Consider the following 57,671-nt stretch of genomic DNA (forward strand, 5'->3'; position numbering starts at 1 on the left):
ATTGTTTCAGAGCCATAGGTCAAGATACCTGCCATAAAGGCAGGTGCTTTGGGTACTCTGGTGATGTGTTCGGGATAAATGACTTCGTGCAGAAGGTGCAGCGGAAGTCCGAACGTTTCGGAGCCGGCAGAAAAAGTAAATATTTTTTTAAACGCCTGTGGGCTGGTCTGGGTAAGCATATTTTGCACCGTGTATTTCTTTGAAGTGTGGGTGTTGTATCGTAGTTTTGGTGCTTTGAAAACTAGTAGCTTTTTCTGATAACATTATGAAACGACAATGAATTTTTTAACAAAATTCTTTTTGTAAAGGTTACATACTGATTTGATTGAGAAATCAAACAAAAGAACTTTGATAGTCATAACATACCGTTATTTTTCCTGAATGCAGGGCTCTCTGAGCCTTTTCAAAAATGGAAAAATGTTCTAGATAAAAGGCGCCAACAGACTATCTCTTTCCCTTACTCGGCCGGTCGGGTTTAACACCAGTATCAGGAAGGTGTGCCTTGCCAACGAGATACTTTCCAATCGCAATTTTTACTGCGATTCTTATTGCCGTTACATGCTACGGCTTTTTGCGTCCCGCAGAAACTGCGGCCGTACCTATGCGTGTGCTGTTAGATAACAGCGCAGGGATGGTTATTTTTGACCATGCCAAACACGTAGATGAGTACGGTGCAGGCTGTGTGGAGTGCCATCATGAGCTTTCAGACGAAGTTGATGATGATGGCAATCTACCGGACGACGCTGAGCCTACATCATGTGCCGACTGCCATTCTAAAGTTTCCGATGATCCGGATGTACCTAACTTGATGGATGCTTATCATCAGTCTTGTATGGGTTGTCACGAAGAAAACGGTTCTGGTCCTTACGAAAAAGATCAGTGTAACCAGTGTCATTTCAAATAGGGATGTCTTATGAATAAGAATATTTTCATTCTGACTCATGGGGACACAGGAGCATTTGAGACTGGTACAGTTCCTTTCGAAGTGCGCATTCCCCTTAACGGACATGGTAAAAAATCGGTAAAGAAAAAAGCAGAAGTATACCCGGGGCTTCTTGTGGCAGACCACGAGAACGCTAAAAGCGGTGATATGCATTCTGGCATTACCGGTATTGTAACTGAAGTTACAGACACTCACATCACCATCAAAGCACAAGAACTTGCTGCTCCGGCGGAAGGTGAAGATCCTAAACCTACGGGTGTGGAACCTGTTGCTCTTGCTTCTTTGGAAGACGCTGAGCTACAGGCTGCGCTTAAAGGTTTGGGCGTGGACGTTCGTCCGCTCATCAAACGCTGTGATTTGCTTATTGTTAATGCGTTGAACCCTGAACCGGGTATCTCTTACGCAGAAAGCATGCTTGTACACGCAAAAAGTACCATCAATGCCGGCCTTGATATGCTCAAGCGCCTTTCCCCTGCTGCTAGAACCGTTGTAGCTTTGCCTACCGCTTCTACTGCAACATTTGATGGTTCAGACATCGCCTTTATCAACCCTCAGTATCCTAACAGCCTTGATGAACTGCTTGTTGCCAACATTACCGGCAAAGAAAGCATGAAGGGCGTAAATGTTGTTGACCTGCATGCGCTCTATAATCTGGGTGCAGTCGCAGAAAGCGGCATGCCTCTTACACACACTGTTGTTTGTGTAGAAGGTAAAAACATCGTTGCACCAATTGGTACCCCTGTAGGTGCGTTGCTGAAAGAAGCTTCTATCGAAGTAGCAGACGGCGACACAGTTATTGTGGGCGGCCCAATGCGCGGTGAAGCCACAGGTGATTTGAACAAAGGCATTGGTAAAAATACCAACGCACTGTTTGTAATGCCTGCAGGTAGTACTGAACCGATTTCCGACCATGCCTGTTTTAGTTGTGGCGCATGCATAGAGCATTGCCCGTCACGCATTCAGCCGAATATGATTTCCCGATATGTTGAATTCAACGAGCTTGATTTCTGCCGTCAGGAAAACATTGGCGCATGTATGGAATGTGGATTGTGTACTTACTACTGTCCGGCTCGTCGTCCGATGCTCCAGTTCATCCGTCTTGGAAAACACAAAATAGCCCTTGAAGAATCACAGGTTACGGCTTGTGCTCTGCAGGTTGAAGAGTAGGGGGATACTATGGCGAAAAAATCTTTGCCCACCGCTCCATTCCTGACGGTTGCCTCCGCTCCGCATTTGCATTGCGGTGCTTCCATCAAGGGAATGATGAGTACCATCCTGTTAGCTTTGCTTCCGGCCGTAATCGGCGCGGTATACTGGTATGGCATGGACGCTATGCGCGTTATGGCGCTGTCCATTGCTACGGCAGTTATTGTTGAAGCGTTATGCTCCAGGATCATGGAAAAGGAAGTGCGTGTAGACGATTTTCACGCAGTCGTAACCGGTTTACTTTTTGCGTTTATCCTGCCTGCCGGCGCCGAATGGTGGCTGGTTGTTTCAGGTTCTGCCGCAACAATGATTCTTGGTAAAATGCTCTGGGGTAACTTCGGCGGCGCACCTATTAGTGCTATCGCAGTTGGCTGGGCGTTCTGTACCGTATCATGGCCGGTATATATGAATGTTGATGCTACCATGCTGAATACTACTCTGGTAAACCCGCTTTCCCAGCTTAAGTACTTCGGCATTGATTCCATTGTGGATGCATCAATGTATAACTACTTTATTGGCGATCAGCTCGGTGCCCTTGGTGCTGTGCAGGTTGGTGCGTTACTGCTTGGCGGACTTATCTTGCTCGCCCGCCGTGTCATTACATGGGAAATTCCTGTTGCAACCATCGCAGCTGTGCTGGTTGTAGGCGGAATCTACTATGCAATCGATCCGGAATTGTACGCGAACCCGCTGTTCCATTTGTTTACCGGCTCTACCATGCTCGCAATCTTCTTTTTGCTGACTGACTTTACTTCCACACCGAATACTCGTGGTGGTAAAATCGTGTTCGGACTCATGGCCGGTTTCCTTATCATACTCATTCGCACGTACGGTCAGTACGCTGACGGTGTTTTGTTTGCAGTTTTACTCGCAAACATGATCACTCCGCTTTGTGATATGATTAAGCCTAAACCATTTGGAGCGAGGTAAGCTATGCGTGAAATCTTAAAGATGATCGTTGTGTTGACCTGCATCGCTGGTATTTCAGGCTTTGCGTTATCTTCTCTTAAGCAGATGACCGCACCGACCATTGAGTTGCAGTTGCTTACATTTGTACAGGGACCGTCCCTGAAGCAGATCTTGCCTGACTACACGAACGATCCTGTGAAGGAACGCAAAAAATTCACTAATCCTCTTACCAGCAAGCTTGTAAACGTATTTCCGCTTAAAGTAGATGGACAGCTTAAAGCTGTTGCTATTGAAGGCTTTGGCGGCGGTTACGGCGACAATATTGGTGTTATGGTCGGGTTCGACCTTGAAAACAATAAGCTTGTCGGTATCGGTATTACCACAATGAAAGAGACTCCGGGTATTGGTTCACGTATTGCCGAACCCGAATTTCTCAACATCTTCCCGGGGCTTTCTGAAGCCGAAGCCAAGTTGAAGTCTCAAGGTGGCGTGATTGATGCCCTTTCCGGGGCAACAATTTCCTCCGAGGGTGCTGTGGTAGCTGTTCAAGATGCTGGTAAAATATACAGCGTATTGAAAGAAGAGATTCTTCAAGCCTTTAAATAGGCACTGGAAGAAGAACGTGAACGCGCGGTAATACGCGCTGTGAGGAGAAAAGCATGGCCACCGTATGGAAAGAGTTTTCCAAGGGCCTATGGGCAGAATTGCCACCGTTTCGACTCCTGTTAGGTTTGTGTCCGACTCTTGCGGTCACCACAACGGCGGAAAACGGTTTAGGCATGGGCATGGCGGTAGTATTTGTTATTACCTTGTCCAGTTTCCTTGTCTCATTGATCCGTAAAGTTATTCCTAAAAAAGTACGTATTGCTTGTTATATTACCATTGCTGCATCTCTTGTTGTAGCTGTGGAATTGCTGATGCAGGCATACGCTTATCCTTTATATCAGCAGCTTGGTATTTTCGTACCACTTATTGTTGTTAACTGCCTTATCTTAGGCAGGGCGGAAGCATTTGCAGGTAAAAACCCTGTGCACATGGCTGTTGCAGATGGCCTTGGCATGGGTATCGGTTTTACTCTGTCACTTACTTTCCTTGGTGCAGTTCGAGAATTATTCGGTACCGGCTCCGTGTTCGGTATAGAGATTCTCGGTGGTTCCTTCGAACCTGTTGGTTTTATGATTGCTGCTCCGGGTGCATTTGTTGCGCTTGGTCTTATTCTCGCAGGCATGAACTACCTGAGCATTGTTCAGGCAAAACGCCGCGGTGAACCAGCACCGGAAAACCCGTCTACAGGTTGCGCCGCTTGTCGTGCCTGTGCAGGCCACAAGTAACTGGAGGTAGTATAGTATGGATTATTTCCTGATTTTTATCTCCGCGATCTTTGTTAACAACATCGTTCTTGCTCAGTATCTGGGACAGTGCCCGTACCTTGGTTGCTCCAAGGAAAAGGGTGTCTCTCTCGGTATGGGTGGTGCGGTTATCTTTGTTATGGTTATTGCGACCCCGCTTACATGGCTTATTCAGGAGTACGTGCTCCTGCCGCTTGATCTCGGGTACTTGCAGACCATTATGTTTATTCTCGTCATCGCATCACTTGTACAGCTTGTTGAGATGTTCCTGAAGAAATCTGTTCCGCCGCTTTACAACGCGCTCGGTATTTTTCTTCCGCTCATTACAACAAACTGCGCGGTGCTTGGTGTGGCAATTCTCGTTCAGCGTAAAGAATTCGACCTCGGCCTTTCTATCTTCTACTCATTCGCTTCCGGCTTAGGTTTTTTACTCGCTCTCGTTTTACTTGCCGCCATTCGCGAACGACTGGAAGTTACCCATCTGCCAAAGTCCATGCAGGGCGTTCCTGCTGCACTGGTGATGGCTGGTATCATGTCTCTGTCCTTCATGGCCTTTAAGGGCATGATCTCTTAGGCGCAGGGTTCTATGCATGTGACTCCCCTTGCGGGATAAACCAACAAGGATAGCATTATGGTTTTGACATCTGTCCTTTCATTGCTAGCTCTGGGCTTTTTCTGCGCGGTTGTGCTGTCTGCAGCATCCCGTGTCTTCTATGTAGAAGAAGATCCAAGAGTAGAGGCAATCTGCGAAGCGCTTCCGGGTGCTAACTGCGGTGGTTGTGGTTATGCAGGCTGTGAAGCCTACGCCATCGCCGTAATTACTGACCCAGATGTATCTGCCGGCCTTTGTTGTGCTGGTGGTGCAGACGTTTGCGTCGCAGTTTCAGAACTCTCCGGCAAATCTGCCGGTGGCGATGATCCGGAAATCTCCTTCCGCCGTTGTGTGAAGGATGAAGGCAAAGTACAAAAGAAATTCGGGTATCAGGGTGTTCTGTCTTGTACCGCAGCCAGTTTGCTGCAAGATGGCTCTGACGCTTGTAAATACTCCTGTCTTGGCTACGGCGACTGTGTAACAGCATGTCCGTTTGATGCCATGTACATTGAGAACGATCTGGTTGTGATTGATCCTGATAAGTGTGTCGCTTGTGGCGCATGTATCAACGTTTGTCCGAATCAGGTTCTCGAAATGATTCCGCGTCGCGCACGCGTTCAGGTTTTCTGTTCTACCCAGGACAAAATGAAAGCTGTTATGGATGTGTGTGAAGCCGGTTGTATCAACTGCATGAAGTGCGTGAAGAAGTGCCCTGCAAAGGTTATTTCCCACGTTAACGGTCAGATTAGAATCGATCAGGCAGCTTGTCTTGCCTACGGTCCTGATTGTGAAGAAATATGTGTTGATGTGTGCCCGCGTGACATTCTGCGTCTCATGTGTCCTGTTGGCATTACCGCCAAAGCGCAGGAAGCTGCAGTTGCTAAAAAAGCAGCTGAAGTTGCCAAGGCTGCAGAAGCAGAAAAACCACAGGCAAACGCCTAATAGGAGCGAAGACTATGACTACTTCTCGTCGACAGTTCCTGCAGGCCTGCGGTATGCTCGGTCTTGGTGCCGCCGTAACCGGCATGCCAGCAGTAGCATCAGCCGCACGTGTGGGTGACGAATACAAAGTGCAGGAAACCCGTTTTATGATGGGTACTGTGGTAACTATTACTGCGCTGCATCCTTCCAAACAGCTTGGACAGGAAGCAATCGGTCGCAGTTTTGAAGAGATGACACGCCTTGAGGCGCTTCTCAGCCGTTACCAGAGTGACTCTCCTATTTCTGTGTTAAACAGAGACGGTCGTGTTTCCGGCATTCCACAGGAACTTGCAGAAGTTGTGCGCAGCGCACGGTTAATCAGCAGGCTTTCTGATAAAGCATTTGATGTTACTATCAAGCCAGTTGTTGATCTCTACAACGAGAAAGCCAACCTTAATGGCGAAATGGTACTTTCAAAAGCTGAGTTCGAAGAAGCACTGTCTCTCGTAGATGCTGATTCCCTTATCCAGAAACGTGATTCTATTCGCCTTAACCGCGAAGGAATGGGCGTTACTCTGGATGGTATCGCAAAAGGCTACATCGTGGATAAAGCATCCGCAGTTCTTGCTGCATATGGTGCTAAGAATCACATGATCAACGCTGGTGGCGATATTCGAACAATGGGTGAAAAAGCTGGCAGCAAGCCTTGGGTTATTGCTGTGCAGGACCCGGAAAAGAAAGGCAACTACCCTGCGGTTATTCAAATGACGACAGGCGCGCTTGCTACTTCTGGTGGCTACGAAGTGTTCTACGACAAGAACCACATGTACCACCATCTGGTAAGTCCTCAGTCCGGCATGAGCCCGAACAATGTGGCTTCTGTCTCTGTTATGGCTCCAAGCGTAATGGAAGCGGACGCCCTTGCAACAGCAGCATTTATTATGCAGTCCCGTCGCGGTCTTCAGTTCATTGAGTCTCTTAATGGACGCGAAGCCCTTTTTGTGACGAAAGACGGTATGAAAATGAGTACGCCTCAGTTCGGCTAGTTGTTGTACTAGTAAGAAACGTAAAAATGCCAGTCTGCAATGCAGACTGGCATTTTTTTATATGTAGTAAATTTTATGTAGGAAATATGGCGCGATAGTAACATTAAGTTGTACATGTATTACATTGAAAATAGAAACGTTTAACAATCAAACAATAATTTTTAGCATTTACTTATTATATTTTACAGTAGCACTATAGTTTCTAATTCTTCTGCCGATTAAATTCTGTGAAATTTTAGGGGGAAGATATAATGAGATTAGATTCAATTAAAGTACGAATAACATCATTCGCAGGTGTTACTCTGTTTATTGTTATGGCTGCATTAATTACTGTATCCGGTGTTACATTGTGGAACACATCTTCAAAGGACGCGCTTGTAAATGCGGAAGCTTTAGCGACTGCCTATTCCAGTAAGACTCAGGATCAGATGAATCAGGCAATTACTATAGCCCGTACTGTAGCTGTTTCTCTGGGCGGCATGAGAGAATCCATGTATCTGAGCAGAGAAGCGGTTGATACGATGCTGCAGAACATTTTGGGTGCAAACCCTGCCGCCCTGGCTTCTTTTACCTTGTGGGATACGGATGCCTTTGATGGACGCGACAGCATCTATGCGAATGATGAAGGTCACGACAGCACAGGCAGGTATCTTCCGTATTGGTCGCGTGGAGCAGGCGGTACATATATTGTTGAACCACTAGTGGATTATGATACGTCCGATTACTACCAGCTTCCTAAGCGGACTAGACAGGAAGCTGTGACGGACCCTTATTTCTATAGCGTACAGGGAAAAGACGAATTCATTACTTCACTGGTAAGTCCTATTTTGGTGAAAGAAAAATTTGTTGGCATCGCAGGAATCGATATTAATTTAGGATTTCTTGAAGAAGCAGCTGAACAACAACACATGTTTGATGATACCGGTGAAGTGGTCGTTATTGCCAATCATGGGGCGATTGTTGCTCATTCAGGCCAACCAGAATCCATTGGACGCAAGATTAACAATATCTATCCAGAATTGCCTGAGCTTGGTCGGTTGGTGCAAAATGGCGAAGCACGTGTTTTATTCAACAAAAATTTACATAGATACCAGATTGTAAAACCTATCCAGATTGGTAAATCGCCGACTCCGTGGAGTGTTATGGTGACCTTGCCGGAAAGCTACATTGCCGACAAAGCCACAGAAGAAGTAACAACCCTTGTTCTGACAGCAATCGGATTAATTTTTCTCGGGCTTATCACAATGTGGTTTGTTGCTTCCCGCGTTGCAAATCCTATGATTCTTATGTCTAAAGCTGCAAATGATGTGGCGAAATCTTCATTTCAAGATCTGTCGACGATTCCAGATGAAAGTAACTTTTCTGGTGAATTACTCGATATGCATAGTGCCTTGAAGAGCATGTGCACACAGGCCGTGGATGCCCTTGCAGATGCAGACGCACAGTCGCGTGAAGCAAGAGATAAGGCACGCATTGCAGAGCAGGCAGTTCGCGAAAGTGAACAGGCTAAGCTGGAAGGTGAGCAAGCGACTCAGCGCGGTATTGCAGAAGCTGCTTCACGAATTCAACATATTGTTGAGCGTGTTTCTTCAGCTTCTGAACAATTGTTTGCGTTGGTAAATCAGTCCAGTCAGGGCGCAGAAGTTCAACGTGACCGTATGACTGAAACTGCTACAGCCATGGAAGAAATGAACGCTACGGTTCTTGAAGTTGCTAAAAACGCCTCCGAAGCCGCTGGTAACGCGGATGCAGCAAAAGGGCGGGCAGCTGAGGGCGCCACAATAGTGAACCATGTTGTGGGCTCCATCACTGAGATCAATCGTCAGGTTGTGGATATGAAATCAGGTCTCGATGATTTGGGGATTCAGGCTGAAGGCATTGGTCAGGTCATGGATGTTATTTCAGATATTGCAGACCAAACCAACTTGCTAGCTCTGAACGCTGCCATTGAAGCAGCGCGCGCAGGAGATGCAGGACGCGGGTTCGCCGTTGTTGCTGATGAAGTGCGCAAGCTGGCAGAAAAAACCATGACAGCCACACACGAAGTCGGCAAATCCATCGCTTCAATTCAGGCAGGAACACGTCATAATATCAAAAGTATGGAAGAAGTTGCTGTTGTGGTGAAAAGCAGTACAGAACAGGCGCAGCAGTCTGGAACTTCTCTCACAAATATTGTGACAATCGCTGAATCCACAGCGGATCAGGTTCGGGCTATCGCAACAGCATCGGAAGAGCAGGCTGCTACTTCTGAACAAATTAATCGCGGTACTGAAGAAGTGAACCGCATCAGTGGTGAGACTAATGAATCCATGGGGCAGGCTTCCAGCGCTCTTGTGGAACTTTCTGCATTGACAGATGAATTAGCTTCAATCGTACGGGAAATGCAAAAATAGTAGCCCGTAGGGTGTAATCTCACTATATCTCAAACGGGATTGTCTGAAGGTATTCAGATGGTCCCGTTTGTTTTGTTTTTGACGGGTGCCGGAATCGTGCTTACAACTCTTGATGTGCATCAATGAAAGCTGAAAATGGATGATGTAAGAGTTGGAACCGACAAAGTGGTATTCTCGTAAGCATGGAACTATCCATGCGATCGATAAATGTCCTACTTTGTTGGTAGTATATAGCTGGGTGGTGCAATCACTACTTGCAAAAATAGCCAAACATGCTAGTCCTACCCTCACGCGATACAGCTTGGTCGTATGTGCTCGTATGGTTGGTTTTAACCGTAAATGTGAGTACGTACAGACATGCACCTGCGCCTCGTTATTATTGAGGCATAGAATAGATTTACTGCACCGGCGGTTACTAATTAGCTTTTTACTAACCTGCTGCTACATGGTGTTTAGTTGTATCACGCGCACGTATTAACTGACTTGTTTCTTTTTATTATTACAGTAAATTGTGCGACAGACAGTTCAATGTAAGAGCGAGCCTGCCGCCGACTTACACATCTTTTGCGGAGGATGTCTTATGTCTAAGCACGTAATTGTTATTGGTGCTGTTGCCCTTGGTCCAAAAGCTGCCTGTCGTTACAAACGTCTTTGTCCAGACGCGAAAGTAACCATGATTGATCAGGCTCCACGTATTTCATACGGTGGTTGCGGCATCCCTTACTTTGTTTCCGGTGAAGTAAATACCGTTGTAGACCTCCAGTCTACTCCTTACCATATCGTTCGTGACGCTGCGTTCTTCAAAACAAACAAAGACGTAGACGTTCTTATCAACACCCGCGCAACTTCTATTGATCGCGAAGCCAAAACTGTTTCTATCGAAAATGTTTTGACCTGTGAAAAAGAAGTGCTTTCTTACGACGAACTCGTAATCGCAACCGGTTCTAAACCAAACTTGCCTCCGTTTGAGGGAATTAACCTCAAAGGCATTACTCCTGCTACCAACCTCGAAGAAGCTGAACTGATTAAAAATGCTGTTGCAAACGGCGAAGTTAACAATGCAGTTGTAGTTGGTGCTGGTTTTATTGGTCTTGAAATGGCAGTTGCTTTTGCAGATATGTGGGGCATCAACACCAGTGTTGTTGAGCTTCAGAGTCAGATACTTCCTGGTTTCCTGCCTAAGTCTTTATCTAGAATGGCACAGACTGATCTCGAGAAGAACGAAGTAAAAGTTTACCTCGAAGAGTCCGTTGTTCGTTTCGAAGGCGTAGACGGTAAAGTTACTAAAGTTATCACCAACAAGCGCGAAATCGAAGCAGATCTCGTTATCCTTGCTATTGGTGTTTCTCCTAATACTGAGATTGCTGTTGAAGCTGGCATCGAATGCGATAAACGCGGTGCAATCAAAGTTAACGACCATTTCCAGACCTCCGATCCTGCCATTTACTCCGGTGGTGATTGCGTAACTATTCCTAACCTCGTAACCGGCAAACTCGGCTACTACCCACTCGGTTCCATGGCGAACCGTCAGGGTCGTATCATCGGTACTAACCTTGCCGGTGGTGACGCAAGCATGGCTGGCGGCATTGGTAGCTGGTGCGTAAAACTGTTCGAAATGTCTTGCAGTGGTGCAGGTCTTACTCTCGAACAGGCTCTTGCGAACGATTTTGATGCAATCTCCGTTCACGTTGAACAGATGGACAGAGCTCACTTCTTCCCTGAAAAAGCGCTCATGTCTCTCCAGATTGTTGTTGATCGTCCTACCCGCCGTATCCTCGGTATGCAGGGAATGAACGAATTCGGCGATGCACTCACTGCACGTATCAACGCAGTTGTGCCGCTTATCTCTTCTCATGCAACCATCGACGACGTAGCCAACCTCGAAGTTGTTTACTCTCCACCGTTCTCCTCTGCGATGGATATCGTTAACGCTGTTGCTAACGTAGCAGACAACGTTCTCGCAGGTCAGAACAAGTACATGGACCCTGCTGACTTCGGCACATGTTGGGCTGATCGTGATTGCGGCGAATACTACTTCATTGATACCCGCCTTGCTGGTGGCGCTAAAGATATGTGTGAAACATACCCAGGCGAGTGGCACAATATTCCAAACGAAGAAATTAGTGCGCGTATTAACGAAATTCCTAAAGACAAACAGGTTGTAATGATCTGCAACACCGGTCTGCGCTCCTACGAAGCTATGCTTCTTGCGTGTGAACTTGGTCTTGAAAACGTCAAAGCATGCGCTGGTGGTATGGGCGCTCAGAAAAAACTGAACGCTAAAATCTAGGTTTACTGTTGGCAATGTTGTTTTTACAACGCTTGCCAGCGGGGCTTTAAGAACCTTTTGCAAAAGGTTCTTAAAAATCTCCAAAAACCTTTATTATGCGATGAAAGCTCGTTGAGTTACTAATTACGCGGCTTAATTCCACTGACTTGAATAGCAAAAGGGCTGTCCTTCATATGAAGGACAGCCCTTTTTTATTTTAGGAAAGGTAGTGATGCATAAGCCGCGAGCTACAAAAGAAACGGGCTAGCCTCGCGGTTAAAGGTTTCTGGAGATTCCTAAGAACCTCTTGCAAGAGGTTCTTAGGCCGCCGGAGGCTCGTCGAAGACCCATCAGAGACAACTATTAAGAATCGCATTCCTGACGCTTGTTGCTATTTAAGATCATTAGGTTCTTGAATATGCAGCTTAGAATCGAGATACTTGAACTTGGCGTCGAGGCGTTTGTTGTGTTCGACATCGGTATCAGAATAGCGCCATAGAGGCGACATTTCACCGAGGATGTCTTTAAGCCGCCAGCTGTGAACGAATACCTGTCCTGACAGCCCGTGCAACACAGCAAGTTCGGCTTCTGTGAGTTTGCTTGTGTCGAGTCTTTCAATGATTCTTGGTGACAGCCTGAGAGAATCACGACGGGCGTAGCTCATAATTGTCTGGATGGACTGTGATTTTTTTCCGAGGCGATATTTCAGTGCATCGCGAAACATTGATGCGTTCGGGAACCGTTCGAGCCAGAGATCGTCGATTCTCTCCAGTGTCTCCTGGGTTATGTCATCAACCTCTGTAAGCTTTTCCCATGCACTTGGTGTGAGCTCGTAGGACACAGGCTGAAAGGTCGTCTGCTGGAATACGTTCTGTAAGAAAAACAAGCATACAAAGCAGATTGTTGCCGCCATGATGGGGGTAAGAATCCAACCAAATGCAATGTTCCCCAGTGAGCGCCAGCGGATGCCTCTGCCACCTTTTAAGAGTCCGATGCCAACAATTGCGCCGATGGTTGCCTGTGAACTGGAAACAGGTACAAGTGGAATCGGTGGTAGTCCGAGTGATACGGACAGGTTGGAAAGGTCTTGTGATGAGAGCATAAACAGAACGAGTGAGTTCGCCATAACAACCACAAAGGATGCAACAGGGGTAAGCTTGATGATGCCGTCACCGACGAGCATCATTGTTCTGTGCGAATATGTGAAGATACCAACGGATACAGCAAGGCCGCCAAGGAAAAAAAGCTGTTGTGTAGCGGTCAGGATAAATCCGGGAAAAATTTCAAGAGGCGGCAAGTGCGCGACGGGGATAAAAACGCCCATGACGTTCGCCATGTTGTTCGCGCCGAGAGCGTAGGAGCCGAATGCACCGGCGAGGATAAGCCCCCAGCGGGTCATTCCATCCAGCGTAAAAATATGTATCTGAGCAGCTTGAATGAGTCCGGCTATACATTTGTATAGCAGAATAGCGAATACAGCGGACAGGGCAGGACAAGCCACCCATGTGAGCATGATCTTACTTAGTACAGCAGGGTCTGTTGCAGAACCACTGAAGAAGTTCCAACCGACAACAGCCCCAACGATTGCCTGTGATGTGGAAACCAGACAACGGGCTTTAACGAGCAGATACACAGTGATGGCGGCAGAAAACGCAACCATAAAGGCACCGGCAAGGGCGTTTACTTCCCCCAGTTTCCCAAGGGTGTCAGCCGTGCCGGAGCCACTGTACATAGCACCGAAAATAACGAAGATGGAGCTGACGATGGCTGCAGTTCGAAACTTGACCATACGTGAGCCAACAGCAGCGCCAAAAACGTTTGCTGCATCGTTTGCGCCCAGAGACCAGCCTAGAAAGAGGCCGCTGGATAAGAATACAGGCAACATAGAGAACCGTCCTTAGAGCATTCGCTTGATAGCGTAAATAGTGAGTCTGTCAGCCACGTCTTCCGCTCTGTCTGCAATTTGTGCAACTTGTCGGACAAGGTCTTTCAACTGGCTTTTATGGCATAAGCTCAGATCCTCGCGTCGATAGATATTAATGAGCATACGAGTCGTAACTTTATCTGACTCACTTTCCCAGTATGATACCTTGTGGAGGTGATCAGAAACGTTTGAACTGCGGAAGAATGCGCGTGCAGAGCGCACAATTGCTTCAACTGATTCCACAGAGTACAAAACAAGTTCCTGCATATCGTCATGCGACTTGTGTGGTACTTCCGGTAATTCAATCTGGAATTGCCAGAGTACTTCTTTACAGCAATCAAGCAGTGTATCAAGCTGTTCTAGTAGTTGCAGCACGTCACCACGTGATTCGGGAATAAGAGTTTTGAGATATAGCTGACGTTCAATTGCGCGCCGCATCTCATCCCCATGATGTTCAACAGTAGAAATCTGATCTAATTTTTCTTCAAACTGGTCATGTTTTTCATCAATATAGAAGCCAACGCCTTGCTTAAAAAGCAAAGACGCTTCACTTACCTGATCTAAAAACTCATCAATACGTTTCTTTAATCCAATCTGCTTTCGCAGTACGCTGTGCGCCATCTGTCCTCCAGTACAATAATTGCTTGTAACAATTCCTTTTCAGTATCTAATATTCCATGTAATATACGCGAAATATCTTTCGCACGATTGTCTTGTACATATTTGTATTTTTGCAGCGAAGGTTGCTCTATCCGTTTACCACATCGCGTAAGAGAAAGAGGGTTAGAACGCATGCAAGGGGATACACTGCATCTATTAATTATAGATGATGATACAATGTTACGCCGTAATATTTCGGTTTACTTCGAAGACAGCGGCTTTTTTGTAACGCAAGCCTGTAATGGTACAGAGGGAATTGAGCTCTTTTCACAAAATCAGCCTGATATTGTGATAGTTGACTTGATAATGCCTGATACAGGTGGTCTTGCGGTTGTTGAGCATGTAAAAAAAGTAGCGCCATACGTGCCGGTAATCGTTATTTCCGGCGTTAATCTTGTGGATGAAGCTGTACGAGCACTGAAACAAGGTGCTTGGGAATTCATCACAAAACCGATTGTTGATCATGGCGTACTTGATCATGCTGTCAAAAAATGTTTGGAACGCGCGAGCTTATTGCTCGAACGCAGTCAATACCGTGCCTTACTTGAATCCCGTCTAGAGACTCATTCTAACGAATTACAGTCAACAAGTGACCAACTTATTCGCTATCAGCAATTATTGCGGTCAAATAGTAGTTTTGTAAACAATCTTGTTGAAGCAATTCCGAGCCCTTTATACATTAGCGACAAAAACTTTGTGTGCATTGATTGCAATAAAGCTTTTTGCGATATGTTGCAGCTTGAAAAAAATGAAGTGGTTAACCGTCGTATTCCTGACCTGCTTGCGACAAATACAACCTGTGCAGAAGCGCTATGCAGCGATGTATTTGAAAACAATAACAGCGGTGATTGCGAGATTACCTATGTAGCTCAGGATAAGACTGTATCATATTATGTGTTATATCGCAGGGCATTTACGGACGGAAATGATGGTAAGTTGTCCACGCTTGGCGTGTTGCACAATATTACAGAGCTTAAGTCACAAAAAGAACTCGTTGCCCATCAGGCATATCATGATGAGCTGACCACACTGCCGAATCGTTTTTATATTATGAATTTTCTGCACGAGCTACTCGGGCAGGACACCGGCAAAACAACTTTTTGTCTTCTTTTCATCGATATCGATAACTTCAAGCGTATCAATGACAGCCTTGGTCATGATCTTGGCGACGAACTGCTCAAGCTTGTCGCAAGTCGTTTGAAGGGTATTATCGGCGTTAACGGAAAAGTTGCCAGAGTCGGCGGTGACGAATTTCTTGCTTTGCTTCCGAACGTTACGGAAGAACATGTTATTTCAAGCCATGCAGAAAACTTGAACACTGTTTTCAGAGAACCGTTTTTTGTGGCATCCCACAAACTTCACCTGTCCGTAACTATCGGTATTACATGCTATCCGGACGATGGGCATGATGCGAACACACTGCTTACTCGAAGTGATATCGCCATGTACCGTGCTAAAGAGCACAAGCGTTCCAGTTGGATGCGTTTTGATCGTTGCATGTTGGAACAGGTGACAGAACGACTTAAACTTGAGCGTTTAATCCGTGAAGGTCTTGAACGTCACGAATTTATTCCGTATTTCCAGCCTCGTTTTGATGTACAAAGTGGGAAGATCTTAGGTGCTGAAGCACTTGTACGTTGGATTCGTGCTGATGGCAGTATCGGTAACCCTGCCGAATTTATTCCGGTTGCGGAAGAAACCGGTCTTGTTCGTGAGCTTGGTGAACAGGTGCTCATCGATTCTTGCAAGCAGATGCACGCATGGCACGAAATGGGGTATCCGGACTTAACGGTTTCTGTGAACATTTCAGCAGTTCAGTTTACGGAAGATTTGTACGCGACTGTGAGCGGCGCCATTGAAGAATCGGGTATTAACCCTGTTAAGCTTGAGCTTGAAATTACCGAAACCATCATGATGAAAAATCTTGATAAAACTGCTGAGATTCTCCGTGAATTAGCTGGGCTCGGCGTTAAGATTGTCATTGATGACTTTGGAACAGGCTATTCTTCTTTGTACTATTTGAAGATTTTCCCGATCGATATTTTGAAAATCGACCGCACATTCATTGACGGTATTCCTGAAGATGAAAATGATGGAAACATCGTATCCGCAATCCTTTCCATGGCAAAACAGATGAAGTTGCATGTTGTGGCAGAAGGCGTTGAGACAGATGAGCAGCTTATTTTTCTGCAAAAGCATAAGTGCGAAGAAGCACAGGGCTTTTTATTCTCAAAGCCGGTTGCTGTTGACGACTTCCTTATTATGCTTGGAGATGAAAAAGCTAGCTAACACCTTGGCGTATACGAATCATATGCAAATAGGAAAAGGGTGGAGTTGTTTAACTCCACCCTTTTTTTACGTTAATTAGCTGGTTGGCTGTTTCGGATTTTTGCCCCAGTCAGGAGCAAATCGATAGAGAACAACTTTCCATAGCAGATAGCTGAAGCACAAGCCGAAAGCCCAGCCGCAAAGCACATCCAGCGGATAATGTTTAGCAAGATACACTCGTGAGTAACCAATAATCAGCGGGAGCAACCAAAGGAATGATCTGAGCTTAGGCCACATGAGCATTGCAATGGTTACGGCAGCCATTGAGTTAGCTGCGTGCCCAGAGAAAAATGATGAGCCGCTGACATCTGTCTGCACAAAGTTCGCTGGCCGTTGAAGCCATTCACTTTTGTTGTAGCTATAGTAATTGGATTGGGCGATGGCGTTGTTAGGCCGTACCCTTCCAGCTGCATCTTTAACAACATTTGTCGCTAAGTCGGTAGCACCTACAACTGCGCCAATAATTGCTAAGCTAATAAGCAAGTTGCGCCATTTTTTTGTTTTAATTCCAGCAAGTAGAACAAGAGGGATTGCAATAACCCACACCAACATGCGGTCTGAAAAAATAGGCATGAGTACATCGAGTACGTCAGAACGCCATTGCATGTTGATGAGTTTGAAAAGGGTCAAGTCCCATTCAGGAGTAGAAAACGCCATGTATTTCCTCAGACCAGTAGTAAAAATCGATGTAAAATATTCGAAATACTACTATAAAAGTTTGTACCGGCAACATTTGCTTTGGTAGTTTGTAGTAGGTTTTTACTCATTGAAATCATCTATTGCAAGGCAAAAACAACGACAGAATGTTGTTATGCTATGTTCTAGAAATAAAATGAGAATTGTCGATTTTTCCAAGGGCTTTTTTTCGATAGCTTGTTTTAAAGAATACTTCTTGGTTTTGTCTGGAAGTTCCAATGTAGCAGTTGTTGCATTAATAATACGTTAAGATCCGCTGTGGTAGCAGGGATCTTTTTTTTTATGATGCGCCATCTATTTCTCATGACAAATGTTATTTAGAAAAATTAGCCTATTATCTAGAAATAAAAGTATCTTTTTGCTAAGCTTACTCCAATTTCCATTCACAGCACCGGAGGAGAGGTATGCCGCAGCAGAATGTATGCGATTCCCGTCCCTGGCTTGGTGTTTCATCTAGAATTAACGCGCATACGCCTATGCTCTTGTTGGCTCTAGGGGTTGGTGTTCTTGCAGGATATGGCTCGGTGTTATTCCGGTATGCCATTGATGCAGTGCAGGTATTGTTTTATCAGAACAGTTCTGATTTTTTAGAATTCTATGACACGCTTTCTTGGTACGCAATTGTGCTTCCACCTACTATTGGTGGTGCAATTGTTGGTTTACTCACGTCTAAGGGGGCGCCAGAGGCTAAGGGGCATGGTGTTCCAGAAGTTATGGAGGCTGTTGCTCTGCGTGATGGCGTTATCCGTAAGCGGGTAGCAGCCGTAAAGATTGCCGCATCAGCCATTTGTATCGGCTCAGGTGGCTCTGTTGGGCGTGAAGGGCCGATTGTCCAAATTGGTTCCAGCATCGGTTCAACACTCGGGCAACTACTCAAAGTAAATAGAACCAACCAGCGAACCCTTGTGGGGTGCGGTGCTGCTGCGGGGATTGCCGCAACGTTTAATGCACCGATTGCAGGAATTCTTTTTGCTTTGGAAATATTGCTTGGTGATTTTGGCTTTGCTGCGTTTTCCCCTGTCGTTCTTTCCAGCGTTACCGCTACAGCCATTTCCCGCTACTATTTCGGCGATTTTCCAGCGTTCATTTCCCCTGTGTACGAGCTTGGCTCACTTTGGGAACTTGGATTGTTCCCAGTGCTTGGGGTAATATCCGCGCTGGTGGCAGTTCTCTTTGTTTTGACGCTCTACAAAATGGAAGATCTGGCAGATTACATAGCTATTCCGCCAGTTCTTAAAGCTGCTCTCGGTGGATTGTGTATCGGCGGAATTCTGCTGCAATTTCCAGAGATCATGGGTGTGGGATATGGCGCGATTACATTATCCCTTATGGATAAAATGGCATGGGGTACCATGCTTATTCTCATTTTCTTAAAAATTTTTGCGACATCGCTCACAATCAGTAGTGGCGGCAGTGGCGGTATTTTCGCTCCGTCACTGTTTATCGGTGCCATGACCGGCGGTGTGTTCGGTGTTGCCGTGCATTATCTATTTCCTGCTGTTGTTCCTTCTCCCGGAATTTTCGCCCTTATCGCAATGGGGGGGCTTGTGGCAGGAACCACCTATGCGCCTATTACTGCTATTCTCATAATCTTTGAGCTTACCAGTAACTACCATATTATCCTTCCACTTATGCTTACGTGCATTATCAGTACGCTGATTGCTTCCTCTATTAGCCCCGGTTCTATCTATACGATGAAGCTTCTTAGGCGAGGCGTTAATCTACAGGGTGGTATGGAGCAGAATATTTTGAAAAAGTACAAAGTGAAGGATTTGATGCAGCGAGAGCCGGACACCCTGTACGAAGGTGCTCCACTCCAGCAGGTGTTTGAAACGTTTCGACAGAAGAACGCTCCGTATTTGCATTTGGTAGATAAAAACGACGAGCTGACGGGTATTATTTCTTTCCGCGATTTACGAAGTGTGTTTGCGGAAGAATATCTGGATAATTTACTTATCGCGAAGGATATCGCCACTACGTGCATCGAGACCGTCCGTGACGAAGATATAGTACTGGAGGCTCTGCATCGAATGGCAGAATTTAGTATTTCACAACTGCCTGTGGTGGGGACTGACGGGAAACTTATAGGTACACTGCGCGAGCAGGACGTGCTCGCGGCGTATGATCAGTCCGTGGTGGGAATGCAGCTGAAAGATGCTGCATAAGCAGAACAGAAACCTCTCTTTCGGATAGAAAGAGAGGTTTTTTTATGTTCTTAGTTCAGCCCTGGCAAAAGTAATTTCCGTGGCTGATTAACGCGCCGCTTAACCCGCGTCCACGTTTTAGGAGTGCATCCGAAGCGAAATGACCAAAGGTCACAATCTTCTCTGGCACTGCATGAACGAACTTCATTACGGTTGTTATCGGAGCACATGAGGCAGTACTGCCGGATTTGCTGCACAGTGCTGCGTTGAGGTGTTTCCGGCCCGGTTCCAAGGCGATGGTTAAAGAACAGGCATGTGCCGTCCTCGCATCCTTCCACACGTTTGGAGGAGCCCCCCTGACATGTTAGGCAGAATCGTCTGATTGCTTTTTGCGGTGATACCTTTGCCATATTTTGCCTTATATGTAGCGGTTTGCACATTTTGAGTACAAACAGTATGTAAATTCAGTAAAACGAAAAACGAAAGCTGTATTTATTACGGCAAGTTCGCATGAACTTGCCGACATTTTTAACGCTTGCCTTAGTACAGCGCGATCTATGATACCACAATAGTTTCGCAGTGCTGCATATAAAAAAACCGTATATAACACCGGACAGGGGACATTGTGCCGATAAAAGACTCAGTAGCAACAGGTGTTGCACACTTTTTTCAAGCAACAGGCTATACAATAGAAGGGCTTGTTGCCACCTATCGTTCTGAAATTGCATTCAAACAAGAGATTGCACTCATTCCAGTAATATTGCTTGTTGCATGGTTTTTCTTCGGATTTCCATCAGCACTATTGCTGACCGGCATGTGGCTTATAGTCTGTGCTTTTGAGTTATGCAATTCCGCGATTGAAAATATTGCAGATTTAGTGATGCCTGAGAAGAATGAATTTATAAAACGTGCGAAAGATGCAGGCTCTGCTGCTGTTGGCGTGGCTATTGTCGCGAATATTTTGACATGGCTTTATGTAATATTTGTTTAAATTTTACAGACATTATGTTGAAAAAAAGCTCTGTATCCTCGGATACAGAGCTTTTTTATGCACATCAGGCGACATAACATCGCCTTTACGTAGAATTATGTTGAAGGCTGATACGGCAAAAGCGAAGTTTCAATGTTCAGCTCCATAAAAATTTGTGAGATCTGAAATTCATGCATAACGATGTGCGCAAGGTTTAATCCCATTGCTTGTTCAATATTCATAGGCCCTGCAATTTGATGTCTGAAATACGTGTCTTTCAAGCATTCTCTCGGGGCTTCTGTTATGAATGATCGTAGCCATGCGTGGTTTTCATCCCACATGTCTGTCAGCTCAGAAATATCATACTCACCCTTTGGTTGTAGGGCGACTTCCGGCACGGGTAAGAGCAATTGCAAATTAAATACGTACGAAGTGATGGCGTATGAAATTTTGTTTGCAAAAGTTCTACGCAGAATCTCCATGTTTTCAGGGGCAGGTAATCCGCCGAGAAGTGATCGTTCTGTAAGAACAATGTGCTCAAGCGCCATGATAGCAGACCACCGTTCTTCTCCCGGTGGTTTGCGTCGTACTATACCCGCGTACTGTTTATTAAGTGTAGAAAGAACTTTAATTAGCTCTGTCTTATGGTCGTGGGTTGAATGCATCATGTAGTATAGGTTCTGTTCCATTTTGGTATGGTACACAGCCCCTTTTTATAGCTTCTATGATTACTCTTGGCGGTGGGATTACTGTTTTTTGGTCATCGTATGACAACGTGATAAAAAGATTATGAAAACAGTGCAGGATGGAGTGCTTTATTTTGCATGATAATACGCAAGGAGTGTGATGCACCTCGAACATATTTGATGTCGAAGTTGTATGTCGCACAAAAAAGTGCTCCCCGACAGTGTCGGGGAGCAGAGGAGGCCTTGCTAAAGGAGGAAATTAATGTGGGCTATCATGAGTGCTGTTTGCTTGTCTTATATATAAAAACAGTAAGTACTGTAAATTGCTCAGTAAGCGGGGGTTGATAACTCAACCCCCGTTGGGACCTGATTGGGAATGGTGAGGAGGTGTTCCATTCCCTTTTTGTTACCCTAGGCTGTACCAGTGTGGGGGGTACAGCTAGTGCCTTTGCTAGAGGCTTTCAGTCTGCCCCGGGGTGTGTGAGGGGGGACTGAATTTCAACACGTTTTTAACGAGGAGTATGTAATGCTATCTCGTCGCATCTGCCACAATGCGGAAAGGAGCAAAGTATGTGTTGCAATGTTACTTGCGTTCTCTATGCTGTTTGATTCTATATAAGCATACAGCGTGCCAAAGTTGACAAGTTAATAAAAACAAGAACTTATGAATGTAGAGGAAAATGTGCACAAAAAATATGTGCAAAAGTTGCACTAAAAACAAATCACTTGTGCAATCTTACATGTGCAAATTTTGCACATGTGCACTTCGTCAAAAAATGTGCAGATATTGATGTGTACAAGCTAGTCTGTGCTTGATGCTTCCAGCCCCATTGAGAGCATCCGCGCAGCAAAAAGTCCGTTTCCCTTTATCTTCACTCCGGAAAATGAACCATCATAAATAATGCCGACACCACAGGATGGTGAACGGGATTTCAAAATAGCCTTAGTGCATCCTGCCAGTTCAACCAACTTTGCTGCTTCTTCAACGCCGAGCTGCATTCTTTCCGTAATATCTTCTCCGTCCTTTGAAACGGCACGTCCATCTTTCAGTTCGAAAGGTGTACGCGGGGTTGAAAATCCACCCAGCTGCTCTGGACATACAGGTAACGCGCGTCCTTCACGTACAAGCTGCTGTACATGTTCGTTCGTGTTGTCATTACCGTCGTATCTACATTTACAGCCTGCAAGGCAGGCGCTCACTACGTATTCAAGCATACATCCTCCATGAATTGTTATCTGGTCAGGCATTGCCCCTAGCATTCATATGTATGGTCGGCAAGTGGTTCAGTATAATCAGTATGATAGGGTGTTGTGTTTATTTGAAGAAATTTGTGGAGTGTATGGAAATTGTACGCATGATCAAATTTTACACAGCAAAGCAAAGCTATTTTTTGTGTATCTGTATGCTTTTTGTACAGAAGGTTTGTAAGTTAATTGAGGCATTAAGATAATATTAATGAAATTACTATATTGAGAATGTTGGCACGCTGGTTGCTTTGTCGTGAGTACATTCAAAAAAAACTACGGGAGTAAGTTATGAATAAAAAGTTAATCGCGATCACAGCAGCAATGATGGTTTTGACAGGTTCCATGGCTTTTGCAGCAAACGGCTCAAGCCAGATGCCAATGAATCAGCATAATGGTTACGCACAGCACAATGGTTCTTATGACCAGATGCCGATGAATCATAATGGTAGTCACGGACAGCACATGTATAAGCTGTCTGATCAGGCAAAACAAAATTCTTCATCCACATGGGATTCAGTATGTAACTTCTTTGGAACGCATGGTGGGCACGGTAGCCATGGCGGCTACGCTGGTCACAATACTGGTCACAATGGTGGGCATGGCGGCGGACACGGAGGGGGCCACATGTAGCACACCCTGCTAGACTGAATTGTTTCAACGTTCATCTAGTCTACTGAGAAAAATGACAGGCGTTTTAAGTGTAGCCAAGATATATTGTATATCTTGGCTACATTTTTTTTTGCTTTGTTCCTGTGATTACAGGATCGGAAGGTATTTGCGAAGTTCAAAGTCAGAGATATGGGTACGGTACTCGTCCCACTCAATGCGTTTGTTGTTCACAAGGTTGGAGTGCAAGTGCTCTCCAAGAATGGTTTTCATCAGCTTGGAATCATTCAAAAATTCAACAGCTTCGTGCAAAGAGCCAGGAAGGGATTCAATGCCTTTTGCGGTGAGATCTTCAGTTTCCATAGCAAAAATATTTTCTTCAACTGCTGCCGGAAGTTCGTATCCTTTTTCGATACCTTCAAGACCGGCACCAAGTGTTGCGGCAAAGCAAAGATACGGGTTTGCTGCCGGGTCCGGGCTACGCAGTTCAATGCGTGTTGCCTGCTCTTTACCCGGTTTGTACATTGGTACTCGGATAAGAGAAGAGCGGTTGCACTGTGCCCATGCAATGTACACAGGTGCTTCAAATCCCGGTAACAAACGCTTGTAGGAGTTTACCCACTGGTTTGCGATGCAGGTGTATTCTTTAGCGTGTTTCAGCAAGCCTGCAATGTAGCTGCGTGCTTCTGAAGAAAGGTTGTGCGGGTCATTCGCATCAAAAAATGCGTTCTTACCGTTTTTAAACAAAGACTGATGCACGTGCATGCCCGAACCGTTTTCGCCAAAGAGCGGTTTAGGCATGAAGGTCGCGTAGCAGCCATGTTTACGGGCAATTTCTTTCACCACAACTTTATACGTCATTGCGATGTCAGCCATTTTGAGAGCTTCGCAATAGCGAAGGTCAATCTCATGCTGGGATGGAGCAACCTCATGGTGAGAGTACTCAACATCTACGCCCATTTTTTCTAACGCAAAAATGATTTCGCGACGAACATCATTCCCCATATCGAGAGGCGGTGCGTCAAAGTACCCACCGGAATCCAATGCCTGCGGATTCTTAGAATCTGTAAAGAGGAAGAATTCAAGCTCGGGGCCTACGTAGTAGGTGTACCCTTTCTGTGCAGCTTTTTCGATAAGCTTCCGCAGAATGTGACGCGGGTCGCCTTCGTATGGTGTGCCGTCCGGATTTTTAATGTCGCAGAACATACGCGCCACAGGACGGTCAGAAGGACGCCATGAGCAAATTTGAAATGTTGTTGCGTCCGGATATGCAACCATGTCTGATTCTTCAATTCGGGTAAAACCGAGGATTGAAGAGCCGTCAAACCCCATGCCTTCTTCGAAAGCAACTTCGAGTTCTTTAGGCGTTACCTGAAAACTTTTGAGCGTGCCCAAAATATCTACAAACCAAAATTGAACAAAGCTGATGTTGTGCTCTTTAACTGCACGGATAACATCATCTCCATTCTTGCAATTAAACACGGTATATTCGTCCACCACTAAATACCTCCCAAAGGCAAGCCTGCTAGTATTGATGACAGGATTTATTGCCCTGTTTCCTAAAAATCCTACAATTTTTACGGGGATACGTTGAGTGATCTTAAAAATGATTGCGTTTTTTTAAGGCTCATCCCTGTTATTCTCGGGCGCATCATTAAACAGCATCCAAATGAATAGCAAGAAGATAAAAGTATCCTCGTTTACAAAATTGTCACACAATGGAGTTTTTTTCTATAATTTATTTTCTTAACACAAAAAAAACTCCCCTGTTCGTAAAGAACAGGGGAGTAACTTTGCCCAATTGGAGGCAGATATACTGAAAATAACTATTTAATGAACAGCATTTCCTGGTAGGTCGGCAGTGGCCAGAGGTCATCTGCTACTACGTCTTCGAGTCTGTCTGCGTACTCACGAAGTTCGTTCATTACTGGCAGTACTTCGTTGCACAGGAAGCGAGCATGATCCTGTTCGCCGGAATGTGCTTTTGTAAGCATGGATTCGAGTTCGTTTGCAGCGGACTCAAGGCCATTAAGGTTTTCAGTAAGTTTGGTCAGCGGGCCCTGTACGCAGCCGAGACCAAGTTCTTTCATGTTCATGCAGTTGCGTGCGAGTTCAGTCTGGTAACGAACTGCAGCAGGAAGAATTGAGGTACGAGCCAGTTTGATAGCAAGCTCAATTTCTGTCTGAACAACATTAATGTACTGTTCAAAGAAGATTGAAGTACGGCTGTCGAGTTCGCGCTTGGAAAGAACACCGAAGCTTTCGAACAATGCAACACTGGACTCGCTGTTGAGTGCAGTAAGTGCTTCAGGAGTAGTGCGAAGGTTTGCAAGACCGCGGGTCTTAGCTTCTTCAGCCCACTCGTCAGAGTAACCGTCACCGTTGAATACAACTGAGTCGTGTTCCTGAACGATTTCCTGAATAACTTTTGTTACTGCATCGTTGAGTTCCCAGTTCTCGCTGTACATGAGGTTCTCAAGACGGTTGGAAATGTAATCCAAAGAGTCAGAGAGAATAGTGTTCAGTACAAGCTGTGCACCGGCGATAGACTGGCTGGAGCCAACTGCGCGGAACTCAAAGCGGTTTCCTGTGAAAGCAAATGGACTTGTACGGTTACGGTCACCGGCGTCCATAGGCAGTGGAGGCAGAGTATCTACGCCTACACGCAGGATGCCTTTTGCTTCAGAGGTAGCTTCGTCACCATTTTTGATCTGGTCAAAGATGTCAGAAAGCTGCTGTCCGAGGTAGATGGACATGATCGCAGGAGGTGCTTCGTTCGCACCGAGACGGTGGTCGTTGCTTGCACATGCTACGCTGGAACGGAGTAATGAACCGTGTTTGTGAACAGAGCGGATCATAGCAGCACAGAAGAGCAGGAACTGAGCATTTTCATGCGGAGTTTCGCCCGGCTCAAAGAGGCTGCCGAATTTGCCGTTACCGATGGAGTAGTTCAGGTGTTTACCGGAACCGTTGATTCCTGCGAACGGTTTTTCGTGCATGAGGCACGCCATACCGTAACGCTTAGCAACGCTTTTCAGTACGCTCATGATCATCTGGTTATGATCGTTTGCGAGGTTGGAATCTTCAAACATTGGTGCAATTTCGTACTGACCAGGTGCTACTTCGTTGTGACGGGTTTTTACCGGCACGCCGAGTTTGTAGAGATCGCGTTCTGCTTCAATCATGAATGCGAGAACACGCTTCGGAATGGTACCGAAGTAATGGTCATCCTGCTCCTGACCTTTAGCTGGCTTTGCACCGAAAAGGGTACGGCCTGCAAGGTAGAGATCCGGGCGGGAGAAGTAGAAGTTACGGTCAACGAGGAAGTATTCCTGTTCTACGCCAGCGTAGTTCTGAATGCGTCCAAAATTTTCGTGACCAAGCAGCTTAAGTAGGCGGCTGGTCTGAGTATGAATGCACTGGTTGGAACGGAGAAGTGGAGTCTTTTTATCAAGTGCTTCACCAGTCCAGGAAACGAATGCAGTAGGGATACACAGGAAAACGCCATTATCGTTTTCTAAGAGGTAAGCAGGGTTTGTAAGGTCCCATGCGGTGTAGCCACGAGCTTCGAAGGTGGTACGCAGACCGCCGTTCGGGAAGCTGGATGCATCCGGTTCACCCTGAATAAGGGTAGTGCCGGAGAATTGGGCGATTGCGCCGCCGCGTCCGTCAGGCTCAAGAAAGCTGTCATGCTTTTCAGCGGTAAGGCCGGTAAGCGGGTAAAATACGTGTGTGTAGTGAGTCGCACCTCGAGAGAGAGCCCATTCTTTCATTGCTGAAGCTACTGCATCTGCAATAGAAGGGTCCATCTGTTCGCCATTTTCGATTGTGCGCTTGAGAGATTTATAAACAGGTTTAGGAAGGTGATCTTGCATGACTTTGTCATTGAACACATTGCGACCGAACAGGTCGGTTGGCTTTTCTTCCAAGAAATTTAATGGCTTGCTTGTTGGTGTCGTGTTGTTTACAGCCGAAATGGCTTTAAGTCTGGCTAACGATCCACTCATGAAAATCTCTCCTTTAAACTAATTTGCGCAATATAAAATGGTACACGCCTGAATAGGCATCTGCATTCTTCTTTTAGAAAATATAAAGCATAGATGGTGCCAGTTCTGTAAAATCAATATGTTACAAAAAAAGGCTGCTTCTGTTGATTTCTTTTTATGACAAATATGTCATAAAAACAACAATAAAAGCATCCAGATTTACAATATTGTAAAAACAAGCCCAAAAGAAGTCGCGTGCGGGTAAAACTAAATCACAATTTTGTAAAATAGACATGCGCACCGTAAGTAGGTACCAACTGCAATGAGCGAGTGCACTATGCAGCTGTAATCAAAATATCACAATGCCCAATTTTTACCAAAGTTGTAATAGTCTGGGATAATAGTTTTTCTGTCGATCTTTTGTTTAAAAGTCGATACTTGACTGAAACATTGGCGTAATTATTTTACTATATTACTCAGGAATATAGTATATGATGAAGATACATCCATTAATCAAAAAATGTAGTAAGTGAATTTAGCCTTGAGAGGTTGGCCATGATGAGACGGAGTATTGAAGATAGAAATATCAATCTAGATTTTATTCCGCCTAAGGTTAAGAAGGTGCTTGCACCAATTAAAAAGCCGTTAATGCATATGACTGGCGTTGATGGACTGTTTAATGTGTATGACAGCATTACAAGAAGAGATAACCCGCTTGAGTTTTGTCAAAACGGTTTAGAAATATTAAATATAGAAGTCGAAGCTCTCGGTAGAGGGCTGCGCGATATGCCGCTTGATAAGCCGCTTGTTATCGTTTCGAACCATCCGTTTGGTGGTATTGAAGGACTCGCGCTGATGGCAGAAATATTGCCGCTGCGTCCTGAATGTAAGTTTCTTGCGAACTTTATGCTTGGAATTATGCCAGAATTGCGTCCATGCATGATTGAAGTGAATCCGTTTGAAACAAAAGAGGCACGCCGCGCAAATGTTCGTGGACTTCGTAATGCGATTACACATGTAGCAGCAGGCGGAAGTCTTGTGGTGTTCCCAGCTGGAGAAGTTTCCCATCTTCAGCCTAAAATGGGCGGCATTGTTGATCCAGTATGGAGCAAAAACGTAGCGCGGATTATTCGTAAAACGAATGCCGACGTTTTACCTTTGTATTTCCATGGCCGTAATAGCCTGTTCTTTAATATGATGGGTATGGTGCATCCATTTGCACGCACAGCCATGCTCCCAAAACAACTATATAATAAACGAAACAAAAAAATTACTTACAGCGTCGGGAATATTATCCCGTCCAATATGCTGAAGACGTTCGCAACAGAAGAAGATGTGATGAACTATCTGCGTGTTCGCAGTTATTCCCTAGCTAAGCGTCCATCATCTAAAAAATTCCGTCTTCCGTTCAGAAAAGAAAAAGATCAGATGGAAATCGCAGCAGCACGTCCGCACGAGTCGCTCCTGAGAGAACTCTCGAAACTGCCAAAAGAACAGATTCTTGCAAAAGAAAATGGATTTACAGTATTCGAAGCGCAGGCGTTTCAGATTCCTAATATGCTGCACGATCTTGGTCGGCTGCGTGAGTTAACCTTCCGCCCCGTGGGTGAAGGAACCGGACTTGATCTTGATCTCGACACCTACGATTATGAATATGATCATCTTATTTTATGGGATGATGAAAAAGAAACAATCGCAGGTGCATACCGTCTTGGATGTACAGATAAAATCTTTCCAAGAAGCGGTATAAAAGGCATGTATTGCAGCACCCTCTTCAAGTTCAAACCGGAGTTCTTTACCCGTTTTGAACATGCAGTAGAGTTAGGGCGCGCCATAGTGAATCCGGATTATCAGAAAGATTACAGTCCGCTTATGTTGCTCTGGAAAGGCATCGGGCAATACATTCTGCGTCGTCCAGGTACTCGTTACCTGTTCGGCCCATGCAGTCTGCCGCTTGAATTTAACCCGTTTACACTCGTAACCGCAGTTAATTATCTTAAAGAGCATCATATAGACAAAGAGCTCTCTACATTAGTAGCAGGTAAAAAAGCACCGAAGCTGAAGCTGCCGAAAGGCATACCGTCTGCATTTAATATCGCAGATCTCAGTTTCACCGGTCTCAACGGGTTAGTAAGAGATATGGAAGATGGCAGAACCATGCCTATTCTCTTCAAGCACTATCTGCGCCTTGCAGGCAAAATTGGTGCTTTCCACGTTGATAACGCATTCGGCAGTCTCGATGCATTCCTTATGATCGATCTTTCCGAAACACCGTTGCGCATGCTTAAGCGTTACCTCGGCGACACCGAAGCTGTTCAGCTTATCGAATCCTTTAAGGAAGCTGACAAGTAAGTTTTTGGCGGCCTGTCTGGTTGCCGTCGGTGGTCTGCGACGCTTGCCTTTGGCGAGTCTACGACGTTTTTTAATTTTGTCTCCGACGGCTGGGGGAAACCTTGTTGAAACAAGGTTCTCCCCCAGACCCCTTTCCAAAAACTTTTATTATGCGAAGAAAGCCCGTTGCTGAATACTTCACGCGGCTTAATTCCATTACCTTTAGTAACATAAAAAAGGGCTGTCCTTCATATGAAGGACAGCCCTTTTGCTATTCAAGTCAGTGGGGTTAAGCCGCGTGAAAACTTCGCTTGTGAAGGGTTGATCGCAATAAAATCGCGGTCAAGGGGGCGTCCCCCTTGCGGGTGCAGGGCAGCGCCCTTGCCCCTCGGAACTTTAGCCGTTCTCGAAGAATGAGAGATTACGGATAAAGATAGTGAAACGAGCCGTCGGAGACAAATCTTACCAAAGGCTCGTCAAAGACAAATACTGTCTATTCGTCGTCGTTAGCTACAGCATCGCGGGTGCGGCATACACCGCAGGTTCCGGCAGAAGTTGGGTAGCCACAGCGATCGCACGGTACTGGTTTGGTGCCTTCTTCTTTATCGGACTGACGGAAAGGTTCGCGTCCATGCGCGAGGAACGCTGTGTAGAACGCGAGTTTGCGTCCTGGCATTTCTTCTTCAAGCTGGTTCCAGAGTTTTTTGTATGCAGTGGAAGTAGCGCCTGGAGAATATGGGCATGGAGCGTAGTGGTATTCGAGTCCGTTGAGGAACGCGTAGTTAGCGTTTTCAAACTCTGTGAGTCGGTAAAGCGGACGCACTTTGCGTGCAAAGCCGTTTTCAGCTTCGAGCAATGGCCCTTGATCGCTAAGGTGCGGGATATCCCAACGAAGCGTGTTGGAGAAAAGTCGTGCAACTTCGTCATCAAGGTTGTGTCCGGTGGCAAGGGCGGTAAAGCCTTCGTCCATGGCAACTTTGTTGAAGAAGTAACGTTTGATTCGACCACATGCTGAGCATACGGAACGAGAGAGGACTTTTTTAACACGCGGGATCTGTAAATTTTCTTCTTCCATCTCTTTAACAATGAGTGGGATTTCGTGTGTTGCGCAGAAGCGTTCAACAACGCCGCGTGCTGCAACGGAGCTTTCTGGAATACCGAGGTCTATATGTAAGCCGTGAATTTTGTACCCGAGTTTTTTGAGTACAATTGCACAGGCTAATGAATCCTTGCCGCCAGAAAGTGCGACGAGGATTTTATCTTCGAATGTGAACAGCTTTTGACGACGGATGCTACGTTCAACAGATCGTTCGTAGAAAGACATAAAACAGTCGGCACAAAAGCCGGTGTTGTGGCTAGGAAGTGAAACAACCGCAGTTGTTTTACATACTTTACATTTCATTCTGTGTTTTCCTTATAGATATATGCGGCGCCTTGGTGAACCGACGCCGAAGCATGAGGTCAGAGAAGATGACAGCCCTGCATGGTTGTGCGGGGAGGTAGCTTGCTAGCCGCTGGATACTACGTTGCGAATGATAACGTCGTCGCCATGAAAAAGTTTTCTATCTGAAGTAAGTAGCTCGTTGTCGCGGATAACAAGTACTTCTGCAGAATTTGCTTTAACGATATTTAAAAGCTGACGCACTGAACGAGCTTTTAACGTGAGAGTCTCATTTTGTGGCTGGAGTGTAACAGTAACTCCGTATGGTTTTGTGTAAACAACCTTTTCTTCTTGCATGATAGGCATCCGTGTACATTAAGTTATTGAATGGCTACTGTCTCTTTTGATCCGAGGCAGAAGTTTGTATATGTTATTAGTGTCGTGCGACTATTGTGACAATGAGTACAGTGGTGCAAAATAGCTATCCGACAATTCGTGCATACTTTACTCATTTTTTACAACATGACAAGAATCTGAAAAGTAAATGCTTGCTGATGTAGTAAAATTAGCTAGTTATGCTTTTTTAATATTTTTTTAACTAGTAAATCAGCATGTTATGGATTTGGTAAAACAGCTTTTTGGCATAAAACGACTTTGTAGCCTTTTTTTATGTTTATACATTCTAATAAAGGGGTTATGAATCTCGTTGCATTTGTTTTAAGTGTATGCCAAGTATACGCGGTATTATTCACGGGGACGAATTCATCTTTTTNGCATCCACAAATAAGCCCTCTGCAATGTTTAATCATTGCACAATCAGCCTCTACGCGAGATTAACATGAAGAGAAATTTTCTTTTTTTCGCTTTGGGGGAGAATGATATGGCTGATAAAAAAGTACTGATTGTGGATGACGAAGAGAATATCAGGCTGTTATATAAGGACGCGTTTGAAGAGGACGGCTACAAAGTAGCTATCTCTGATGGTTCCGAGCCCATTTTAGAGGTGCTCGACCGCGAAAGTCCAGATGTCGTTGTGTTGGATATCAGGCTGAATCAAAAGCTTACGGGCTTGGATTTATTGCAGGATATTCGAACTACTAATTCGACGCTGCCTGTTATCTTAAGTACAGCATACGATAGCTTCCAGCATGATATGAAGTCGATAGCGGCGGATTGTTACGTAGTAAAATCTGTTGATTTGACGGAATTGAAAGCGAAGGTTGCAAGTTTCTTTGAATAGCACTATTTTTAGTTAAGAACTAAAAAGGACACGCTTGCGCGTGCCCTTTTTGAGATATTGTCTCTTGAAGGGGGTCATCCTTCAGGGACTTGCTGCAAGAGTTGGTCGCTCTTCAGCATCAGGATAATGTGTGTAGCGGCCCTGTTTTTTAAGCGGAATGGGGCCGCCACATGTCCGGAACTTTCCGAAGCTACTTCCCTAGCATCTAGATGGCTGATAACCCCGAAGGGGTAGTTTCGGCTTGTCACCAACCCGCCAGTATGCTTTCTTTTTTTCTAGCACATCTTCCACATAGCACAAGCCCTTTCAGCGTTATTTTACGAAAAATAATCAATCTAATGCGATCTAACGCCTTCTAATCTCAATCTAATTTTATTCTAATAACTCAACTCACTCTAAATAGAGTTCCACTTCACCCTTTTCTGCGGTAACCAATGTTTGTATTCCCTTGCGGTGTAATTCGTTTATTACGTCCTGTGACGGGAACTTGAATTTATTCAAAAAACCGCATGATGCTACAGCCACTTTAGGGCTTACTGCATCGTAAAATGCTGGTGAGTAGCTGGATGCAGAACCGTGATGCGGAAGGATAAGTACTTCTGCGCTGAGGTCTGCTTTTGAATCCATCAGTTCCTGAATTCCCTTCAGCTCAATATCCCCTGTCAGTAGAGCCAATCCTCTGCGTTCTGTACCGTTGTGCTTCACGAGACGGAGCACGAGCGACTTGTTGTTTCCTTCAAGTTCAGAATTTTTTGGTGGATGCAATACTTCAAGTTCCAAATCTTCTGAGATGGTCAGTACATCTCCAGCCTTAAGAATGCTTTTCTTCAACCCAGCTCTTTTCAATGCTTGGCGAAGTTGTTTTTTGTTCCATCCGCGCGGGATGGCATCTGTAGCAAAGTAGCCTTTTACATCAGCGTATCCAACGGGGTGGAATAGCCCGCGAAGGTGATCCGTATCTGGATGTGTGGACATGACCCATTGTAAGGAAGAATCGTGTTGACGCGTAATGCACGGCACAACGATTGCCCGTCCTACATCAAAAGACCGTGAGGCGAATCCTCCGCCATCAATGAGCATTCGTTTGTTGTTTGGGAAGGTGAGAAGCAAAGATTGCCCCTGACCCACATCCAGTACATTCAATCGGGTTCTATGTTCTATGCGGTATGCATGGAGAGCATCGGGTATAAACAGCAATAGGATAAAACACGAAAAGGCCATACGGGATGCCCATCGTGAGATATTGCAGTTTTCTTTGCGTACAGATGGGGATACGCTTTTTCCAGAGTTGCGGTTAGGCTCGTCAATGCTGCGCATCATGAGCGGCGGTTCTGTTTCCCTTTGCTCAATATCTCCACCCACCAGCGGCAAACCTGCCGCAGTAAATAGCTTGGTTTCCCATGTTGGAGCGCCGTCACTCAGGGAATTGTATATTTCCGGTATGATTTCTCTGCCTTCAATTTTCCACCAGACAAGGGCTGAAATTATACAGCCATACCACGCAAAAATTTCGACCCAGTGTGGACGATTCATAATTACAGGAGTCAAAAACCCTGCTTTGTCCATATCATCAAGGAAGGCGAAAAGTGTTGCCACTGGTGTTGCGGCAATTGCAAAGAGTGTTTCTGAGAATGGAACAAGCGCAGGTAATGCCATGCTCATACAGGCAGCAACAAGACCGAAGAGCAGTATTGGCATTATGAACATGCCAAGAAGCGGCAGCCATATTATGTTTAGAACATTCCATAAGGAAAGCTCATTAAAATTCCAGACGGTAACGGGTAATAACACAAGCTGAATTGCAATGGACAGAAAGAACGTATCAAATGCCGCTCGTTTTATGCGCTGAAAACGAGTTGTTTTGTTTGGTAGCAGATATGACTTCACGACAGTAAGCATCGGCAGGGCAATGATCATAGCTACAATTGCCAATCCGGAAAGGTGGAGTCGTAAGTCAAAGACAATGAGCGGATTTACGATGGTCATAAATGCCAGAGCCCAGAACAGCCCGTCCATGAAGACACGGGGGCGGTTGAATAGCAGCAGTATACACCAGCAGCACAGCATAATGAATGCTCGAACTAATGAAGGCGAGCCGCCACCAATCCAGACATAGACCGCAGCCGCAGGTAAAATCCCCAAGGCAAAAAGTTTAGGACGGCTTATGAGTTCGTAAACGCTGGCACGGCGTACACAGAGCGTGAAGAGAAAAGAGATACTCAAGGCCACAATTGCTAAATGCATTCCGGAGAGTGCAAATGAATGGGAAAGAGAGGCGTGTGACAGCTGAGCATAGCGCTTGCTTGGGAAATTGTATTTGTCTCCGAAAAGTAGAGCGGGGATAACGTCTAAAGCATCACCGAGTGCAGTAGCTCCTAATACTGAAGAAAGCTTTTCTATTGCGTCCGTATGAACAAGGTCTTCCAGTTGTTGAGAGACATTGAAACGCATTTTCTCACGCCACAACGTAGGAAGTGAGACATCACCTGAGCGCGTAGGGATAGCTTTGTCACCCCATGTCCATATCCGCCAGAAGACACCGCGATTTTGCCAATAGTCACCGCTGTTCCATGAACTTTTGTTTCGGAAGCCAACAATCGGGAGCAACTTTGCGCGAATTGATACAGTTTCGCCGACCATTGGACGTAACCGTGCAATTGCGGGGTTGGCTGTTATCAAGGCTTGTTTAGCAGACGATGATTCTTCTTGCCCATTTTTCAGCGCGTTAGCTGCTTTCTGTTGCTTGTTCCAAGCGTCTTTCCGGTTTGCCCATGTCCAGACAACATCGCCTGTGATGGACGTTGTTACGTTGTCTTTTGTGTAGCTTGCGTCTGTCAGAATAAATTTTATACGCCGGTCAGGAGATGTTTGGACTTCGCGGACGACTCCCGTGACCTGTACATATTTCTTGTTGAGAATGAATTGAGGAAGCGAGTCGGGCTGGCTGATATCAAAAGGGCGCTGTGCAAGTGTTGCTGTGGCTATCTGTAAGCCCAGAACGAAGGACACAAAAAGGATGCAGAGGCGCGCTACATTTTGCGTTACGTTTTTTTTGGGTGATGAAAGGCTTTGCTCTGGAAGCTTCCGCGCCAAATGACGGGTAAGGACGTAAAAAAAGACAATTGAGCCGAGGGCTGCAAGGGAAGGAATGAAGTAGCGAGCACCCCATAGACCTGCTGCCCATGCAAGAAAGTACCAATGCCACATGAGCAATGAGGGATATGAGACTGAGTCGTGTGGTGCGGTGCCTTCCATGTTCTAAAAATCCCCCGTCCTATGCGGCTCTGGTGGTTAATCACAAATTTGTGATTAACGGTAGTGCAAAAAAACGTACTTTACAACAGAGGGGTGCTTTGGGCTTTGGTGTCATTTTTGTTCTATTACAAATAAAAACGTACTATTTCTGTATGATGCTTACCGTTTCTATAATAAGCTCGCTTACTATTTCCTAGAAAACAATCATTCTAGCTATACTTTTTGAAGTCCCTTACCATTTTTCTCCAAAAAAAAGGCTGTCCCAGTATATGGAACAGCCTTTTCTTATTTCACGAAAGGTAATGGAGCGTAAGCCGCGAGGCATTGAAAGCAACGTGCTTAACTCGCGAATAAAAGTTTTAGGAGAGTCCAGAGAAGCCCTTTTTCAAAAGGGTTCTTTGGCCGCCGGAGGCAGCGTCGCAGACTCGCCGAAGGCAAAAAGCTCTGAAGGCTCGTCGAAGACAAGCACCGCAGGTTCGCCAAAGGCAACAACCTCCGAAGACTCACCGGAGGCACAAGCCCCCTTCAAACTACTTACTCTGAAGACCTAACTTGTCAGCAATAGTCTTGGCAGCAGTTTCAGTGAACGCTTCCGGTGCCAGCTCTGCTTTTACAGATTCTTCAATAACCAACTCAGGTGCGTTGGCAAGAGAAGTGTCCGGCTGTACGCCGAACTCTGGAGGGAAGGTGTTGCTGAAGTACATGTCCTGAAAGCCGGAGAATTTGAGTGCATGCGCGGTTGCATCAAGGATTGCAAATTCGTCTTCAGCGATGATGCCGAGTTCTTTTGCACGCTTGAGACCTGCGTAGCATTCGCCACCCTGTGTACATGCGATGTGACCATTCATGTTTGCTTCAATCATGGAATCCATGATCATCTGCTCGGTCACCTGCAATACCTGGAAAGAACCTTTGCCGCCAATGGCTTCAAATTGTTCTGCAAAATGTTTTACACGCGGGAAAGACACTGGGTTGCCGATCATTGCAGCCTGTGCAACGGACGGAGTAACCTCAACTGGCTTGAACTCGCGTTTTGCAGGGTCTTCTACGCTGTAATACTGGTATACAGGGTCTGCATGATGAGACTGAACACCGAATACGCGTGGAAGTTCGTTGATAATACCGAGGCGATGTAACTTGAGGAAACCACCCATAACTGCGGTGATGTTACCTGCGTTACCTACTGGTACAAAAACGCATTTGCCTTTGAGATCCCAGTCACACCACTGCGCAATTTCGAATGCGTAGGATTCCTGACCGAGGATACGCCAGCTGTTTTTGGAGTTCAGCAGTGCAACACGGTAGTTTTCTGCAAGGTTTTCTACAACCTTCATGCAGTCATCAAATACGCCCGGAATTTCCAGTACGGTAGCACCGGAACCGAGAGGCTGAGACAACTGCTGCGGAGTTACTTTACCATGTGGCAGAAGTACTACTGACTTGAGCGGAGAGCCGATGTATGAAGCATACAGGGCTGCTGCGGCAGATGTGTCGCCTGTGGACGCACATACGGTGAGAACTTCGTCCCAGCCGTGTTTGCGTACGAGCGCTTTGAGGTAGGAGAAAGCACACGCCATACCGCGATCTTTAAAAGACGCGCTAGGGTTTTGACCATCGTTTTTGAAGGCAAAATGGACACCTGTCTTTTCAGTCAGGTTGTTGTTTGCTTCTACGATAGGGGTGTTTCCTTCACCTAAGTAGACGATATCGTCTTCTTCCAGAACAGGTGCCATCAATTCGTAAAAACGGAAGATGCCGCGCAGTGCGGTGTTCTTGGAAGCTGCACGGGTGTCGAACAGGTCGCGCCATTCTTCACCGGTACGTTCAGAAAGTTTGTCAAAGTCGAGGTTGTCGAGCAGGAACACGCCGCCACATTCAGGGCAGGTGTACAGAAGTTCGTCGATGCCGAAGCGCTCTCCACAACCTAAACAGTAGTACTCCATATTTCCCCGGTATTCAGGGAAAACTGATGCGTTCTTCATTATGCTTGTTCCTCGTGCTTCTTTTTAAGCCACGATTTTTCTTCGCCGCGAGCAAGGCGGCCAATGTTTTCTCTATGAGTCCAAAATACGAGTGCAAGCACTACGAGAGCCAATGGAATTAAGGACCAATGGCCGGACAGGAACAGGAATATAGGAAGGGTTACTACAAGTGTGAGTGACCCCATAGACACATATCCGGAGCGCCAAATAACTAATGCACTGGCAATACAGCTAAAGAGCATAGGGAAAAATGCCAGCGGTACGAATACACCAACAGTTGTTGCTACCGCTTTGCCACCCTCAAAACCGAGGAAGCAGGAACGGACGTGTCCCATGAGCGCAGCAAGTGCAACAAGACTTAAAAATAACCAGTTGTGGCTGATGGTGAATGCGATTGCTACTGGAATTGCGCCTTTAAGAAGATCGCACAGCAGCGTTGCAACGCCGTATTTAAAGCCACAAAGACGGGCTACGTTGGTAGCGCCAACGTTTTTACTGCCATCGAGACGTGGATCGATTCCGCAGGCAGCTTTAGCGATAAGCAGACCAAACGGAATGGAGCCCATAACGTACGCGATACCAAGCCAGAGAAATTTTGCCAGCATGTTCACTCTCCTTGCGATAGCTCATCAAGATATGTTCTGCGGTACCTAGCGTTGTGCGTAGCCACAGAACTACTTGTTAACTTTCCATTGCATCCAGAATTTGGATTTCGTTATTCAAAGGATGAACTTTGCCGATGCGAACCATAAACAGTTGCCCCGGATTCACCTTATCGCCAAACGACTTACGTCTGCCACGTACAAAAATTTGCTCATTCGGTAAAGAAACCGTTACGAAGGCATCGTTTTCTTCCGTAACAATAGCTTCACGCCATACTTTGTCACCCTGCTGCTTGAAGTACAGTAACTTCCAGTAACGAGGGCGGAAACGCTGGATTTGACCTACAGAATCAAGGCGAGCGTTGAGCAGCGGGAGCATTGCGGTGATTTCTTCAGTAGTCCACTGTGCTTCACCGGTTGCAGTATAGTGTATTACTTGCGCAACGTTGACAAGGTCAGGGTAACGTCTGAGCGGAGAAGTAATCGGACTGTACGCATTTACCCCAATACCTCTGTGCGGTCTTGGAGTAGTTTCCAGAATAGCAGAAGACAGAGCTTTCACAACACGTGCGATGTCGTGCGGTGCGCTCCATACGCCAACGTATTCTCTCGGTACAGCTACATCCTGCGTCCTGTGCAACAGAGTTACGTTGTGCTCTTTTGCCCATGCAGCTACGCCGGAGTTCGCAAGAATCATCATCTCACTTACCAGCTTCATAGCTTTCGGAGTGTCGTCAGCAGGAACGATTTCAACTTTGGTTTCGCTTCCCTCGCCGGAAAGTTTTACCTTCGGATCGTTTCGTTCGATGATTACAGCACCGCTGGCAATACGCTGTTCCTGAAGTTTGTCACTGAGTTCAGAACCCAATGCAATCTGTTCGGCAAATGGACCGGCAGGCGTGTCTTTACCACCACCGTTGATTACTGCTTCAGAATCAATGTAGGTGAGGTTTGCAGCCAAATTAACCCATACAGGTACCGGCGTGCAACGCTCAAGTTCACCTGTGCTGCTGCATTCTATATCAAGAATCAGTGACGGACGGTCTTCGTTTGCATGAAGACTGAAGAAGTCTGTACCAAGTGTTGTCGGCATCATGTGGCAATCGCCTTCCGGCAGGTACACACTTGTGGCACGACGAAGTACTTCTTTATCGAAACGGCTGCCGAACGGCCATGCTACAGCAGGGCACGCAAGGGAGATGCGAAGGCGATAGCCGCCGTCACCGCGACGTTCGATGTTGAATGCATCGTCAATGTCTTTGGTGGTAGCGGAATCAATAGAAATATAGGTGCGCTCTTCCGGTTTCTGATGAATGGAGAGACACTTGTCTTTGATGGCCTGAACGTCAGAGGTAAATTCTTCTGCCCAGTTGTTGGTGCATTCGTAGTCTGCACGGTCGAGCCAGAAGTTGTGGTGTGGCGGAACTAAATCCCATGCACGGGCAAGGTGCAGCGCCATATGTGGATCTTCCGGCAAGCCTTTAGCAAGCTGCTTCCAGACCTGATCAACTTCGTGGCTGTCAGGATCGCTTAATTTATTTAAAATGATCTCTTTAAGCTGTTCTGCGACGCCTTCGTCTGGAGCTTTGCCTAGTGCGCGACCTTTGGAATGACTTTCCCAAAGAGTGCGGAAAAAGCCGACACCCTGTGTGACGAGCGCTTCACGTTCAAGACGCTTGCGGTCTTCTTCCTGACGTTTTTCCACTTTATCAGCAGGGTAAATTTCAAATTCCGGCGGCTGAAATTTAAAATGTGTCTTGCAGGTGAGCATTGCGCTGCCAAGTGCAGCAAGCTGGTCGATGGTCGGTTCTTCCCACAACAGTTCAGCAAACCACTGGATGGTTTCTTTATCCACTTCGCCTTGTGCAAAATCCCATAACTCAAGCGCATCGATTTCTGCGCTCATGGCGTCACGCGTTGCCCGATGCTCTTCTAACAGTGCACCGATTTCCTGACGGGAACGCTCGCCACTGTATGAAGGGCCTGCCCAAGGAAGAACGCGTGAAGAAGCAAGCTTCATCTCGCGTTTATTAATGGTAAGAAGCCGTAGTTTTCCACCCTGTTCGTCAAGTACCCAGCCTTGCTGAGCCTTGTTACCGTGCATGAACTCTACAACACAGCCCGGTCCGGGATACCGAACCAGAGAAGGAGCACTCATATTACCTGCTTTATTTGGAACCGGCACCTGCCGGTATTCATATGTATCGATGCGGTGTGTCTCTCACCGTGTATTTTTCGGGGTGCCTCCCGAAGGAGGCGAAATTTTTATGCGTCGGCAAATAGTAACTTCCCGCAGATGGCAATTCACCTGCGGGAAGTATCTTTTAATGCTTAAAGGAACGCTGTGCAGTGTAGACCATTGCTACCTGCGGTGAAACTTCGTTCACTGCTTCAATAACTTCATGGTCACGAATAGAGCCGCCCGGCTGTGCAATTGCAGCAACACCATGTATCAGTGCTGCATCTACACCGTCACGGAACGGGAAGAATCCATCAGAAACCATTGCGGTTCCCATGAGTCCACCTTTCTCCGCGCGGGTGCGGGCTTCAATGTCGTCAAGAATTGCTTTTGATTCTTCGTCGTTAAGCGCTTTCTGCTTAAGTTCGTACAAAGAAATGCCGTGTTCCTTAAACGCTAGCATATCAGCAAATTTTGTATACGCTTTGTGGATGGTGAGCTCTACACAGCCAACTCTGTCCTGCTCGCCGGTACCGATGGATACGGTAGCGCCGTTACGTGCAAAGATAATTGAGTTGGAGGTAACGCCAGCTTCAACAGCCCATGCAAAGAGGAGGTCATCCGCTTCCTGTGCTGTCGGCTTACGTGCTGCTACTTCCACGCCGTCTTTTTCCGCTGTGGCAGGGATAAAGTCGTCTACGGTGAGGATTCGGTTACGGAAGGACTGCTGCATCACAATACCGCCGTCGATAAGGCTCTTGAAGTCAAGTACCGGCACGTTTACCAGCTCTTCAAGATGCGCCATTCCCGGAATTTCGAGAATACGCAGGTTCTTGCGTTTTTTCAGTTCTTCTACAACACCTTCTTCAAAAGCAGGCGCTGCTACCACTTCAAAGTATGCGCTGTTAATAACTTTAGCACACTCTAAATCCATAGGACGGTTAACCACTACCGCGCCGCCGAAAGCAGCAATGCGGTCACTCCAGAAGGCTTTATTAAGCGCATCTGCAACACCCTTGTCGGACCATGCGGCACCACAAGGGTTATTGTGCTTTAAGATGAGAGCTGCCGGTTTTGCAGTAAGGTACTGCAACATGTTAATGGCATTATCAACATCTGTCAGGTTTGTTTTACCAGGATGCTTGCCTGCCTGAATCATATTTTCTTCAGTTAAAGCAGAAACAAGTCCTTTTCCCGGTCCACGAAACTCCACACCACCAAGAGTAAGGGAGCCTTCAGCCAATTCGTACACAGCCGCTGGCTGATCAGGGTTTTCGCCGTAGCGCAGCCCTTTTTCTTCCCCGTCAATTTCCCACGTGCGCTTGCGATACACAAGCTCTTGATCGCCCAACTGAACTTTCATCTCGGAAGGAAATGGATCTCCGAGAATGGTTTTGTACATATTCTTCAAGTCGCTCATGAGGTTTTGACTCCGCTTGTTATGTTAGTAGCATAAATAAAACACAAACATGTGGTGAATCGCCGAGTTTAGTTGCCAAACCTCGGCAACAACACCCCAGAGGCGCAAGAAAGTATCATACAGTAGCACGGGGGGCAATTTTCATTTGTAGGCAATGGCAGATTGCAGTAGAGATTCGGTATCATCATTATTCACATGTAGAAAGGAGCAATTTACTGCCATGGAACGCGCCCTCCGAAAATTAGCTGCACAGCTGAATGGATACGACGAAGCATCCCTCATGGATTTGTGGGAAAAGTACGCAACTAAGACTGAAGTATTTGAACCGAGTCGGGAATGGGAAGAGGCTACGTTGATCTTTTCACTGATTCAGGCTGTTCGCTGGAAAAATCAGTTATTTAATCATCATTGGGCAGAATCAGAGCAGGGACATGTTCGCGATCTGCCTCCGCAGGCAGCCTTTGACATGGTGAAGCGTGGAGAAAACAAAGATGCACAGCTAAACGTCGGGAGTGGCGGTACTAATGCTGCTCCGAAGCTTGCCAAGGTTCTCGCCTTCCGGCCTAGAAAGAGCGACTAGCCCGTTAATCAGGTAGTAGTAATACCGGATATTTTCGACGTATGTAACGGCTTCGTAGCCGCGACAGTAGCCGTGTCTGGTCTGAGAGAAGTAACGCTTCCAGGCCAGAAGCGGCAGAGTTTCTCTTAATTCCTGCCATGTTTTGCCCGTGCCGCCGCGTTTTTGCGTAAGCTTAATAGCGTCGGTAACATGCCCGTAGCCTTGGTTGTATGCGGCAAGTGTGAAAAACCACCTGTCCCATACTTCTAGGTCTTGGTCTTCAAATCTATCCCACAGTTTACGAAGATACGTTGCCCCGCCCATGATCGATTGGTGCGGGTCGAGACGGTTGATGCCAAGTTCTTTGGCTGTTGTCTGCGTAATCTGCATTAATCCACGCACGCCGGTTCTGCTGCGGGCTGAGTTATTGAAATGTGATTCCTGAAAAATTACAGCCGCAAGCAACAACGGATCAATGTTGTTTTTCTTGCTCGCTTTTCCCATTGTCTTCGCATATTTGGGCATTTTCTGACGCAATGCTTTTTTCAGCTTTCCGATGACGTAATAATTTAAATCTTTGGGGAAAAACCCGTAATGCTTCTCTTTTAAGACAGCAACGGTACCTTCAGTTTGAACTGTATCCCAAAAATTTTTCAGATCTTTTTGTAATCCTGATTCCGCAAAAAATTTGTTGCGCCAGAACCAATGATATGAGCCGCCCTCATTAATTTTGGAATTTGGGACCACATCAAGGAAAAAGGGTTGCAGCATTGTAAAATTACGTACATCTATCTGTGCTGTGCCACCTTCATCGCTGTCGAATGACATGAGGTGAAACATGTGGAAGCGATCAAAGTCGACACAGTCTACATTTTCCAGAGCATCTTCGTTAGCCGTTGCTACGGTTGCAGGTGCTTTTTTGCGTTGTGTCGGCTTGTCAGAAGCCGGTGCAGAAGCCGATGCAGAAGCAGGTTCAGAAGTGGTGTTCGGTGCGGTTTCACCCAATGCTTCAGCTTTTTTTGCATACGGAGTCTGTCCGGAAGGTTCACTGTTTTCTCGTGGAGAGACCACCTGCGGAAGAGCATCCGCAAGGGAAGAAAGGAATGTGGCGTTTTCGCTGTAAACTTCTTCGTCCACGCCTTCCGGTACTGTGTCCATAAGACTGCTGCAAAGAGCTTGGAGTTCTTTGTTGTCTGTTTGCTTGGTATCTTTGATGGTTACAGACTTATAGTCGTCGTAGGCTGGGCCTGCGGTAATTTTTTTGGAGTATTCTTCGGGAACATTGCCACCGAATCCGACAAGTAAATCTGCTTTATCATTTGAGATAAGATCCCATGCTTCTTCAGAGCTTTTGACGCGAAGAATGGTGATGGTATAGCCTTTTTCTTTGGCAAAGCTGCTCAGCAGTTCGCCATCCACACCAAGGCCGTACGGGGAGACAAGAGAGGAAAATTGGGAGACGTTGGGCACAACAACTCGCACCGGAGGAACGCGGTAAAGGTAGGCAGCAATTTCTGTACCTACCATAAGCGCACCCTGTGCAGTGATGAGTAGGAACAATAATATTGCTTCCCACGAGGTGAAAAAACGTCTCTTCATTGAATCTCCGAGGCAAGGTAACAAACCGTACCTAAAAATTTTTTCATCGTAGCCGCATTATAACAGGATTCTAATGCGTCGCTAGTGAAATTTTCTCTGTGAATCGATTGACGGGTGTCCAAAGAGTGTATTAAGAGAAGATGCATTTTTTGCGTTCCTTGGGTAGCCAAGGTTCCAAAGAAGCAGTTTCATTCCAGAAGGAGAGGCTAATGTCAAACGTAATCGTGATGGGCGCTCAGTGGGGAGACGAAGGCAAAGGTAAAATTGTTGACCTCCTTACCCGCGACATCGACGTAATCGTCCGCTTTCAGGGCGGAAATAACGCCGGTCATACTGTTATCGTAGGTGATAAGGAATACATCCTTCATCTCATCCCTTCAGGCATCCTGCACGAAGGCAAGAAGTGTCTCATTGGCAACGGTGTAGTACTCGACCCAGGCGTGTTTTGGAAAGAGATTGAAGGGCTTCGTGCTAAAGGACTTGATGTAAGTCCCGAACGCCTGAAAATCAGTAAAAAAACTCACCTCATCATGCCGTACCATTGTGCGCTTGATGGTGCTCGTGAAGATCATAAATCAGAAGATGACAAGATCGGTACAACCGGTCGTGGCATCGGTCCATGCTATGAAGATAAAGCAGCCCGTATCGGCATCCGTGCCGGCGATCTTGCTGATCATGCATTGCTCCGCACTAAAATCGAAGCAGCATTGATTGAGAAGAACGCACTGTTCACTGCCCTTTACGGCCGTGAAGCTGTTTCCGTTGACGCAGTATTCGAAGAAGTTGTGGCAGCAGGCAATAGTCTCGTGCCATACCTCGCCGATGTTACTGGTGAAATCTGGGAAGCATTCGACTCTGGTAAGAACGTGATGTTCGAAGGTGCTCAGGGTATCCACCTTGACATCGATCACGGCACTTACCCGTTCGTAACCTCTTCCAATACTGTTGCAGGTAACGCATCAGCAGGTGCTGGTATTCCAGCTACCCGTCTTGATCGCATTATTGCAATCGTTAAAGCGTACACTACACGCGTAGGTGCAGGTCCGTTCCCGACTGAACTCTTTGATGAAGACGGAAAATTCCTGCAGGAAAAAGGCCACGAATTCGGTGCAACAACCGGTCGTCGTCGTCGCTGTGGTTGGCTTGATCTCGTAGTTCTCGGTGAGACCGCCCGTCTTAATGGTCCTACCGATATTGCACTCACTAAGCTTGATGTACTCAGCGGTATGAAAGAGATTAAAATCTGTACCGCATACGATTACAAAGGCGAACGTGTTACTGTTATTCCTCAGGAGCAGGGCGCTCTTGGTGAATGCACACCAGTGTACGAATCTGTACCGGGTTGGGATGAAGACATCACTAAGGCAACTAAGTGGGAAGATCTTCCTGACAATTGTCAGAAGTACATTGAACGCCTTGAAGAACTTACAGGTGTGCGCGTAAGCATCATCTCTGTTGGTCCTGAACGCGATCAGACAATCATGCGCTAATTACTCGGAGGTAACGGTTTGGGTACGTCAAAAGACCAAGCAACCCAGTCCGCTCTGGAGCCTCATGATATTATAGCCCCGTCTCTGGATGCTCGTCATGCCAGAGTGCGGGGCTTTATTGAGCAGCTCGCAGAAGACCCGCCACAAGTTATCCTGTTCGAAGGTGGAACCACCGATGAACGCGAAGCCGTGGCGCTCTATTGGGCTGCGCGCATAAATTGCGTCAACTCCCCCGCGCCCTGCATGGAATGTAGTGCATGCAGGCAGATGATTACCAAATCATCGCGCGATCTATTTTTCTTCGACGGACGCGCAGGCTCCATCGGTTATGACGGTGAACCCAACAATACGGGCACTATCAAAATCGAATGGATTCGCGAACTCCGTTCCACTCTAGGCGAACCGCCTCGAGCCGAAAAGAAACGCGTAGTCGTTCTCTTTGAAGCACAATCGTTGAGTATTGCAGCAGCAAACGCGCTCCTGAAATCTCTCGAGGAGCCACGCCCGAATACAAGTTTTCTTCTTCTCGCTCCACAACGAGAGCGTCTGCTCCCGACTCTTGTTTCAAGAAGTTGGGTAGTAACTCTTGCGTGGCCTATAGGTGAAGCGCCATCAGCCCTTTCTGACGAAGTTCACGAATGGGCAGGTGTTCTCGCCAATTTCATGGTCGAAGGCACAGGTCTTATGGCCAAGACAGGCACACGTGGAGCGTTGGATGCTACGCTTGCAATGCACCTGCTAGTTCATTGTCAGCACGAGCTTGCCAATGCCATTACCGGTCGAAAATCCGGCGAACTCGCACGGCTGTTTGCTCAAATCGATATGGGGCGTCAACGTAAGCTAGATGAGGTGTTCAGTGAGTGTCAGGATTCACTCAATGCGCTCGTCTCACCGCCGCTCGTAATAGATTGGCTCGGAACCAAGCTTTATCTGCTTGCCAAATTTTCTGCCAAGTCCAGCGGGCGGCCTATTCGATAGTTTTCTGTTTTGTCATCGGTGGCGATTGTTGCAGGTGTCTTCGACGAGCCTCCGGCGGCTGGGCTGAAACTTTCGGAAAAGTTTCCCCCAGACCCCCATCAAAACTTTTTATTATGCGATGAAGTTCCGTAGATTATTTCTTCACGCGGCTTAAACTTACTGACTTGAGTAGCAAAAAAAGGGCTGTCCTAATTATGTAGGACAGCCTTTTTTTATTTCATTATCTACTTAAAGGAGTTGGTGAATGGGGCGTGTTGACGAATTGTAGAGTCATTTTTGTTGAGGCATTGAAAGGTGGTGACGCATAAGCCGCGAGGTTAAGTAAACAACGGGCTGGCCTCGCAGGTAAAAGTTTTAGGAGATTCTTAAGAAGCCCTTTTCCAAAAGGGTTCTTAAGCCGCCGGAGGCTCGNCGAAGACATAAAAATAAAGTGTCAGCTCTGGATAGCTCGTCGAAGACAAAACGATAAAATGAAACACCCGATGCCTCGTCGAAAACAAAAAAAGAACATAAAAAAAGGGTACTATTTCTAGTCCCCTTTTCTGTCGTCACATTTTAATTCAGGATAAACTTTTTGGGATTCAGCGCTACGCCGTTCAGCTTCACTTCGTAGTGAAGATGGGGGCCTGTTGAGCGACCGGTGTTGCCCATGTAGCCAACGAGTTCACCGCGTTTAACCTTTTGACCTTTCCTAACCACATAGCGTTTCATGTGCGCGTATCGTGTGATGACGCCTGAACCGTGGTTGATCATGAGGTTGATACCGTAGCCGCCGCCAGAACCGGTGAATGAGATACGACCATTCGCTGTGGAATAGATCGGAGTACCGATGCGGTTGGCGATATCGATCCCTTTATGGAAATCTTTACGGCCGGTAAACGGAGATCGTCTTGGTCCGAACGGTGATGCCACCCAGCCTTCTGTAGGCCAGATAGACGGTGTTGCGGCAAGCAGTCGTTGGTTTTTGCGGAATGTTTGAATCAATTCCTGCTGGCTTACTTCTTCCAGACGAACCTCTGTGTTGAGATCCTTCAAGAAGCTGTGAATTTTACGAGCCAGAAGTTCCTGCCTGTGTATCGGCAGGTAGTTGTCAGCAAAGTCTTTTGTTTTGGCTCCGCCTACAGCAGAAGCAGTATCGCCCTGATCTTTGTCGAGGTTGATCATGATACGCAGTTTTGTATCAAACTGCTGTACGCGTTGTAGGTCCTTCTGGACGATACGCAGCTTGTCCACCATACTTAAGATCTGGCTGTTTTGCTCGAAAATAGTTTTTTCAGAGTCTGCTAGGCTTTGCACCAATGTCTGTGATTGATGGTAGTATTTCCACAGGTAGATATTCCCTGCGGATAACGAAAGGATAAGAACGAGGATGCTCGCAAAAAACCAGCCATGAAGGCTTATTTTTTTGCAATGCCCCTGATTGCCCTTGAAGACAACAACGTGGTAGCGATTGAACAGCATATTATCTTTCGTATACTCAGATGTTAGGGTGGAAAAAATAATTTTCGACGTTACTTCTCTTTAGAGTCTAGTGTCAAGCCAAGTTGCCATCTGGTTAGGCCGTTAAATACGTTTTGCTTCAGGTTCTTATACTTGCCTGCAAGTTCCCAGAAGTCGTCCATTACGTCTTTTCGGCGTGAATCAAATGCTGAAGGGCACGGATTGTCCCACAATGGCAGTTCCCATTGCTTGACGCACTTTCGAATGACGTCTTTTTGAACCATCAATAAAGGACGTATAATAGTAAGATCGCCGCCAAAGAAATCTTCTTTTATCGACATACCGCGAACATTGCCTGCTTCGTATAAGTTCATCAGGAATGTTCCGACAAGGTCGTCGGCGTTGTGGCCGAAGGCAAGGTGGGTAAGATTGTACTGTTTGCACAGTTCAAACAGGCGTGTGCGGCGCTTCATGGCGCAGTAAAAGCACGGAGAGTTGTTACGGTTTATCTCGGAATGTGCATCCGGCCCGTCGGTGGTGGTCTCAATGTGGTACGGGATGCCGTGTTCGACAAGCCATGGAGCAAGCGGTGCGTGGCTTGCGTTGTCAAAGCCCGGGTTAACGTGCAGTGCCATCATTTCGAATGTGAACGGAACAATCTTCTGGCGATAGAGGAGTGTTCTCATCAGCACCCAGCTATCCATGCCGCCGGACATGGCGACGCCAATGCGTGCGCCGGGGTGAATCATTTCTGTTTGCTGCATAAGCTTGCCCGCGTTGCCTATGCATTGTTTTTGAACGTAGCTTAATTTTTCTTTTGCCATGGGTACTCCCGATCATGCTTTCGGTACGCTGTTTACTGTTTTTGCATTGTGCAGATGCAAAAATACAAGCGCCGAGTTGTGCAAGCTGATCTGTTCTATCTATATTGTCCCCGTTTTTGTCCGTAATCATGTTAACGGAGCGTATAGGGTTGTAGAGGCATTAACAGGGCGGCGCAGTATCGTGCAAGCACGATTTGCGTGCAACTGTCGGATAATGGGTGTAATAGTTAAAAGGGACTGTAATGGCGGGCAGGTATCTTGAATGAACAAAAGATGTGATGATGTATTGACAGACATTATACTGCAAAGTATACTGCAAAGCTTGCCGGATGGTCTGCGTTTTTTTTTATAGCTAAGTTCAGCAGGATGCCCCTGCAAACGCAGGCAGGCTTATTTTTGTGATGATTGCGATGGCGTCAAACGTTATCATTAATTAAACCGTTGACCGGTTGGTTATGAAAAGAACACTACTAGTAGCAATTGCTCTGCTCCTCCTTTCTGCCGGAGTCGTAGCAGGAGTACAAGAATATCAGCGCACTAATTCGTCGCGCGTGAGCAATGCTTCTTGGTTTACACAACCCTCTGAGGTTGTAGAGAAGATTGATCTAATAAATAACAGCGGCCATTTTTCTTTTATACGGGAAAAAGGACGCTGGTTTGTTTTGTTTAATGGAAAAAAATGTCTTGCCCGACAAGACGTTATTGAAAATTTATTCACGAAACTACGTGAAATGCCTCCACAAAATTGTGCTGAGGTAGAGCCTAAAAAGATACTCGAATACCGTCTGGACAACCCGAAAATTCGGATTACTTTATCCGGAGAAGAGCTTTGGCATCTCGGAGTTGGACGTGCGGCTGTTAGTGGCGAAGTCTTTTATGCCCGTAAAGGGAACGGTCAGGTCTGCATGATAACTCCGGAAGTTGTCACTTTGCTCGACCAGCCTGTTGCCACTTTTATTGATTCCCGACTGATTGCTGTTCCTTCAAGCCAGATTACTAAAATCCGGATGCAGGGGGAAAGCACAGGAACGTGGGAAATTGACCGTTCTGATGATGGATTTATCTTTTCGTATCCTGAAGCTCTTGTGAAGCATGCGGTAAATCAGAATTCAGCAGAACTGTTTATTCATACGCTCGTAAATGGTGGCGCTTCCTGCGAATCAGCAGGAGCACTGTTGGGAGCTGTGGCCGATTTTTCTATTTCTGTATGGCAAGACGGTGACTCCGACCCCACCACGATCGTTATTTTTAAGCGTGATGTGGAAAAAGGAGTGTACAAAGCAAAGGACAGTCGTCAGCCTGATCCTGTAGAGCTTTCACCGGAACTGGTAGCACAGTTGAAAGTTACTGCCTTTGCCTTGCAGGAAAAGCCTATTTTTGACGTAAATGTCGGCGAAGCGGTTAAGCAGAAGCTTTCCCGTATCGATGGCAAACAAGTACGAAATATTACCATCACGAAGACGACGGAAGGCTGGGTTGATGACCTGACCAACCAAGAACTTACAGGGATGGATTTGTTTATTTGGCGACTTGGAGAGATGCAGTATCAAAGCTTGCCGGTTCGTAACAGACCGGAGAGTGCACTGTTGTCACTGAGTTGGAATATTTATGCAGCGGAAGGCCTTCCGCTTGTAGAATTGTATTTCTATACCGACCCCGAACTTCCAGAAGGAGTTTGCTGGGTACGGTTGCAAAGGGAAAGCGTGTGGTACCCCGTGTCGAGCCAGTTGTTGCGCGACCTGCGGGCACGTCTTCCTTTTAATCAGTAACATTTTTGTTGAAAAAACGGCGTAGCCGCATTCATACATAAGGAGTCCTCAATGGCCCGCATTACAGTAGAAGACTGTCAGGAACGTGTAGATAACCGTTTTCTTCTTGTTCAGATGGCAATTAAACGTGTCCATCAGTTCCGTGAAGGCTACGAGCCTCTCGTTGATAGCAAGAACAAAGAAGTTGTAACTGCTCTTCGTGAAATCGCTGCAGGTAAAGTGCTTGCAACCGGTATTGATATGAAGATTGGTTACGAACAGGACGACGCTGAATAGTTCCTATGAGCCAGAGAGATTATTACGAGGTTCTCGGGGTTTCCCGATCATCCTCTGCAGACGAAATCAAACGTGCTTATCGTAAAAAAGCTATGGAATTTCATCCGGATAGAAACCCGGATAATCCAGAAGCTGAACAGAAATTTAAAGAAGCCTCTCAGGCTTACGAAGTTCTGCATGACGACGAAAAGCGCGGCCGTTATGACCAATTTGGTCATGCTGGCGTTGATGGCAATGGTTTTGGCGGCTTCAATAACGCAGAAGACATCTTCGGTTCTTTCGGAGATATCTTTGGTGACTTCTTCGGCTTTAACATGGGTGGCGGCTCTCGCGGTCCTCGTGCTCAGGCTGGAGCAGACTTGCGTTACAACCTGACTGTTTCGTTCCGTCAGGCTGCACATGGTGATGAAGTAACTCTGAAGATTCCTAAAAAACGTTTTTTGTGACGAGTGTGACGGTACCGGTGCAGCACCGGGTTCTTCCGTAGAAACATGTAGTCACTGTCACGGTTCCGGTCAGGTTCGCCAGAGTCAGGGACCTTTCTCTATTTCCCGACCATGTCCGGTATGTAGCGGCTCAGGACAGATTATTCCTAATCCTTGTCCTAAATGTCGTGGTGTCGGAATTGTTAAGGAAACAAAAGAACTTCAAGTAAAAGTTCCTGCTGGTGTTGATACTGGTAACCGTCTGCGCTTACGTGCAGAAGGCGAACCGGGCGTTCACGGTGGCCCTCCGGGTGATCTGTACGTTGTTCTCACCGTTGAAGAAGATAAAACTTTTGAGCGTCAGGGACAGCACCTGATCCTCAGCAGAGAAATTACTTTTGTTCAGGCTGCACTTGGCGACAAGGTAGAAATACCTACATTGGACGAGCCTATCACTATGGATATTCCGAAAGGAACCCAGAGTGGTGAAGTGTTCCGCATGAAGGGGTATGGCTTGCCAAACCTCGGTTACGGCGCACCTCAGGGTGATTTGATGGTGGAAGTCATCGTAAGAACCCCTATTAAGCTCTCTAAACGTCAGGAAGAACTGCTTCAGGAGTTCGCTGATCTTGAAGAAGAAAAGCCATTCTCCAAAGTTAAAAAAATGTTCAAAAAGGCCGGAAAAGCAATGGGAGTTGATTAATGGACGAGAAGAGTTTTTCCCACATGGACTCAGACGGTTCCATCACTATGGTGGATGTTGGCGATAAAGACGACACCCGCCGGACCGCAATTGTCCGGACTGTGGTTGAAGTCTCTTCTGCGACCCTTGATTTACTTCTCCGTGAGGCGTTGCCAAAAGGCGACGTGCTTACAACTGCTAAGGTAGCTGGTATTCAGGCTGCCAAACGCACTTGGGAACTTATCCCTTTGTGTCACCCGCTTTTTTTGAGCTATGTTGACGTACGTTTCGAAATCGATGAAGCACACCATGCTATCAAAATTGAAGCTGAAGCCCGCACTACGTCTCAGACTGGTGTAGAGATGGAAGCTCTTATGGCTGCTCAGACTGCTGCCATGACAATTTATGACATGTGTAAAGCTGTGCAAAAAGATATTATCATCCGCGATTGCCGTCTTGTTTACAAGGCCGGAGGCAAGAGTGGTGTGTTTCAGGCCGATTAATTGTACTGGACACAGGACAAAGAGTTAAAGCCCTTGCAGCAATGCAAGGGCTTTTTCTTTATATATCGCCATTGTAAATAATACAGTAATGGATGTTGACATAATATTGATAAGTCGATAGTAAAAACTATTACTATTAACAGGGGGTGCACATATGGCTGTACAGACACGTATGACCAAGCAGCGCAAAGTTATTTTAGAAGAGCTCTGCAAGGTTATTACCCATCCAACAGCAGATGAAGTGTACGACATGGTCAGACAGCGGTTGCCGCGCATTAGTCTGGGCACAGTGTATCGTAACCTTGATGTGCTTGCGGAGAGCGGAGATATTCTTAAGCTCGAACACGCAGGATCACAGAAACGGTTTGACGGTAATACAAATCCTCATGCTCATGTTCGTTGTGGCATTTGTGGTAAAGTAGGCGACGTGATGGACGTAGAGTACATCGCTTCTGCTGAGGGTGCTGTTGCGCCCGGTTTTACCATTCATGCAGCGTACATTGAGTTTGATGGTGTATGTGACGCTTGCCAGACTCACAATTAGTGCACATTCCGCAGGGTAGATGAGGTATCATCTACCCTTTTTCTGTGCATTGGTTACAAAAAAACGAACAATGAGGTTAACTCATTTGTTCGTTTTTTTATGCCCGCTGTTTTATGCTATCTTATCGGTAAATTTAGTAATGTAACTGTAAGCTGCGAGTAATATTTTTTTGTTACATCGACCTGTTCTTTTTTCTCGTGCTGGCTGCCGGTTGTGCAATCTTATGAGCAACTGATTTAAGTTGCTAAAGAAATGAGAAAAAATATAAATGGTAAAGAAAGAAGGATGCCAGTCGATTAGAAATAATTGGGGGCAATGGGTAATAAGCGATAGAAGGGGGATTCTGTATTTTGCGCATTTTCATGTTCTGCAGGGTAGGGGTCTGCTGAATCTGGGTACAGATGCACAAAATAGCGTAGCTTATATAACCCAAAGCCCCCTTAACAAGACGGCGATTTTGTCTTGCTAACAATGTGTGAATATTTATTGAGATGTCGGAAGGTTCGTAGGCAATTCATTCTTCCGTAAATTGTATATGAAAATTTAGTATAGCTCTTCAGGGCTGTAAACGGAGCTTTGTTCCATTTCTTCCTGAGTTTGCTTTTCACGCTGGCGTTCGGCTTGTCGGGCTGCGCGGCGTAATCGTGCTTCTTGTAGCCTTCGTTCTTGTGTGTGTGACTCAACCACAAGCGGCGGAATGGTAGTAGCCTTTTTGTCTGCATTCAGGGCAACAAATGTAAGATACGCAGAAGCCACGTGCCTGATTTTTCCAGTAAACAGGTCTTCAGACTCGACACGCACGCCAACCTCCATAGACTTTGAGCCTACAAAGTTAAGGCTGGATTTGAGCATCATCAGCTCACCAACGTGGACGGGCGCCTTAAATTCCATACGATCAATCGAAGCTGTAACTACAGAGCATCCTCTGGCATGGCGCATGGCGCATACAGCACCCGCCAAATCAATATGCTTAAGGATTACACCGCCATGAACATTGCCCGCGGCATTAGTGTCACCCGGTAGTGCGCGGTGTGTCATAAATGTTTCACTGCTGGCTACGCTTCGTCCTTTCATATAGTCTTCCTTACCTGAAATAGTTGGGGGTCTATATCTTTCTTTGCGCTTGTCGCAACACATCTACCTAATATCTTTTTATTTTCTAAATGCTGTCATAATGTTGAACTATAAAATATGCAAGAAATTCTGCAACGACGGTGTGTAACTCCTCCTATTATCTTTATCTAGTCACATGTTCAAGGGAACGATATGTTTCGGTTACCTCGAGTAGTAAAAAAATGTTGTATGGTGTGTTTCTAGTTTGTGTTGATTTTAATCAGTGCATATAAGTAGTCATATTGCGGGCTTCAATTGACCACACGGTGAGTTCAAGCCACTCGTAGTGCTATGTTTTGCTCTGAAATCTGTAAAAAAGTGTAGTATTATTATATTTGATATAACGATCAGATGTAGTTACTTACTAATGGTGCAGTGAATATCTGAGTATTGTTTTTATGTGATCTGTGAAGTAGTTATAGTACAGGCATGGCTAACACATATGTATGATGTTCTTAGTTAAAAGGTACTCAATAATGACCATTTGGACTAATGAAAATATTGTAGAAGAATATAGGCAGTGGGTTGAATCTACGGCAGGCTCCTTGGCTTTGCAGTCTAAAATGCGGCTCATTGTTGATCTCATTTCCGGATGGCCTCGTCGTGGGCGTCGCTTTCTTGAGGTTGGTTGCGCTACCGGATTGATGACAGAAATGTTTTATCATGCGGGCTTTGATGTGACCGGTCTGGATTGTTCTCCACTTATGCTCACAGAAGCCCAAGAGCTTTTGGGAAGACGGGCTGAGTTCTTTTTGGGCAGGGCTGAACATCTTCCGTTTGACGATAATCAATTTGATTACGTAGGCGTCGGCTCTGTACTGGAGTTTGTGGATGATCCGGAAGCTGTTCTTGCTGAAGCGCTCAGGGTTGCCTCCTGCGGCGTTGTGGTAACTGTCTATTCTAAATGGTCATTATATTACTTGTTGCGTAATCGCTCTCCTTCAGGGTGTGTGGAGCACAGGCGCTGGTTGAGTCCTTTTGCCATAGATAAAATGCTTCGCGAGTTGGTTGATATGGGTGAGATGACCCGTCGTTCTATCTTGCTTGGTCCTGTTTCCACATGGAAAGAAACCCCCGTGTGTGGCTGGATTAACTCCAGAATTATGCCTTACGGGCTTGGTGCGCTTTCCGGAATTTGTATCGATAAAAATGATACAAAAATGCCTATTCCTCTCAAGATTAAAAAAAGCAGGGCAAAACCTGCTATTTTGAATGCTTGTCGCACAAACCTTGCCGCTAGAAATCCAACTTCTACTTTTGACAAATAGGCAACTTTAGACTACCCAAAGCTGTTTCGGCACAATATTGTCGATACAGCTTTTTTTGTGTGCGAACAGCACCTCTTGTTTGCTACGATTTTGTGTTGTAGCACATGGAAAAAAATACAATTTTTTAGGAACGGGCATGAGTAAAGTAAAAAGAATTAAAGGTTTTGCGGATATGTTCTCTCCGGAGAGCGATACCTTTACCTTTATGGAAACTGTCGCACGCGATGTTTTTAGTAGCTTTGGCTATAAAGAACTGCGTACGCCAATTATTGAGCGTACCGAGCTGTTCAAACGAACCATTGGCGATGATACAGACGTAGTACAGAAAGAAATGTACACTTTTGATGACCGCAAAGGTCGTTCTCTTACTATGCGTCCGGAAGCTACCGCCGGTGTTATGCGTGCGTACATTGAAGGCAATGTGAACGCATCTGAGCAGATTTCAAAGCTCTTCACCTTCGGTCCAATGTTCCGGTACGAACGTCCACAGAAAGGACGTATGCGCCAGTTCCATCAGATCAACTGTGAGTGCCTCGGCCCTGACGAGCCGCATGCGGATGCAGAAGTAATCCTCATGCTCATGACCTTTCTTACAAAGATCGGTCTTAAAGAGCTTGAACTCGAGGTTAACTCCCTTGGTTGTCGTGAGTGTCGTCCTAAATACAACGAAGCGCTGCGCACCTTCCTTGCGAATCTTAATAAAGAAGAGCTTTGCGAAGACTGCCGCCGTCGTATGGACACCAACCCGCTTCGCGTACTCGACTGTAAGGTTCCTGCCTGTAAGGCATTAACTGAGAACGCTCCGACAATTATTGAACACACCTGTGACACCTGCCGTACGCACCACGACAAAGTGCTTTCTACGTTACGTGCCGCTGATGTGACATTTACACAGAATGACCGCCTTGTTCGCGGTCTTGATTACTACAACCGTACCACTTTTGAAGTTGTGTCCAACGCTATCGGCTCTCAGAGCTCTGTAGCGGGTGGTGGCCGTTACGACGGACTCATCAAACAGCTTGGTGGCGCAGATGTTCCAGGTATCGGCTTTGCGTGCGGTATGGAACGTCTTGCTCTCATGCTTGGCGAACGAGAAGTGGAACAGCCTGATTTCTATATTGCTATTCTTGATGAGAACGGCCTTGAAGACGGCCTTATGCTTGCGCAGTCCTTGCGTCTGGCAGGCAAAAAAGGTGATGTAAGCTTTGCTTCTAAATCAATGAAAGCACAGATGCGTCAGGCTGGTAAAAAAGGTGCTCGCAAAGCCCTTATCCTTGGCGGAGAAGAGCTTGCAGCTAAGACTGTTGTAGTGAAAGATATGGAAACCGGTGAGCAGATCACAGTTTCTCAATCCGAACTTATTGAGCATATCTAATATAATCAGATGCAGTAAATAACGGACGGCACATAATGGTGCCGTTCGACTTTTTCCGTAGTCTGGTAACACCATTCGTGTTGAACCCTAACCTTTGGACAGCGCTGCTGTCTTTAATGCATTTTTAAAGGAAACGAGAATGAGCGATCAAAATCTGGATATTCAGCAGGACCATCAGCAGTACATAGAGCCTCTTAATGGATGGGTTCGCACCCATAATTGCTGCGAGCTGAATGCCAATAATATCGGCTCTGAAGTATGCCTGATGGGTTGGGTGCAGTTCCGTCGCGATCATGGTGGCCTGATTTTTATCGACCTCCGTGACCGTAGAGGTCTTACTCAAGTAGTATTCAGCCCGGACGTGAACGCAGAAGCTCACAAGCTTGCGCACATCCTGCGTACTGAATACGTTGTTGCTATTAAAGGTGAAGTTCGTCATCGCCCTGAAGGCATGACCAACACCAGCATGGTAACTGGCGAAGTTGAAATCTATGTAACTGATTGGAAATTGCTTAACACTGCTAAAACCACTCCGTTTCAGATTGAAGACCGTGTAGACGCATCCGAGAACCTTCGTCTCGAATACCGTTACCTTGACCTTCGTCGCCCTAAGCTTGCAAACAACTTTATCATTCGTAACCGCGCTGCTCAGGCAATTCGCCGTTACCTTGACGAACAGGATTTCCTCGAAGTGGAAACTCCGTTCCTTACTAAATCTACTCCTGAAGGCGCACGTGACTTTCTCGTACCGAGCCGTGTAAACCAGGGTGAATTTTACGCACTTCCACAGTCTCCGCAGATTTTCAAACAGCTGCTTATGACTGCGGGCATGGATCGCTATTACCAGATCGTTCGTTGTTTCCGTGACGAAGATCTTCGTGCTGACCGCCAGCCTGAATTTACACAGGTTGATATCGAAATGAGCTTTGCTGACGAAGTACAGGTTCAGACTATGGCAGAAGGTCTTGTTGGACGTGTGTTTAAAGAATGTCTCGATGTTGATGTTCCAAGCACATTCCCACGTATGACTTACGATCAGGCAATTGAAGATTACGGTCTTGATAAGCCGGACACCCGTTTTGACCTGCGACTTAAAGACGTAAGCCATGTTGTAAAAGACTCCACCTTCCGTCTTTTCTCCACTGCAGAGCTTATTAAAGCAATGCGTATCCCGGGTGGTGCTGTTCTTTCCCGTAAGGAAATTGACCAGTACACTGACTTCGTAAAAATTTACGGTGCTCAGGGTCTTGCTTGGATCAAAATTAAAGAAGGCGAATGGCAGTCCCCGATTGCTAAATTCCTCTCCGATGACGAACGTAAAGGTCTTACCGAAGAACTCGGTCTTGAAGTTGGCGATATCGTATTCTTCCAGGCTGGCGCTGCTGACATGGTTAACAACGCTCTTGGTAACCTGCGTGTTGAAGTTGCAAAACGTTTCGAACTTATTCCAGAGAACACCTACAACTTCTTGTGGGTAACTGACTTCCCTCTCTTCGAATACGATGCAGACGAAAAACGCTATGTAGCTTGTCACCACCCGTTCACCTCCGCTCAGGATGG

At 46.3% G+C, this 57,671-nt stretch carries 46 protein-coding genes and 1 pseudogene (2 of these 47 cut by a window edge); 27 read left to right on the plus strand and 20 right to left on the minus strand.

Going from position 1 to position 57,671, the window contains the following annotated elements; genetic code table 11:
- On the minus strand, window positions 1–179 hold the 5' end (the start) of the coding sequence (locus tag MKHDV_RS05455) for a chemotaxis protein CheW (protein WP_160713062.1). It extends 352 nt beyond the left edge of the window; only the first 179 of its 531 coding nucleotides appear in the window; the start codon lies at window positions 177–179; the stop codon falls past the left edge of the window.
- Between the two features lie 323 nt (window positions 180–502).
- Between MKHDV_RS05455 and MKHDV_RS05460 the strand changes: the two genes are divergently transcribed.
- The 10 genes from MKHDV_RS05460 to MKHDV_RS05505 all read left to right on the plus strand — a co-directional run bounded on the left by MKHDV_RS05460 (window position 503) and on the right by MKHDV_RS05505 (window position 11,649).
- Window positions 503–904 (plus strand): cytochrome c3 family protein, encoded by a 402-nt coding sequence (locus MKHDV_RS05460; RefSeq protein ID WP_160713064.1) that lies wholly within the window; start codon window positions 503–505, stop codon window positions 902–904.
- Between the two features lie 9 nt (window positions 905–913).
- The gene (locus MKHDV_RS05465) at window positions 914–2,110 is read left to right on the plus strand and encodes a 4Fe-4S dicluster domain-containing protein (protein ID WP_160713066.1); all 1,197 of its coding nucleotides are present in this window, start codon (window positions 914–916) and stop codon (window positions 2,108–2,110) included.
- 9 nt (window positions 2,111–2,119) lie between these two features.
- The gene (locus MKHDV_RS05470) at window positions 2,120–3,079 is read left to right on the plus strand and encodes an RnfABCDGE type electron transport complex subunit D (protein ID WP_160713068.1); all 960 of its coding nucleotides are present in this window, start codon (window positions 2,120–2,122) and stop codon (window positions 3,077–3,079) included.
- A 3-nt stretch (window positions 3,080–3,082) separates the two neighbouring features.
- A complete protein-coding gene (gene rnfG / locus MKHDV_RS05475) occupies window positions 3,083–3,664 on the plus strand; it encodes an RnfABCDGE type electron transport complex subunit G (RefSeq protein ID WP_160713070.1) in 582 nt (193 codons plus the stop codon).
- 53 nt (window positions 3,665–3,717) lie between these two features.
- Window positions 3,718–4,389 (plus strand): electron transport complex subunit RsxE, encoded by a 672-nt coding sequence (gene rsxE / locus MKHDV_RS05480; protein ID WP_160713072.1) that lies wholly within the window; start codon window positions 3,718–3,720, stop codon window positions 4,387–4,389.
- A gap of 16 nt (window positions 4,390–4,405) precedes the next feature.
- On the plus strand, window positions 4,406–4,981 hold the full coding sequence (locus tag MKHDV_RS05485) for an electron transport complex protein RnfA (RefSeq protein ID WP_160713074.1): 576 nt from the start codon (window positions 4,406–4,408) through the stop codon (window positions 4,979–4,981).
- Between the two features lie 57 nt (window positions 4,982–5,038).
- Window positions 5,039–5,941, plus strand: a complete 903-nt coding sequence (gene rnfB / locus MKHDV_RS05490; protein ID WP_160713076.1) for an RnfABCDGE type electron transport complex subunit B — start codon at window positions 5,039–5,041, stop codon at window positions 5,939–5,941.
- A 14-nt stretch (window positions 5,942–5,955) separates the two neighbouring features.
- Window positions 5,956–6,966 (plus strand): FAD:protein FMN transferase, encoded by a 1,011-nt coding sequence (locus MKHDV_RS05495; RefSeq protein WP_160713078.1) that lies wholly within the window; start codon window positions 5,956–5,958, stop codon window positions 6,964–6,966.
- A 251-nt stretch (window positions 6,967–7,217) separates the two neighbouring features.
- A complete protein-coding gene (locus MKHDV_RS05500) occupies window positions 7,218–9,359 on the plus strand; it encodes a methyl-accepting chemotaxis protein (RefSeq protein ID WP_160713080.1) in 2,142 nt (713 codons plus the stop codon).
- 580 nt (window positions 9,360–9,939) lie between these two features.
- Complete coding sequence (locus MKHDV_RS05505; RefSeq protein ID WP_160713082.1) at window positions 9,940–11,649, plus strand: FAD-dependent oxidoreductase; 1,710 nt, start codon at window positions 9,940–9,942, stop codon at window positions 11,647–11,649.
- 370 nt (window positions 11,650–12,019) lie between these two features.
- Here MKHDV_RS05505 and MKHDV_RS05510 read toward each other — a convergent pair whose 3' ends face one another.
- Both MKHDV_RS05510 and MKHDV_RS05515 read right to left on the minus strand, forming a co-directional pair.
- The gene (locus MKHDV_RS05510; protein ID WP_160713084.1) at window positions 12,020–13,513 is read right to left on the minus strand and encodes an inorganic phosphate transporter; all 1,494 of its coding nucleotides are present in this window, start codon (window positions 13,511–13,513) and stop codon (window positions 12,020–12,022) included.
- A gap of 12 nt (window positions 13,514–13,525) precedes the next feature.
- The gene (locus MKHDV_RS05515; RefSeq protein WP_160713086.1) at window positions 13,526–14,173 is read right to left on the minus strand and encodes a DUF47 domain-containing protein; all 648 of its coding nucleotides are present in this window, start codon (window positions 14,171–14,173) and stop codon (window positions 13,526–13,528) included.
- A 171-nt stretch (window positions 14,174–14,344) separates the two neighbouring features.
- Between MKHDV_RS05515 and MKHDV_RS05520 the strand changes: the two genes are divergently transcribed.
- Window positions 14,345–16,501 carry an EAL domain-containing protein gene (locus MKHDV_RS05520; protein WP_160713088.1) on the plus strand — a complete coding sequence of 719 codons (2,157 nt, stop codon included), beginning with the start codon at window positions 14,345–14,347 and terminating at the stop codon, window positions 16,499–16,501.
- A 75-nt stretch (window positions 16,502–16,576) separates the two neighbouring features.
- On the opposite strand, the gene MKHDV_RS05525 is transcribed toward MKHDV_RS05520, so the two are convergent.
- On the minus strand, window positions 16,577–17,197 hold the full coding sequence (locus tag MKHDV_RS05525) for a phosphatase PAP2 family protein (protein ID WP_160713090.1): 621 nt from the start codon (window positions 17,195–17,197) through the stop codon (window positions 16,577–16,579).
- Window positions 17,198–17,640: 443 nt separating this feature from the next.
- Here MKHDV_RS05525 and MKHDV_RS05530 point away from each other — a divergent pair, with 443 nt between their 5' ends.
- On the plus strand, window positions 17,641–19,401 hold the full coding sequence (locus MKHDV_RS05530) for a chloride channel protein (RefSeq protein ID WP_160713092.1): 1,761 nt from the start codon (window positions 17,641–17,643) through the stop codon (window positions 19,399–19,401).
- A 50-nt stretch (window positions 19,402–19,451) separates the two neighbouring features.
- Here the strand turns inward: MKHDV_RS05530 and MKHDV_RS05535 are convergent, their stop codons facing one another.
- Entirely contained in the window at window positions 19,452–19,790 is a 339-nt protein-coding gene (locus MKHDV_RS05535; RefSeq protein WP_160713094.1) for a restriction endonuclease, read from the minus strand.
- A gap of 215 nt (window positions 19,791–20,005) precedes the next feature.
- On the opposite strand from MKHDV_RS05535, the gene MKHDV_RS05540 reads away from it, so the two are divergent.
- On the plus strand, window positions 20,006–20,371 hold the full coding sequence (locus MKHDV_RS05540) for a diacylglycerol kinase (protein ID WP_160713096.1): 366 nt from the start codon (window positions 20,006–20,008) through the stop codon (window positions 20,369–20,371).
- A 95-nt stretch (window positions 20,372–20,466) separates the two neighbouring features.
- Here the strand turns inward: MKHDV_RS05540 and MKHDV_RS05545 are convergent, their stop codons facing one another.
- Window positions 20,467–21,018: a DinB family protein gene (locus tag MKHDV_RS05545; protein ID WP_216846862.1), complete on the minus strand. Its 552-nt coding sequence runs from the start codon at window positions 21,016–21,018 to the stop codon at window positions 20,467–20,469.
- Between the two features lie 819 nt (window positions 21,019–21,837).
- Entirely contained in the window at window positions 21,838–22,251 is a 414-nt protein-coding gene (locus MKHDV_RS05550) for a DUF523 domain-containing protein (RefSeq protein WP_160713100.1), read from the minus strand.
- Window positions 22,252–22,572: 321 nt separating this feature from the next.
- Between MKHDV_RS05550 and MKHDV_RS05555 the strand changes: the two genes are divergently transcribed.
- A complete protein-coding gene (locus MKHDV_RS05555) occupies window positions 22,573–22,914 on the plus strand; it encodes a hypothetical protein (RefSeq protein ID WP_160713102.1) in 342 nt (113 codons plus the stop codon).
- 126 nt (window positions 22,915–23,040) lie between these two features.
- On the opposite strand, the gene MKHDV_RS05560 is transcribed toward MKHDV_RS05555, so the two are convergent.
- Window positions 23,041–24,390 carry a glutamine synthetase family protein gene (locus tag MKHDV_RS05560; RefSeq protein WP_174239230.1) on the minus strand — a complete coding sequence of 450 codons (1,350 nt, stop codon included), beginning with the start codon at window positions 24,388–24,390 and terminating at the stop codon, window positions 23,041–23,043.
- A gap of 326 nt (window positions 24,391–24,716) precedes the next feature.
- Window positions 24,717–26,897, minus strand: coding sequence for a glutamine synthetase III (locus tag MKHDV_RS05565; RefSeq protein WP_160713104.1), 2,181 nt, complete (start codon window positions 26,895–26,897; stop codon window positions 24,717–24,719).
- A 534-nt stretch (window positions 26,898–27,431) separates the two neighbouring features.
- Between MKHDV_RS05565 and MKHDV_RS05570 the strand changes: the two genes are divergently transcribed.
- Window positions 27,432–29,228, plus strand: coding sequence for a lysophospholipid acyltransferase family protein (locus MKHDV_RS05570; RefSeq protein WP_160713106.1), 1,797 nt, complete (start codon window positions 27,432–27,434; stop codon window positions 29,226–29,228).
- A gap of 472 nt (window positions 29,229–29,700) precedes the next feature.
- On the opposite strand, the gene MKHDV_RS05575 is transcribed toward MKHDV_RS05570, so the two are convergent.
- Both MKHDV_RS05575 and MKHDV_RS05580 read right to left on the minus strand, forming a co-directional pair.
- Window positions 29,701–30,609, minus strand: a complete 909-nt coding sequence (locus MKHDV_RS05575) for an ATP-binding protein (RefSeq protein ID WP_160713108.1) — start codon at window positions 30,607–30,609, stop codon at window positions 29,701–29,703.
- 105 nt (window positions 30,610–30,714) lie between these two features.
- Entirely contained in the window at window positions 30,715–30,945 is a 231-nt protein-coding gene (locus MKHDV_RS05580) for a hypothetical protein (protein ID WP_160713110.1), read from the minus strand.
- A gap of 523 nt (window positions 30,946–31,468) precedes the next feature.
- On the opposite strand from MKHDV_RS05580, the gene MKHDV_RS05585 reads away from it, so the two are divergent.
- Window positions 31,469–31,828: a response regulator gene (locus MKHDV_RS05585; protein ID WP_160713112.1), complete on the plus strand. Its 360-nt coding sequence runs from the start codon at window positions 31,469–31,471 to the stop codon at window positions 31,826–31,828.
- A gap of 390 nt (window positions 31,829–32,218) precedes the next feature.
- Here MKHDV_RS05585 and MKHDV_RS05590 read toward each other — a convergent pair whose 3' ends face one another.
- From MKHDV_RS05590 to MKHDV_RS05615, 5 genes are all read right to left on the minus strand, one after another.
- On the minus strand, window positions 32,219–35,083 hold the full coding sequence (locus MKHDV_RS05590; RefSeq protein WP_216846863.1) for a ComEC/Rec2 family competence protein: 2,865 nt from the start codon (window positions 35,081–35,083) through the stop codon (window positions 32,219–32,221).
- Window positions 35,084–35,613: 530 nt separating this feature from the next.
- Window positions 35,614–37,065, minus strand: coding sequence for a threonine synthase (gene thrC, locus MKHDV_RS05600; RefSeq protein WP_162859835.1), 1,452 nt, complete (start codon window positions 37,063–37,065; stop codon window positions 35,614–35,616).
- The gene (gene plsY, locus MKHDV_RS05605; RefSeq protein ID WP_160713118.1) at window positions 37,065–37,670 is read right to left on the minus strand and encodes a glycerol-3-phosphate 1-O-acyltransferase PlsY; all 606 of its coding nucleotides are present in this window, start codon (window positions 37,668–37,670) and stop codon (window positions 37,065–37,067) included. The genes thrC and plsY overlap by 1 nt, the downstream gene beginning before the upstream one ends.
- A gap of 76 nt (window positions 37,671–37,746) precedes the next feature.
- Window positions 37,747–39,825, minus strand: coding sequence for a ribonuclease catalytic domain-containing protein (locus tag MKHDV_RS05610; RefSeq protein WP_160713120.1), 2,079 nt, complete (start codon window positions 39,823–39,825; stop codon window positions 37,747–37,749).
- A 166-nt stretch (window positions 39,826–39,991) separates the two neighbouring features.
- Complete coding sequence (locus MKHDV_RS05615; protein ID WP_160713122.1) at window positions 39,992–41,266, minus strand: IMP cyclohydrolase; 1,275 nt, start codon at window positions 41,264–41,266, stop codon at window positions 39,992–39,994.
- A 220-nt stretch (window positions 41,267–41,486) separates the two neighbouring features.
- On the opposite strand from MKHDV_RS05615, the gene MKHDV_RS05620 reads away from it, so the two are divergent.
- Entirely contained in the window at window positions 41,487–41,846 is a 360-nt protein-coding gene (locus MKHDV_RS05620) for a hypothetical protein (RefSeq protein ID WP_160713124.1), read from the plus strand.
- Here MKHDV_RS05620 and MKHDV_RS05625 read toward each other — a convergent pair.
- Window positions 41,766–43,424 (minus strand): transglycosylase SLT domain-containing protein, encoded by a 1,659-nt coding sequence (locus tag MKHDV_RS05625; RefSeq protein ID WP_160713126.1) that lies wholly within the window; start codon window positions 43,422–43,424, stop codon window positions 41,766–41,768. The genes MKHDV_RS05620 and MKHDV_RS05625 overlap by 81 nt on opposite strands.
- Before the next feature lie 209 nt (window positions 43,425–43,633).
- Here MKHDV_RS05625 and MKHDV_RS05630 point away from each other — a divergent pair, with 209 nt between their 5' ends.
- Both MKHDV_RS05630 and MKHDV_RS05635 read left to right on the plus strand, forming a co-directional pair.
- Window positions 43,634–44,914, plus strand: a complete 1,281-nt coding sequence (locus tag MKHDV_RS05630) for an adenylosuccinate synthase (protein ID WP_160713128.1) — start codon at window positions 43,634–43,636, stop codon at window positions 44,912–44,914.
- Window positions 44,915–44,932: 18 nt separating this feature from the next.
- Complete coding sequence (locus MKHDV_RS05635; RefSeq protein WP_160713141.1) at window positions 44,933–45,892, plus strand: DNA polymerase III subunit delta'; 960 nt, start codon at window positions 44,933–44,935, stop codon at window positions 45,890–45,892.
- Between the two features lie 555 nt (window positions 45,893–46,447).
- On the opposite strand, the gene MKHDV_RS05640 is transcribed toward MKHDV_RS05635, so the two are convergent.
- Window positions 46,448–47,353 carry a M23 family metallopeptidase gene (locus tag MKHDV_RS05640; protein ID WP_160713143.1) on the minus strand — a complete coding sequence of 302 codons (906 nt, stop codon included), beginning with the start codon at window positions 47,351–47,353 and terminating at the stop codon, window positions 46,448–46,450.
- Window positions 47,354–47,403: 50 nt separating this feature from the next.
- The gene (locus MKHDV_RS05645) at window positions 47,404–48,156 is read right to left on the minus strand and encodes an ATP-binding protein (protein ID WP_160713145.1); all 753 of its coding nucleotides are present in this window, start codon (window positions 48,154–48,156) and stop codon (window positions 47,404–47,406) included.
- Window positions 48,157–48,611: 455 nt separating this feature from the next.
- Between MKHDV_RS05645 and MKHDV_RS05650 the strand changes: the two genes are divergently transcribed.
- The 5 genes and pseudogenes from MKHDV_RS05650 (at window position 48,612) to MKHDV_RS05670 (ending at window position 52,355) form a co-directional block, all read left to right on the plus strand.
- Entirely contained in the window at window positions 48,612–49,925 is a 1,314-nt protein-coding gene (locus MKHDV_RS05650) for a DUF4340 domain-containing protein (protein ID WP_160713147.1), read from the plus strand.
- 51 nt (window positions 49,926–49,976) lie between these two features.
- A complete protein-coding gene (gene rpoZ / locus MKHDV_RS05655; RefSeq protein WP_160713149.1) occupies window positions 49,977–50,201 on the plus strand; it encodes a DNA-directed RNA polymerase subunit omega in 225 nt (74 codons plus the stop codon).
- A gap of 5 nt (window positions 50,202–50,206) precedes the next feature.
- Window positions 50,207–51,329, plus strand: a pseudogene (dnaJ, locus tag MKHDV_RS05660) (molecular chaperone DnaJ).
- The gene (moaC, locus tag MKHDV_RS05665; protein WP_160713151.1) at window positions 51,329–51,811 is read left to right on the plus strand and encodes a cyclic pyranopterin monophosphate synthase MoaC; all 483 of its coding nucleotides are present in this window, start codon (window positions 51,329–51,331) and stop codon (window positions 51,809–51,811) included. Before dnaJ ends, moaC begins: the two are co-directional and overlap by 1 nt.
- Before the next feature lie 154 nt (window positions 51,812–51,965).
- Entirely contained in the window at window positions 51,966–52,355 is a 390-nt protein-coding gene (locus MKHDV_RS05670; protein ID WP_160713153.1) for a Fur family transcriptional regulator, read from the plus strand.
- A 543-nt stretch (window positions 52,356–52,898) separates the two neighbouring features.
- Here the strand turns inward: MKHDV_RS05670 and MKHDV_RS05675 are convergent.
- Window positions 52,899–53,429: an acyl-CoA thioesterase gene (locus MKHDV_RS05675; RefSeq protein WP_160713155.1), complete on the minus strand. Its 531-nt coding sequence runs from the start codon at window positions 53,427–53,429 to the stop codon at window positions 52,899–52,901.
- Window positions 53,430–53,944: 515 nt separating this feature from the next.
- Here MKHDV_RS05675 and MKHDV_RS05680 point away from each other — a divergent pair.
- From MKHDV_RS05680 to aspS, 3 genes are all read left to right on the plus strand, one after another.
- Window positions 53,945–54,736: a class I SAM-dependent methyltransferase gene (locus MKHDV_RS05680; protein ID WP_160713157.1), complete on the plus strand. Its 792-nt coding sequence runs from the start codon at window positions 53,945–53,947 to the stop codon at window positions 54,734–54,736.
- A gap of 136 nt (window positions 54,737–54,872) precedes the next feature.
- Window positions 54,873–56,111 (plus strand): histidine--tRNA ligase, encoded by a 1,239-nt coding sequence (gene hisS / locus MKHDV_RS05685; protein WP_160713159.1) that lies wholly within the window; start codon window positions 54,873–54,875, stop codon window positions 56,109–56,111.
- A 139-nt stretch (window positions 56,112–56,250) separates the two neighbouring features.
- On the plus strand, window positions 56,251–57,671 hold the 5' portion of the coding sequence (gene aspS, locus MKHDV_RS05690; protein ID WP_160713161.1) for an aspartate--tRNA ligase. 409 nt of this gene lie beyond the right edge of the window; the window shows 1,421 of its 1,830 coding nt (coding positions 1–1,421); its start codon is at window positions 56,251–56,253; its stop codon lies beyond the right edge, outside the window.

Origin of the sequence: Halodesulfovibrio sp. MK-HDV, from assembly GCF_009914765.1 — a bacterium.
Lineage (GTDB): Bacteria > Desulfobacterota > Desulfovibrionia > Desulfovibrionales > Desulfovibrionaceae > Halodesulfovibrio.

What these genes read in the sequence shown, in the direction of transcription:
- MKHDV_RS05485 (WP_160713074.1), top strand. Translation starts at nt 4,406, where the DNA reads ATGGATTATTTCCTGATTTTTATCTCCGCGATCTTTGTTAACAACATC.
- MKHDV_RS05565 (WP_160713104.1), bottom strand. Translation starts at nt 26,897, where the DNA reads ATGAGTGGATCGTTAGCCAGACTTAAAGCCATTTCGGCTGTAAACAAC.
- MKHDV_RS05515 (WP_160713086.1), bottom strand. Translation starts at nt 14,173, where the DNA reads ATGGCGCACAGCGTACTGCGAAAGCAGATTGGATTAAAGAAACGTATT.
- MKHDV_RS05675 (WP_160713155.1), bottom strand. Translation starts at nt 53,429, where the DNA reads ATGAAAGGACGAAGCGTAGCCAGCAGTGAAACATTTATGACACACCGC.
- MKHDV_RS05590 (WP_216846863.1), bottom strand. Translation starts at nt 35,083, where the DNA reads ATGGAAGGCACCGCACCACACGACTCAGTCTCATATCCCTCATTGCTC.
- MKHDV_RS05555 (WP_160713102.1), top strand. Translation starts at nt 22,573, where the DNA reads ATGAATAAAAAGTTAATCGCGATCACAGCAGCAATGATGGTTTTGACA.
- MKHDV_RS05495 (WP_160713078.1), top strand. Translation starts at nt 5,956, where the DNA reads ATGACTACTTCTCGTCGACAGTTCCTGCAGGCCTGCGGTATGCTCGGT.
- rsxE (WP_160713072.1), top strand. Translation starts at nt 3,718, where the DNA reads ATGGCCACCGTATGGAAAGAGTTTTCCAAGGGCCTATGGGCAGAATTG.
- MKHDV_RS05625 (WP_160713126.1), bottom strand. Translation starts at nt 43,424, where the DNA reads ATGAAGAGACGTTTTTTCACCTCGTGGGAAGCAATATTATTGTTCCTA.
- rnfG (WP_160713070.1), top strand. Translation starts at nt 3,083, where the DNA reads ATGCGTGAAATCTTAAAGATGATCGTTGTGTTGACCTGCATCGCTGGT.
- MKHDV_RS05650 (WP_160713147.1), top strand. Translation starts at nt 48,612, where the DNA reads ATGAAAAGAACACTACTAGTAGCAATTGCTCTGCTCCTCCTTTCTGCC.
- MKHDV_RS05465 (WP_160713066.1), top strand. Translation starts at nt 914, where the DNA reads ATGAATAAGAATATTTTCATTCTGACTCATGGGGACACAGGAGCATTT.
- MKHDV_RS05610 (WP_160713120.1), bottom strand. Translation starts at nt 39,825, where the DNA reads ATGAGTGCTCCTTCTCTGGTTCGGTATCCCGGACCGGGCTGTGTTGTA.
- MKHDV_RS05645 (WP_160713145.1), bottom strand. Translation starts at nt 48,156, where the DNA reads ATGGCAAAAGAAAAATTAAGCTACGTTCAAAAACAATGCATAGGCAAC.
- rpoZ (WP_160713149.1), top strand. Translation starts at nt 49,977, where the DNA reads ATGGCCCGCATTACAGTAGAAGACTGTCAGGAACGTGTAGATAACCGT.
- MKHDV_RS05585 (WP_160713112.1), top strand. Translation starts at nt 31,469, where the DNA reads ATGGCTGATAAAAAAGTACTGATTGTGGATGACGAAGAGAATATCAGG.
- MKHDV_RS05525 (WP_160713090.1), bottom strand. Translation starts at nt 17,197, where the DNA reads ATGGCGTTTTCTACTCCTGAATGGGACTTGACCCTTTTCAAACTCATC.
- MKHDV_RS05670 (WP_160713153.1), top strand. Translation starts at nt 51,966, where the DNA reads ATGGCTGTACAGACACGTATGACCAAGCAGCGCAAAGTTATTTTAGAA.
- MKHDV_RS05500 (WP_160713080.1), top strand. Translation starts at nt 7,218, where the DNA reads ATGAGATTAGATTCAATTAAAGTACGAATAACATCATTCGCAGGTGTT.
- hisS (WP_160713159.1), top strand. Translation starts at nt 54,873, where the DNA reads ATGAGTAAAGTAAAAAGAATTAAAGGTTTTGCGGATATGTTCTCTCCG.
- MKHDV_RS05615 (WP_160713122.1), bottom strand. Translation starts at nt 41,266, where the DNA reads ATGAGCGACTTGAAGAATATGTACAAAACCATTCTCGGAGATCCATTT.
- MKHDV_RS05580 (WP_160713110.1), bottom strand. Translation starts at nt 30,945, where the DNA reads ATGCAAGAAGAAAAGGTTGTTTACACAAAACCATACGGAGTTACTGTT.
- MKHDV_RS05550 (WP_160713100.1), bottom strand. Translation starts at nt 22,251, where the DNA reads ATGCTTGAATACGTAGTGAGCGCCTGCCTTGCAGGCTGTAAATGTAGA.
- MKHDV_RS05470 (WP_160713068.1), top strand. Translation starts at nt 2,120, where the DNA reads ATGGCGAAAAAATCTTTGCCCACCGCTCCATTCCTGACGGTTGCCTCC.
- MKHDV_RS05520 (WP_160713088.1), top strand. Translation starts at nt 14,345, where the DNA reads ATGCAAGGGGATACACTGCATCTATTAATTATAGATGATGATACAATG.
- MKHDV_RS05680 (WP_160713157.1), top strand. Translation starts at nt 53,945, where the DNA reads ATGACCATTTGGACTAATGAAAATATTGTAGAAGAATATAGGCAGTGG.
- MKHDV_RS05535 (WP_160713094.1), bottom strand. Translation starts at nt 19,790, where the DNA reads ATGGCAAAGGTATCACCGCAAAAAGCAATCAGACGATTCTGCCTAACA.
- MKHDV_RS05630 (WP_160713128.1), top strand. Translation starts at nt 43,634, where the DNA reads ATGTCAAACGTAATCGTGATGGGCGCTCAGTGGGGAGACGAAGGCAAA.
- plsY (WP_160713118.1), bottom strand. Translation starts at nt 37,670, where the DNA reads ATGCTGGCAAAATTTCTCTGGCTTGGTATCGCGTACGTTATGGGCTCC.
- rnfB (WP_160713076.1), top strand. Translation starts at nt 5,039, where the DNA reads ATGGTTTTGACATCTGTCCTTTCATTGCTAGCTCTGGGCTTTTTCTGC.
- MKHDV_RS05545 (WP_216846862.1), bottom strand. Translation starts at nt 21,018, where the DNA reads ATGATGCATTCAACCCACGACCATAAGACAGAGCTAATTAAAGTTCTT.
- MKHDV_RS05640 (WP_160713143.1), bottom strand. Translation starts at nt 47,353, where the DNA reads ATGCTGTTCAATCGCTACCACGTTGTTGTCTTCAAGGGCAATCAGGGG.
- thrC (WP_162859835.1), bottom strand. Translation starts at nt 37,065, where the DNA reads ATGAAGAACGCATCAGTTTTCCCTGAATACCGGGGAAATATGGAGTAC.
- MKHDV_RS05510 (WP_160713084.1), bottom strand. Translation starts at nt 13,513, where the DNA reads ATGTTGCCTGTATTCTTATCCAGCGGCCTCTTTCTAGGCTGGTCTCTG.
- moaC (WP_160713151.1), top strand. Translation starts at nt 51,329, where the DNA reads ATGGACGAGAAGAGTTTTTCCCACATGGACTCAGACGGTTCCATCACT.
- MKHDV_RS05570 (WP_160713106.1), top strand. Translation starts at nt 27,432, where the DNA reads ATGATGAGACGGAGTATTGAAGATAGAAATATCAATCTAGATTTTATT.
- MKHDV_RS05530 (WP_160713092.1), top strand. Translation starts at nt 17,641, where the DNA reads ATGCCGCAGCAGAATGTATGCGATTCCCGTCCCTGGCTTGGTGTTTCA.
- MKHDV_RS05575 (WP_160713108.1), bottom strand. Translation starts at nt 30,609, where the DNA reads ATGAAATGTAAAGTATGTAAAACAACTGCGGTTGTTTCACTTCCTAGC.
- MKHDV_RS05620 (WP_160713124.1), top strand. Translation starts at nt 41,487, where the DNA reads ATGGAACGCGCCCTCCGAAAATTAGCTGCACAGCTGAATGGATACGAC.
- MKHDV_RS05505 (WP_160713082.1), top strand. Translation starts at nt 9,940, where the DNA reads ATGTCTAAGCACGTAATTGTTATTGGTGCTGTTGCCCTTGGTCCAAAA.